At 59.8% G+C, this 57,671-nt stretch carries 55 protein-coding genes and 2 tRNA genes (2 of these 57 cut by a window edge); 7 read left to right on the top strand and 50 right to left on the bottom strand.

What is annotated here, in order from left to right:
• Nucleotides 1-750: the 5' portion of a hypothetical protein gene (locus tag P9L99_03330; protein ID MDP8222366.1), read on the bottom strand. The gene continues 1,059 nt to the left of window position 1, outside the view; only the first 750 of its 1,809 coding nucleotides appear in the window; its start codon is at nucleotides 748-750; the stop codon falls past the left edge of the window.
• A 151-nt stretch (nucleotides 751-901) separates the two neighbouring features.
• On the opposite strand from P9L99_03330, the gene P9L99_03325 reads away from it, so the two are divergent.
• The 3 genes from P9L99_03325 to P9L99_03315 all read left to right on the top strand — a co-directional run bounded on the left by P9L99_03325 (nucleotide 902) and on the right by P9L99_03315 (nucleotide 6,551).
• Nucleotides 902-2,323 carry a pentapeptide repeat-containing protein gene (locus tag P9L99_03325; protein MDP8222365.1) on the top strand — a complete coding sequence of 474 codons (1,422 nt, stop codon included), beginning with the start codon at nucleotides 902-904 and terminating at the stop codon, nucleotides 2,321-2,323.
• 187 nt (nucleotides 2,324-2,510) lie between these two features.
• Nucleotides 2,511-3,767 (top strand): outer membrane protein transport protein, encoded by a 1,257-nt coding sequence (locus P9L99_03320; GenBank protein ID MDP8222364.1) that lies wholly within the window; start codon nucleotides 2,511-2,513, stop codon nucleotides 3,765-3,767.
• An 18-nt stretch (nucleotides 3,768-3,785) separates the two neighbouring features.
• Complete coding sequence (locus P9L99_03315) at nucleotides 3,786-6,551, top strand: Ig-like domain-containing protein (protein MDP8222363.1); 2,766 nt, start codon at nucleotides 3,786-3,788, stop codon at nucleotides 6,549-6,551.
• Nucleotides 6,552-6,620: 69 nt separating this feature from the next.
• On the opposite strand, the gene lpdA is transcribed toward P9L99_03315, so the two are convergent.
• The 4 genes from lpdA to P9L99_03295 all read right to left on the bottom strand — a co-directional run bounded on the left by lpdA (nucleotide 6,621) and on the right by P9L99_03295 (nucleotide 12,281).
• Entirely contained in the window at nucleotides 6,621-8,021 is a 1,401-nt protein-coding gene (lpdA, locus tag P9L99_03310) for a dihydrolipoyl dehydrogenase (GenBank protein MDP8222362.1), read from the bottom strand.
• Nucleotides 8,014-9,132, bottom strand: coding sequence for a hypothetical protein (locus P9L99_03305; protein MDP8222361.1), 1,119 nt, complete (start codon nucleotides 9,130-9,132; stop codon nucleotides 8,014-8,016). The genes lpdA and P9L99_03305 overlap by 8 nt, the downstream gene beginning before the upstream one ends.
• Entirely contained in the window at nucleotides 9,129-10,316 is a 1,188-nt protein-coding gene (locus P9L99_03300) for a hypothetical protein (GenBank protein ID MDP8222360.1), read from the bottom strand. Before P9L99_03300 ends, P9L99_03305 begins: the two co-directional genes overlap by 4 nt.
• Nucleotides 10,317-10,421: 105 nt before the next feature.
• The gene (locus P9L99_03295; protein MDP8222359.1) at nucleotides 10,422-12,281 is read right to left on the bottom strand and encodes an acyl-CoA dehydrogenase; all 1,860 of its coding nucleotides are present in this window, start codon (nucleotides 12,279-12,281) and stop codon (nucleotides 10,422-10,424) included.
• 260 nt (nucleotides 12,282-12,541) lie between these two features.
• Here P9L99_03295 and rpsT point away from each other — a divergent pair, with 260 nt between their 5' ends.
• A complete protein-coding gene (rpsT, locus tag P9L99_03290; GenBank protein MDP8222358.1) occupies nucleotides 12,542-12,808 on the top strand; it encodes a 30S ribosomal protein S20 in 267 nt (88 codons plus the stop codon).
• Here the strand turns inward: rpsT and holA are convergent.
• The 8 genes from holA to iorA form a co-directional block, all read right to left on the bottom strand.
• Nucleotides 12,805-13,794, bottom strand: a complete 990-nt coding sequence (gene holA / locus P9L99_03285; GenBank protein MDP8222357.1) for a DNA polymerase III subunit delta — start codon at nucleotides 13,792-13,794, stop codon at nucleotides 12,805-12,807. The genes rpsT and holA overlap by 4 nt on opposite strands.
• 2 nt (nucleotides 13,795-13,796) lie before the next feature.
• Nucleotides 13,797-14,342, bottom strand: a complete 546-nt coding sequence (locus tag P9L99_03280) for an LptE family protein (protein ID MDP8222356.1) — start codon at nucleotides 14,340-14,342, stop codon at nucleotides 13,797-13,799.
• Between the two features lie 14 nt (nucleotides 14,343-14,356).
• Entirely contained in the window at nucleotides 14,357-14,857 is a 501-nt protein-coding gene (locus P9L99_03275) for a hypothetical protein (GenBank protein MDP8222355.1), read from the bottom strand.
• A 79-nt stretch (nucleotides 14,858-14,936) separates the two neighbouring features.
• Nucleotides 14,937-15,641 (bottom strand): hypothetical protein, encoded by a 705-nt coding sequence (locus P9L99_03270; GenBank protein ID MDP8222354.1) that lies wholly within the window; start codon nucleotides 15,639-15,641, stop codon nucleotides 14,937-14,939.
• A 72-nt stretch (nucleotides 15,642-15,713) separates the two neighbouring features.
• Nucleotides 15,714-16,400 carry a PHP domain-containing protein gene (locus P9L99_03265; protein MDP8222353.1) on the bottom strand — a complete coding sequence of 229 codons (687 nt, stop codon included), beginning with the start codon at nucleotides 16,398-16,400 and terminating at the stop codon, nucleotides 15,714-15,716.
• A gap of 2 nt (nucleotides 16,401-16,402) precedes the next feature.
• Nucleotides 16,403-16,960: a hypothetical protein gene (locus P9L99_03260; GenBank protein MDP8222352.1), complete on the bottom strand. Its 558-nt coding sequence runs from the start codon at nucleotides 16,958-16,960 to the stop codon at nucleotides 16,403-16,405.
• Between the two features lie 72 nt (nucleotides 16,961-17,032).
• Nucleotides 17,033-17,635, bottom strand: a complete 603-nt coding sequence (locus P9L99_03255; GenBank protein MDP8222351.1) for an indolepyruvate oxidoreductase subunit beta — start codon at nucleotides 17,633-17,635, stop codon at nucleotides 17,033-17,035.
• On the bottom strand, nucleotides 17,632-21,048 hold the full coding sequence (iorA, locus tag P9L99_03250) for an indolepyruvate ferredoxin oxidoreductase subunit alpha (protein MDP8222350.1): 3,417 nt from the start codon (nucleotides 21,046-21,048) through the stop codon (nucleotides 17,632-17,634). The genes P9L99_03255 and iorA overlap by 4 nt, the downstream gene beginning before the upstream one ends.
• 192 nt (nucleotides 21,049-21,240) lie before the next feature.
• On the opposite strand from iorA, the gene P9L99_03245 reads away from it, so the two are divergent.
• On the top strand, nucleotides 21,241-23,055 hold the full coding sequence (locus tag P9L99_03245) for a hypothetical protein (GenBank protein MDP8222349.1): 1,815 nt from the start codon (nucleotides 21,241-21,243) through the stop codon (nucleotides 23,053-23,055).
• Nucleotides 23,056-23,085: 30 nt separating this feature from the next.
• Here the strand turns inward: P9L99_03245 and P9L99_03240 are convergent, their stop codons facing one another.
• The 19 genes from P9L99_03240 to surE form a co-directional block, all read right to left on the bottom strand.
• Nucleotides 23,086-24,903, bottom strand: coding sequence for a phospho-sugar mutase (locus tag P9L99_03240; GenBank protein MDP8222348.1), 1,818 nt, complete (start codon nucleotides 24,901-24,903; stop codon nucleotides 23,086-23,088).
• Nucleotides 24,896-25,591, bottom strand: coding sequence for an HAD family hydrolase (locus P9L99_03235; protein ID MDP8222347.1), 696 nt, complete (start codon nucleotides 25,589-25,591; stop codon nucleotides 24,896-24,898). The genes P9L99_03240 and P9L99_03235 overlap by 8 nt, the downstream gene beginning before the upstream one ends.
• A gap of 10 nt (nucleotides 25,592-25,601) precedes the next feature.
• The gene (locus P9L99_03230) at nucleotides 25,602-27,080 is read right to left on the bottom strand and encodes a TrkH family potassium uptake protein (GenBank protein ID MDP8222346.1); all 1,479 of its coding nucleotides are present in this window, start codon (nucleotides 27,078-27,080) and stop codon (nucleotides 25,602-25,604) included.
• Between the two features lie 18 nt (nucleotides 27,081-27,098).
• Nucleotides 27,099-28,463 (bottom strand): Trk system potassium transporter TrkA, encoded by a 1,365-nt coding sequence (gene trkA, locus P9L99_03225; protein MDP8222345.1) that lies wholly within the window; start codon nucleotides 28,461-28,463, stop codon nucleotides 27,099-27,101.
• Between the two features lie 9 nt (nucleotides 28,464-28,472).
• Complete coding sequence (locus P9L99_03220) at nucleotides 28,473-28,997, bottom strand: M17 family peptidase N-terminal domain-containing protein (protein MDP8222344.1); 525 nt, start codon at nucleotides 28,995-28,997, stop codon at nucleotides 28,473-28,475.
• A 9-nt stretch (nucleotides 28,998-29,006) separates the two neighbouring features.
• On the bottom strand, nucleotides 29,007-29,423 hold the full coding sequence (nusB, locus tag P9L99_03215) for a transcription antitermination factor NusB (GenBank protein ID MDP8222343.1): 417 nt from the start codon (nucleotides 29,421-29,423) through the stop codon (nucleotides 29,007-29,009).
• 7 nt (nucleotides 29,424-29,430) lie between these two features.
• Nucleotides 29,431-29,889 (bottom strand): 6,7-dimethyl-8-ribityllumazine synthase, encoded by a 459-nt coding sequence (gene ribE / locus P9L99_03210; protein MDP8222342.1) that lies wholly within the window; start codon nucleotides 29,887-29,889, stop codon nucleotides 29,431-29,433.
• On the bottom strand, nucleotides 29,876-31,123 hold the full coding sequence (locus P9L99_03205) for a bifunctional 3,4-dihydroxy-2-butanone-4-phosphate synthase/GTP cyclohydrolase II (protein MDP8222341.1): 1,248 nt from the start codon (nucleotides 31,121-31,123) through the stop codon (nucleotides 29,876-29,878). Before P9L99_03205 ends, ribE begins: the two co-directional genes overlap by 14 nt.
• Before the next feature lie 9 nt (nucleotides 31,124-31,132).
• Nucleotides 31,133-31,789 carry a riboflavin synthase gene (locus P9L99_03200; protein MDP8222340.1) on the bottom strand — a complete coding sequence of 219 codons (657 nt, stop codon included), beginning with the start codon at nucleotides 31,787-31,789 and terminating at the stop codon, nucleotides 31,133-31,135.
• The gene (gene ribD / locus P9L99_03195) at nucleotides 31,774-32,934 is read right to left on the bottom strand and encodes a bifunctional diaminohydroxyphosphoribosylaminopyrimidine deaminase/5-amino-6-(5-phosphoribosylamino)uracil reductase RibD (protein MDP8222339.1); all 1,161 of its coding nucleotides are present in this window, start codon (nucleotides 32,932-32,934) and stop codon (nucleotides 31,774-31,776) included. The genes P9L99_03200 and ribD overlap by 16 nt, the downstream gene beginning before the upstream one ends.
• Nucleotides 32,921-33,379 carry a transcriptional regulator NrdR gene (gene nrdR / locus P9L99_03190; GenBank protein MDP8222338.1) on the bottom strand — a complete coding sequence of 153 codons (459 nt, stop codon included), beginning with the start codon at nucleotides 33,377-33,379 and terminating at the stop codon, nucleotides 32,921-32,923. The genes ribD and nrdR overlap by 14 nt, the downstream gene beginning before the upstream one ends.
• 52 nt (nucleotides 33,380-33,431) lie before the next feature.
• The gene (gene rpiB / locus P9L99_03185; GenBank protein MDP8222337.1) at nucleotides 33,432-33,869 is read right to left on the bottom strand and encodes a ribose 5-phosphate isomerase B; all 438 of its coding nucleotides are present in this window, start codon (nucleotides 33,867-33,869) and stop codon (nucleotides 33,432-33,434) included.
• Between the two features lie 72 nt (nucleotides 33,870-33,941).
• Entirely contained in the window at nucleotides 33,942-34,634 is a 693-nt protein-coding gene (locus P9L99_03180; GenBank protein MDP8222336.1) for a radical SAM protein, read from the bottom strand.
• On the bottom strand, nucleotides 34,582-35,103 hold the full coding sequence (locus tag P9L99_03175) for an adenine phosphoribosyltransferase (protein MDP8222335.1): 522 nt from the start codon (nucleotides 35,101-35,103) through the stop codon (nucleotides 34,582-34,584). Before P9L99_03175 ends, P9L99_03180 begins: the two co-directional genes overlap by 53 nt.
• Nucleotides 35,104-35,138: 35 nt before the next feature.
• Nucleotides 35,139-35,882, bottom strand: a complete 744-nt coding sequence (locus P9L99_03170) for a M23 family metallopeptidase (protein MDP8222334.1) — start codon at nucleotides 35,880-35,882, stop codon at nucleotides 35,139-35,141.
• A complete protein-coding gene (locus P9L99_03165; protein ID MDP8222333.1) occupies nucleotides 35,875-36,348 on the bottom strand; it encodes a TIGR00725 family protein in 474 nt (157 codons plus the stop codon). The genes P9L99_03170 and P9L99_03165 overlap by 8 nt, the downstream gene beginning before the upstream one ends.
• Nucleotides 36,338-37,126: a hypothetical protein gene (locus P9L99_03160; GenBank protein MDP8222332.1), complete on the bottom strand. Its 789-nt coding sequence runs from the start codon at nucleotides 37,124-37,126 to the stop codon at nucleotides 36,338-36,340. The genes P9L99_03165 and P9L99_03160 overlap by 11 nt, the downstream gene beginning before the upstream one ends.
• Entirely contained in the window at nucleotides 37,123-37,794 is a 672-nt protein-coding gene (locus P9L99_03155; GenBank protein ID MDP8222331.1) for a protein-L-isoaspartate(D-aspartate) O-methyltransferase, read from the bottom strand. Before P9L99_03155 ends, P9L99_03160 begins: the two co-directional genes overlap by 4 nt.
• Nucleotides 37,788-38,531, bottom strand: a complete 744-nt coding sequence (surE, locus tag P9L99_03150) for a 5'/3'-nucleotidase SurE (protein ID MDP8222330.1) — start codon at nucleotides 38,529-38,531, stop codon at nucleotides 37,788-37,790. The genes P9L99_03155 and surE overlap by 7 nt, the downstream gene beginning before the upstream one ends.
• A gap of 415 nt (nucleotides 38,532-38,946) precedes the next feature.
• On the opposite strand from surE, the gene P9L99_03145 reads away from it, so the two are divergent.
• Together P9L99_03145 and P9L99_03140 are read left to right on the top strand one after the other, a co-directional pair.
• A complete protein-coding gene (locus tag P9L99_03145; protein ID MDP8222329.1) occupies nucleotides 38,947-40,419 on the top strand; it encodes an outer membrane protein transport protein in 1,473 nt (490 codons plus the stop codon).
• Nucleotides 40,420-40,445: 26 nt separating this feature from the next.
• Nucleotides 40,446-40,871, top strand: coding sequence for a hypothetical protein (locus tag P9L99_03140; protein ID MDP8222328.1), 426 nt, complete (start codon nucleotides 40,446-40,448; stop codon nucleotides 40,869-40,871).
• Nucleotides 40,872-40,980: 109 nt separating this feature from the next.
• On the opposite strand, the gene P9L99_03135 is transcribed toward P9L99_03140, so the two are convergent.
• From P9L99_03135 to guaB, 18 genes are all read right to left on the bottom strand, one after another.
• Nucleotides 40,981-41,054, bottom strand: a tRNA-Pro gene (locus tag P9L99_03135).
• Nucleotides 41,055-41,081: 27 nt separating this feature from the next.
• Nucleotides 41,082-41,468, bottom strand: a complete 387-nt coding sequence (locus P9L99_03130; protein ID MDP8222327.1) for a MerR family transcriptional regulator — start codon at nucleotides 41,466-41,468, stop codon at nucleotides 41,082-41,084.
• 42 nt (nucleotides 41,469-41,510) lie between these two features.
• Nucleotides 41,511-41,789, bottom strand: coding sequence for an integration host factor subunit alpha (locus P9L99_03125; protein ID MDP8222326.1), 279 nt, complete (start codon nucleotides 41,787-41,789; stop codon nucleotides 41,511-41,513).
• 101 nt (nucleotides 41,790-41,890) lie between these two features.
• Nucleotides 41,891-44,278 (bottom strand): phenylalanine--tRNA ligase subunit beta, encoded by a 2,388-nt coding sequence (gene pheT, locus P9L99_03120; GenBank protein MDP8222325.1) that lies wholly within the window; start codon nucleotides 44,276-44,278, stop codon nucleotides 41,891-41,893.
• Nucleotides 44,275-45,315 (bottom strand): phenylalanine--tRNA ligase subunit alpha, encoded by a 1,041-nt coding sequence (pheS, locus tag P9L99_03115; protein MDP8222324.1) that lies wholly within the window; start codon nucleotides 45,313-45,315, stop codon nucleotides 44,275-44,277. Before pheS ends, pheT begins: the two co-directional genes overlap by 4 nt.
• A 121-nt stretch (nucleotides 45,316-45,436) precedes the next feature.
• A complete protein-coding gene (gene rplT, locus P9L99_03110) occupies nucleotides 45,437-45,790 on the bottom strand; it encodes a 50S ribosomal protein L20 (GenBank protein MDP8222323.1) in 354 nt (117 codons plus the stop codon).
• A gap of 48 nt (nucleotides 45,791-45,838) precedes the next feature.
• Complete coding sequence (gene rpmI / locus P9L99_03105; GenBank protein ID MDP8222322.1) at nucleotides 45,839-46,033, bottom strand: 50S ribosomal protein L35; 195 nt, start codon at nucleotides 46,031-46,033, stop codon at nucleotides 45,839-45,841.
• Nucleotides 46,034-46,123: 90 nt separating this feature from the next.
• Nucleotides 46,124-46,714: a translation initiation factor IF-3 gene (gene infC, locus P9L99_03100; GenBank protein ID MDP8222321.1), complete on the bottom strand. Its 591-nt coding sequence runs from the start codon at nucleotides 46,712-46,714 to the stop codon at nucleotides 46,124-46,126.
• A gap of 237 nt (nucleotides 46,715-46,951) precedes the next feature.
• Nucleotides 46,952-47,024, bottom strand: a tRNA-Val gene (locus tag P9L99_03095).
• An 86-nt stretch (nucleotides 47,025-47,110) separates the two neighbouring features.
• A complete protein-coding gene (locus P9L99_03090; protein ID MDP8222320.1) occupies nucleotides 47,111-48,010 on the bottom strand; it encodes a phosphodiester glycosidase family protein in 900 nt (299 codons plus the stop codon).
• Nucleotides 47,997-49,106, bottom strand: a complete 1,110-nt coding sequence (locus tag P9L99_03085; protein MDP8222319.1) for an AI-2E family transporter — start codon at nucleotides 49,104-49,106, stop codon at nucleotides 47,997-47,999. Before P9L99_03085 ends, P9L99_03090 begins: the two co-directional genes overlap by 14 nt.
• A 6-nt stretch (nucleotides 49,107-49,112) precedes the next feature.
• Nucleotides 49,113-49,451 carry a hypothetical protein gene (locus P9L99_03080; protein MDP8222318.1) on the bottom strand — a complete coding sequence of 113 codons (339 nt, stop codon included), beginning with the start codon at nucleotides 49,449-49,451 and terminating at the stop codon, nucleotides 49,113-49,115.
• Nucleotides 49,448-50,563, bottom strand: a complete 1,116-nt coding sequence (locus tag P9L99_03075) for a hypothetical protein (GenBank protein MDP8222317.1) — start codon at nucleotides 50,561-50,563, stop codon at nucleotides 49,448-49,450. Before P9L99_03075 ends, P9L99_03080 begins: the two co-directional genes overlap by 4 nt.
• Nucleotides 50,560-51,912 carry a GTPase HflX gene (gene hflX / locus P9L99_03070; GenBank protein MDP8222316.1) on the bottom strand — a complete coding sequence of 451 codons (1,353 nt, stop codon included), beginning with the start codon at nucleotides 51,910-51,912 and terminating at the stop codon, nucleotides 50,560-50,562. Before hflX ends, P9L99_03075 begins: the two co-directional genes overlap by 4 nt.
• Complete coding sequence (gene hfq, locus P9L99_03065; protein MDP8222315.1) at nucleotides 51,860-52,096, bottom strand: RNA chaperone Hfq; 237 nt, start codon at nucleotides 52,094-52,096, stop codon at nucleotides 51,860-51,862. Before hfq ends, hflX begins: the two co-directional genes overlap by 53 nt.
• A gap of 38 nt (nucleotides 52,097-52,134) precedes the next feature.
• Nucleotides 52,135-55,614, bottom strand: coding sequence for a DNA polymerase III subunit alpha (dnaE, locus tag P9L99_03060; GenBank protein ID MDP8222314.1), 3,480 nt, complete (start codon nucleotides 55,612-55,614; stop codon nucleotides 52,135-52,137).
• 1 nt (nucleotide 55,615) lies between these two features.
• Complete coding sequence (gene guaA / locus P9L99_03055) at nucleotides 55,616-57,172, bottom strand: glutamine-hydrolyzing GMP synthase (GenBank protein MDP8222313.1); 1,557 nt, start codon at nucleotides 57,170-57,172, stop codon at nucleotides 55,616-55,618.
• A gap of 39 nt (nucleotides 57,173-57,211) precedes the next feature.
• Nucleotides 57,212-57,671, bottom strand: the 3' end of a protein-coding gene (gene guaB, locus P9L99_03050) for an IMP dehydrogenase (GenBank protein MDP8222312.1). It continues 1,001 nt past the right edge of the window; the window shows 460 of its 1,461 coding nt (coding positions 1,002-1,461); the start codon falls outside the window, past its right edge — the gene reads right to left on this strand; the stop codon is at nucleotides 57,212-57,214.

Genomic DNA, 57,671 nt, shown 5'->3' with positions numbered 1-57,671 from the left:
GCGGCGCAACCCGGCGAGTGTTTCATCGAGCGCCGCCGGCGTCGCCGGGTACTTGCCGTCCCTTATGCCGCGTCGCAAATCGATGACTTTCCCCGCGGTGTTTTCCATGAAGGAAATCGTGGTGAAACGGGCGTACTTGATCGTTTCGCTGTTCTTGACTTGGTCGCGCACGACGCGGCCGATCATGCGGTGCTTCACGAAGCGCTTGAACTGCCGGTATTGAAATTCGCCCTCCTCATCCATGATTTTCCAGTCGCGTATCTCTTGCGGCATCAGCGCCAAGGGCGGCTGCGTGGCGAAAATCAGACCTTGGGTGCTGAAGTCGGTCGCCCAGCGCTTGTTCACACTACGTTCCCGCTCATCGGTGGACTCGTCGATAATATCCACGCGTAGGCGCAGATCCGCCGGCTTCTCATTGGCGCACAGGCGACGAAGTTGGGCCGACGCCGCCTCGATCGCCGCAGCGATGGAGTCGCCGAAAGCAAACGCGGTCAGCGCCGCCTGGTTGGGTCGAATGGCGCTGAGAAAAACGCCACGCGTTTCGTCGATGTACACGGTCCGATATCGCTCCGCATCGGGAGCCGGTACCGTGTCGCCGGTTAAGTGCGCCCGCGCCAATTCCAGCGCGTGCTTCTTCTCCAAATTGTTGAACGCGATTTTGCGGATGTTGTAAAAATCGCTCGGCGGCGCACCGCATCCCGCTGCGGCCAGCGCGGCGACGAGCAAAACGAAAAACAGCCTTCGGATCATTTTCTCTCCTTTTGCATCGGCAGGGCGGCAATGTAGCAACCTCTCGCGGTCTTCGTCAATAAAGCGTTGCCGCGGTCGAAGTATTTCACGGGCCGGGTTTGTTCGCCGCTGATCCCCCGAGTATAATCGCCTCGTTCTCCAGGAGCAGTGTATGACCAAAGATAAGGTGCTTGCCGAGCTGCAAAACACCAAAAATCTCGCCGGCTGGACAATCGCCGGCGTGAATTTGAGGGGCGTCGATTTTTCCGGCGCCGACCTGGAGCGGGCCGAACTTACCGACTGCCGCCTCGAAGGCGCATCGTTCGCCCGCGCCAACCTGCACGAAGCACGCTTCGTGCGCTGCCGCGTCGGCCGCGTCGATTGGTCGCACGCCGACTTGCGCCGGACCCACTTTGTGAGTTGCGGCGGCATCGCGCCGTCCGACATCGCCACAGTGGAACGGGAGGGAGCCATCGTGGAACAACCGACCAGTCGTCTTTCGGCCCTATTGGGCGTGGGTGCCGTGATTGTCGTGGCCGCGGCGCTCTTTCTTATTTCCGGCGGCTACGAGCTGTTCAGCCCGACGGGTTCGAGCGAGCCGGAAACCACGCCGGTCGTGACGCCCAAACCTCTGCCTTCGGCCGAACTTTTGACCGCCGCCGATACGGCCTTCGCCGCCGCCGATTTCCCGCGGGCGAAGGACTTGTACGGCAAAGCCTTCGCGCAGGGCGCCGGATCCGAAGACTCGAAACTGAACTACGCCGACGCGTGCCGTCGCTCCGCCCCGTTCGAGGAGGCGATCACGACCGCCAAGGGTATCGTCGCGGAAACCAAGGCCGACGATGCGCGGCTCCGCGCCCAAACCATCATCGCCAGCGCAATGGTCCGCAAAGGCGCCAACGAGGAAGGGCTCGCGCTCTACGACAAGTTGCTGGCCCAACACACCGACCGCCCCAACGACCAACGCGCGCTTCTGATGCAGAAGGGCACCGACCTTTGGAAAACCGAGAACCCGACCGAGGCTCTTGCCACTTTCCAAAAGCTGCTGTCGATCAGCGAGTCGAACCAGAAGGCGGGTGTCTGGATGAACATCGCACTCGTGCACCGCGACGCCGGTAAGACTGCCTCCGAAACCGCCGCGTACCGCAAGGCCGCCGCCGACCGCAACGCGCCCTCCGCTGTGCGCATGAACGCCCGTGTCGCGCTGGCCATGCTGGAGATCCGCCAGGGCCGGCTCGAGCAGGGACGTCGTAAGTTGTTGGAGGCCGCCGGTCCCGATAGTGACGCAGGTCAGGTTCTCACCGCCGCGCGCCGCGCCGCCGCGGAGTGGCGCAAGCAAAAGAAATTCGAACCTATTGAATCGTTGTATCGGCAATTGCTGGAAGTTTTCGGTTCGCGACCCGGTCCGCTCAATGACGCGCGCATCGATTTGGCGAATTTGTTGGCCGATCTTGGCCGCAGCAGTGAGGCGTTGGCGTTGTATAAGAAGGTCGCCGCCGAATCGACCAATCCCACGCAAAAGGCCTGGGCCGCCGATACCGTTGAAGAAATGGAAAGTTCCGCCGCCGCGCCGCCGGCCGCCGGCGATCAGTAATGGGGCGGATTCGCGTAATTGCGACAAGAGGTCCTTTCGTTGACAGCTTCGAGAGCGTCGTGTTAAGAATGGTGCGTTTCATTCACGTAGCGGCTTGAGCCATCAAATCCATGATTGAAGATCTAGTTGTCGGCTTGGCTTTGTTCTACCCGCACGAAGTGCGCCTTCGGCTCGCGAGGAGGATTCCGTGAAGCGAATCGTCTTTTGGTGTTGTTTATTGGTTGCGGTTTTCGCACTCTCACCCGGCGCCTGGGCCGGAGTCGGCGGAGCACCCTTCGCCTACGGCTTCGGCGCGCGCGGCATTTCGATGGGGATGGCCTACACCGCGCTGGAGAACGACGTCTCGACGGCCTATTTCAATCCGGCCGCGATGGCGCGTATTCCCACGTCGGAAATGGCGTTCACCTATCTCTACGCGCAGCCCGAGTTCCAGGGCGGCCCTAAAGGTGACACCTTCGCGTTCGACCAATCCAATCGGGTGTTGCAGTTCAACTGGGTGACGAAGCTCAATGAACTGCTCAAGTCCCGGCGTGACATTGCCGTGGGTCTGAACGTCTCGCTTGACGATAACGGAGCGGCGTTCATTCGCTTCTACGACGTGCAGAACTCCGACGGCTACTATTATTTCTACGGCCCCCACGGCTTTACGCTCAACTTCACGGTGGGCTTCGGCGTCACCGATTGGCTTTTCCTCGGCGGCGGCGTCGTGACGACTCTTCACGGCATCTCCACTTTCGAGATGAAAACCGACCTCGCCGGCAAAACCTCCGAAGAAGGCACAACCTTGGATAGCGACGTGGTCTTCGCGCCGATCACCTCGGTGTTGTTTCACCTCGACATGGTGGATATCGCCCTGACCTGGCACGGCCGCACCTGGGGACAATTCCAACCCATCGAGGTCAAGGCCGCGGCGGAAGTCGGTAAAAACGAACTCGCCGAACTGCCGATGAAACTCTACTTCAAGGACAACTACATTCCGCATCGCGTCGGCCTGGGCACGTATTGGCGTCCGACGGATTGGATGAATATCTCCGCCGATGTGGTTTGGCACAATTGGGCCGACTTCACCGACCTGATTGATATGGACGATCTGCCGCGCGACAACGTGGACCTGGAAATGAAGGATATCTTCGTGCCCCACCTCGGGCTGGAGTTCGAGGCTTACAACCACTTCTTCACGCGCGCCGGCTATTCCTTCCAACCCTCGCCGGTTGTCGACGGCGGCAGCGACTTCAATATGATGCTCGATAACGACAAACACATCGCCACCGCCGGACTGGGTTACAATTGGCAGAACCCTCCCCTGTTGACGTATCCGGTCAGTTTCGACGCGGCCTACTTTTTCGAATATTTGATGGATCGCGAGTTCGAAACCGAGGGCCAGAAATACGAAAGTTCCGGCTTCCTAAATGGGATGGCCGCCACGTTGACGGTGCGCTACTAGGGTCGAAAGGAAGCAGTCATGATGCGACGTTTCAAACTGCCGGCCCTTCTGGCCTTCCTCCTGTTGGTCACGGCATGCGAGGGTGACTTCGTCGCCCCGGCGTACGCGCCGGAAACCGAAGTCGGCTTCGGGATTACCTATACCTATCCGCCGAGCGATACCGCCGAGTTCCCGATTACGGGATCGATCATCGTTCACTTCAATCGGAATCTGAATCAAGCAACCGGGGCCGAATTCGTGGACCTGCGGCGAACCGATTCCGGCGGCGCCGCCGGGCGGTTGCCGGTGGATGTCTTTGTCGATGACGGCAATATGATCATCACGCCCATCCAGCCCTTTGACCCGCATGCGCATTATCACATGCGCATTTTCGGGGATGTCCGGTCCATGGACGACACTCCGGCGGAGCTGCCCGAAAACGGTTTCGAGTTCTTCTTCAGCACCCTCGGCGACCGCCCGCTGGCCGGACGCCCCCTCGCGGTGGAAACGGTGCTACCCGATCCGTCCAGCACGTCGGTGTTCGATTTCCACACCTTCCGCGTTTATTTCTCCGAGCCGGTCGACCGGCGCACGATCCTCAACAAGGAAACTTTCCTATTCGCCGATAGCGAAGGTAACGCGGTGGACGGCGCCATTTTCGTCCGAGCCACGCAAATGGTGTTCGACCCCGACGAAGACCTGACGCCCGGCCGCTACAGGATGACCCTGACCACCGGCATCCAGGACGTGGGCGGTGAGTCGCTTCCGACGCGCCGCGTGTTCGACTTCGATGTGCGCAGCAGCGGCGAGCGCAAGACCCTCAATGTCGAAAATTGCCCGACCCTCGGCGCGCGCAGCAGTTGTGTGGCGGAGATATCTCCCGACGCGTTGCCGCGACATGCCTTCACCGGCGACGACGCCAATTCCATGCTGGTCGACAGCCTGTTGCTCGGTCCGACGCGTACCTACATAAGCGGCCAGCTTCGCACGTCGCTGGGTGACCCGGGCCTCACGCCCGAGGCGATTCCCATCCTTATTCGCAAGGGGCAGCGCCTGTACGCAACGTCCATCGAATCGCAGCTTGGCGGCGCGATTCCGACCGGCCTCGACACCGGCGAGATCGTGATTCACGTGCTGACCGACGCCGTCGGCCTGCTGCACCGCGCGGACGCCGACACACCGATCGGGAAAAGCCCCGCGGCGGTTTCCTTGACTCTCGACGCCGCGATTTCTCCGGCGGACACGGCCGCGGGGATGATCATGTCGCAAATCATCCTCGGTACGAGACTGTACGGCACGGCGAGCGTCGATCCCGGCGCCAATCACCTGGTTCTCGAAGTGGCGGGATTCGCCGAATTCTTTATTCTCGGCGAACGCATTCGGACGACAATGAGCCTGGTGATGAAGGACGTCGAAACGCTGCTGCCCGATAGCCCCGACAACCGCCCGCCGGAATTGCGGATGACCTACCCACGCCAGGGCGAGCGCCGCGTGCGTCTGGGTACAGCGATTCAAATGGTGTTCGACGAACCGGTGAGCGTGCCGAGTTCGACGGCCGAGGTCACGCTTCGCATCAAAGACGGGCCGGAAGTGGCGAACGACCTGCTCAACAACGGACCCAAACTCCTTTTAGTGCCGCGCGAGCCGCTGGAGCCCTACACGACCTACGAGATCGTCGTGGGTGTCGGGTTGGCCGATATTTTGGGCAACGAAACAGCGGTCGAGACCGTACGCAAATTCACGACCGGCGCGATCGAATGGAGCAGCGAACCGCCGATTGTCGGCACGAGCAATCCCGGCCGCGGCACCACGCCCGCCCTCTTTCCGGGGCACTTTCCGATCGAAGTTTGGTTCAGCCAAGTCATGGACGCCGACACGATCGTACTAGGCGACACGTTTCGCGTCATCGACTTGTACACCGGCCGCGACGTTCCGGGAACGATCGTACACTTCTTCCAGCGCGTAGCGTTTTATCCCAACGAACCGCTCGCGCCGGGCACGCCGTATCGCCTCGTGTTGACTTCGGACATCACGAATTACGCGGGCGTTCGACTCGACGTGGGTCGCGACCATATCGAACCCGGCGACGGCAATGAGCAGTGGACCGTCGATTTTACGGCCGCGGCGGCGAACAACTGGGTGCCGCTGCGCCTCATGCTCTCCCCGGTCGCCGATGTCGACGGATCCGGGTTCATCGACAATGGCGAGACGATTCCGAACCCGCCGGCGAACTTTTTCAAGGTCCGCAATTTCTTGGTACCCGAGCCCACGTACGCGGCCGGCTACTTGATGGCCTACGTCAAGGGGCTGGATTACAACGCCGTGGGTAAGCCCTTCCTGGACATTGAGTTGAGCCAGGGCATTTCGCTGATCTCGACGAACACCCAGATCGATCTCGGCGGCCTCTTGCCCTCGCTTGGTGACGACGAAATCGCGCAGCTTGCCAAGGACAGTCTATTCGATCCGCTCGGCCGCGTTTTCATCGACATACCGCAACCGAGCTTTGCCCCGGCGATGGAATCACCGGAACGGCGCACCGAAATGAACGCCGTCATGAATGCGGACATCAGCGTCGATAACGACTACTTCAACGCGGCCCTCGACCGCGTCACAACGCTCAACGCGGTGGGCGAATTATCGTTCTCCCCCGACGGCTTAATGGTCGTCGAACTCGACGGCCGCACGACGATCACGATGAACTTGAAGATCCCGCTGATCGGCATCAATATCCCGATCCCGCTGCCGACCGACCTCGAGATGCGCGGCGTGAGCCGCAACCCGCTCTCGTGGTGGAACACGTTCTAGCCCGCCGCTTGCTCGGATACACGAAGGGCGCCTTGATCGGCGCCCTTTTTCTTTCGGGGAAACGGTTCGCTATTTCTTCGGTACGTGCACCGGCCAACCCAAGCCCAGTTCCGCCGCTTCATGCAATCCTTCGGCCAAGGTCGGGTGGGCGTGAATCGTGTGGGCGACATCTTCCAGCGTCAACTCCCGCTCGACCACCAGGCCCGCCTCGGCGATCAAATTCGACGCTTCGCGGCCGCAAATCTCCGCGCCCAAAACGACCTTGTCGGCGGTGCGGTAAATCCACTTGAAGTAGCCGTCCGAGGTGCCCATGGTGAGCGCGCGCCCCAACGCCTGGTAAGGAAACGACGCCGCCTCGGCCTCGATACCCCGCGCCTGAGCCGCCGCCTCGCTCAGCCCAACCGTGGCGATTTCGGGATACGTAAACACGACTCCCGGCACCGCCCGCGCCGTGAAACGCGCCTCCTTGCCCGCGATGGCCGCCGCGGCCACAACCGCCTCCGCCGACGCCTTGTGCGCCAGCATCGGGCCCGGCACGAGATCGCCAATGGCATAAATCGCCGGGTGCGCCGTACGCCGTTGCGCGTCGACCGGCAGAAACCCTTTTTCGTCCCGTTCCAGGCCGACGACGTCCAGGCCGACGCCGCCGTCGTAGGGTCGGCGGCCCACGGTGACCAACACTTTTTCCGCCGTCAGTTCTTGGGTCGCGCCGTCTTTGTCGACCACGGTTAGTTTCGCCACGCCGTCGACGATTTCGAGCTTGTCGGCCTTCGTGCCGGTCATCGCTTTGATTTTCAATCGGCGCAGATTGCGTTCGACGACCTGCACCGCGTCGCGCGGCTGCCCGGCGAGCAAGTCGTCGAGCAGTTCCACGATCGTCACTTCGCTGCCGGCCATCGCCATGACGGTGCCGAGTTCCATGCCGATGTAGCCGCCGCCCACGACGATCAACCGCCGCGGCACTTCGGTCAGCGCGAGCAGTTCGCGACTCGAGATGACCGTCTCGCCGTCGAAGCGTAAGCTCGGCACTTCGATCGGCACGCTGCCGGTGGCCAGGATCGTGTGCCTCGTCGTTAAGCGTTGCGACGTCTCGCCGCCGACTTCAATGGTGTTGGCGTCGATGAAGCGTGCGACGCCGGGCACGAGATCGACGTTTGCCGCCTGCAAAAGCGTTTTGACCCCGGTGGTCAGCCGCTTGACGATGCGATCCTTCCACGCCACGGTCTTGGCCCAGTCCAGCGATGCCTCGCCGACGCCGACGCCGAAGCTCTTCATGCCGGCCAGCGAGTGATAGCTTTCCGCGGCGTGAATCAAGGCCTTGCTTGGAATGCAGCCCTCGTTGAGGCACACGCCGCCGACCGCATTTTTTTCCACGAGGGCGGTGCGCAGACCGAATTGACCCGCGCGAATCGCCGCGACATAGCCGCCCGGTCCGCCGCCGATCACCACCACGTCGTAACCGTCACTCATCGTCTTCGCTCCCTTTCGGCTCGTCGCCGTTTTCCGGTTCCGCCGGCTCTTCGTCGCTGCCGGCGACAACGACCGGCTGCGCCAACAAATGCTCAATGCGCTCCAGCAAGCGCCGCGCCGCCGCGTCCTCGGCCTGGCGGAGCTTGACCTGCCGCGTAACCGCCCGCAGCCCCTCGCGATCGTCATGCTCTTCTAGGAAATCGACCAGGCGCGACGCGATCCGCGTATCGTAACGATTCGTCAGCCAACCGGCGAGTAGATACAACTCGCGACACAAGCGCGCGCCGGCCGTCGTCGGATCCACCCCCGGCGTCGCCGTACACTCCACGAGACCGACCTCGTTGTTCGGCCGCTTCGCGCCGGCCGGCGCAATGGCCTCGATCCACGCGCGCACCAACGCTTGGTTATCCTTTGAGGGGAAATTGAACGCAAACTGCAGGTCGTAGATGCGGGCGTTCTTGAACACGGTCACGACCACGCGACTGCCGGTATGTCCGCCCAGCGGATACTCGCGCCCGACGGCCGTCGCCTCGCCCGTTTCCCAACGCCACAACCGCCGCAACTCGGCCCCGCCGCCCTCCGCGATGACCAGACGCCTCGCCTCACTTCGCCCGACGATTTTCACGAGCCGCCACGGCCACAACCGATCCCAGGCGCGCGGCCGTTCTACCCGGCGGAGCATGTCAATCAAATCGCTTGGCGACATGTCCTCGTCGACGAAGCGTCGCGCGGCGCCTTCGGCCATCAGCGACCACCGGTTTCGGCCGGCTTCGGTAAAGAAGACGACCCGGCCTTCGATGGGCTCGCCGGTGTGCCGGTAATGTAACGAAAGCTCCGCCGGCAGGATGCCGTGCAGTTCGTAGGCGCCAGCCTGATAGGGAACCGCCACGATCGCATTGGGCAGGGCGATAACCGAATGGCGAAGAACTTTCGGGTTCGGCAGGTTCGCTAACTCTTCCACCGGCGGTGCGGACGACAATTGGGGGAAGTCGAACCCCGCCGTCCACACGTTCGCCGTCACGACCGCCGCGAGGTATAGGCACACCACAACCAACGCCGCATTCCGGCCGCGACGCGGTTCCGGTTCGGGTTGGACGTTGCCGAGTCTCATTTCCAGGTATCGGGTTTGCCGTCTGCGTCGACATCCACGCCGGTACGCGCCAGGCGTCCCTCTTTCGTATATGACTTGAAAGTATCGTGCACGCCGTCACCGTTGGTATCAAGCTGCACCCAGCGAGTTTTGCCGGTGAGATGGAAAAAGGTTTTCTTGTCGATGCGGCCGCTGCCGTCGGTATCTTCTTCCATGATGATGCGAATACCCTGGCTGTTAAGCGTCTCAATTTTTTCGATGATGCCGTCGCCCTCGCCGTCGTACATGCGCTGGAATATTTCCCGGTTGCCACGAAACACGAAGTAGCGGTCGATAATTCCCGTCTCCTGCGTGTCGGTGCCTTCGACGACCAAATTGCCGCGCGCGTTGTAACGCTGATACTTGTCCCAGGAGCCGTCGGAGTTGCGGTCGATCCACCGCTCGACAAGATTGCCCTCGGCGTTGTAACGCTCCAGCCGCCGCGGCACGTCGAAAGTCGACCCTTCGTAATGGTAGACCATCGATAGAACGCCCTTGGCGGTGAAGGTATGAATTTGTTCGGCTTGACCATCGCCGTCAGCGTCCACATGCGCGAATTTCGGATTGCCTTCCGCGTCGAAAAACTCGACTTTTTCAATGATGCCGTCGTGGTTTTGATCGTGTCGGCGCTCCACGACGATCTCGTTTTCGCCGTAGACGTCCCAGTAATCCGGCGAACCGTCGCCGTCGGTATCCACGGCGCGCGCCTCCCCCGGTCGCGGCCCGGGTTCCGAAGGAGCCCCCGGCGGCTTGGCGCTGGGCCACATCGCGTAGATGATCGCCGCCAACGCAATCACCACGGCCACGCCGATCGGAATGCTGTAGGTCATCAAGGTCGAGCGCGGCGGCTCGACATCGGAGGCGGACTCACGCCGTTGTCCGGCCGCCACGCGCCGCCCCGCAAAACCACATTCGGGGCACTCGGTGGCCTTCAGCGCGATGTCGGCGCCGCAGTTGATACAGGATTTTGTGAAGCGATGTCCGCAACTGTCGCAGGAGTCGTAATTGTAGTTCCGGGAGCCACAGTTCGAGCAGACGATGCCCTTCAAAATGGGCACGTTGCGCGAGGGCCCGGGGGCCAGGAGAGCGCCGCAGTAACTACACTTCGAGCTATCGAAAGGAATATCGTAGTTACAGAGCGGACACGTGATCAAATGGTCTTTCATATTTCGCTTTGAGAACCCCCGCGTTTCCAAGTCCGTGCGATTATAACAAAAAAAGGCCCCGGGACCAGTGCGGTTCCCGAGGCCTTGATGAGTCTTTGCGTCGCCCTAGAACTCGATTTCCAGCGCGCTCAGGTCATTGGTCTTGAAATAGTCGGCGATTACGAAGGCTTCGGGCAGGATATTGTTCACGAACCACTTCGCGGACATCATTTTGCCCCAGAGGAACTTCGCTTCGTCGTTGTCCTTGATCAACGCCTTTTTCGCGGCATCGTCTTCCACGCCCTTTTCGGCAAACAGCGCGTTCAGTTTTTCCTGCGCGATAAATGCCATCTCCAGCAACAGGTGCGACATCAGGATGTGGCCGAACATGTCGAGGAAGGGGCGCGCCTGCAGAACCGGCACGATCTTCTCGTTGAAGGTTTCCTTCTTCATGTATCCAGCCATGCCCATGACGGTACCGGCCAGCGCTTCTTGCGCTTTTTGCAGTTTCTTGACCAGATCGCCCAGACCTTCGTCTTTGCCGTTCTTCTGGCAGAAGCTGGACAGGTCTTGCATGAAGTACATGAACAACATGCCGCGATTGATCGTCAGCTTGCGACCCAACAGGTCCAGCGCCTGGATGCCGTTGGTGCCTTCGTACAGCGAAAGGATCTTCGCGTCGCGGGCGTACTGTTCCACCGGATATTCCGAGCAGTAACCGTAGCCGCCGTAGACCTGAATCGCCTGCTCCGTCACGTGGTAGGTCCAGTCCGTGATGTAAGCCTTGGCGATCGGCACGAACAATTCGACGAGGCCGTGGTAGCGCTCTTTCGCGGCCCCCTCGGTGACGTGCGATAGGTCTTCGTAAAACGCCGTCTTGGCCAACATCGCGCGGAAGCCTTCTGAGAAAGCCTTGCAGTGCATCAGCATGCGGCGCACGTCCGGGTGCTCGACGATCGGCACGCCCGGGGCGTCGTGCTTGGCCATATCCTTGATGTGACGGAACTGCACGCGCTCTTTGGCGTACGCTACGGCATTCATGTACGCCGTGCCGGCCAGCGAACCAGCCTGCAGGCCGACGTACAAGCGCGCCTCGTTCATCATCATGAACATGTACTTGATGCCTTCGTTCTCTTTGCCCACGAGCCAGCCGATGCACTTGCCGCCTTCGCCGAAGTTCAACGTACAAGTGGCCGACCCCTTGATGCCCATCTTGTGTTCGATGCTGCCGCAGACCACGTCATTTCCGTCACCCAAGGTACCGTCGTCGTTGACCCAAACTTTCGGCACGAGGAACAGGCTGATGCCCTTGATACCGGCCGGCGCGCCTTCGACGCGAGCCAACACGGGGTGGATAATGTTTTCGGTCAGGTCGTGATCTCCCGAGGAGATGAAAAGCTTGGTGCCGGTAATGTTGAAGCTGCCGTCGTCGTTGCGCGTCGCAATTGTTTTCAGCGCGCCGACATCGGATCCCGCCCCCGGCTCGGTCAAGCACATGGTGCCGCCCCATTCGCCGCTGAACATCTTGGGCAGGTACTTGTTTTTCAGTTCGTCGTTGGCGAAGGCATCAAACATGCGGGCGGCGCCAATGGCCAATTCCGGAAACATGGTGAACGCCGAGCCGGCGCCGCACATGAACTCCATAATTTGCATGTTGATGACGGCCGGCCAACCCAAGCCGCCCCATTCGGGGTTGCCGGATAGCACGAGGAAGCCGTTGTCGATGAAGGCTTTGTACGCGGGGTGGAAAGCTTCCGGCACCGTCACTTTACCGTCTTCGAAGGTGATTCCTTCCTTGTCGCCGATTTCGTTGATCGGCGCGATGACGTCTTTCGCCACCTGCAACGCGGTCTGCACCATCGCCCAAGCGGTATCCCAGTCAAAGCCGACTTCCTGGTACTTTTCGTACTCCGCCAATTGGCCAACGTTCAAATAGTCTTCCAGAACGAAGCGGACGTCCCGCTCGTCAACAAGATAATGGTCCATGCGATTTCTCCTTCAGGTAGACGATAAAACTACAATCGCCAGAGCGATTCGGTTGCCGCGAAGCGGTTTCTGAATGAGTACTCATTCAGAAACAATTTTATGTACCATTTCTTGAAGCAGCGCGTCAAGGCAAAACGATCCAAGAAAAGGGAAAAAGACCTTGACATTCGCCGACCTTGCGGCTAATTATTCGAACCCTGTGTTTTACGAAACTACGCCGTTCGTGTTTTGAACGAGATTGATAAATCAGGAGGCAGAACGTGGCCAATCATAAGAGCGCGGAAAAGCGAATCCGCCAGAACATCAAGCGCCGGGCGCGCAACCGGTCCATCCGGACCCGCGTGGGTACGCAAACCAAGTCGTTGCGTGGCGCCATCATCGCCGGCAACGCCGAAACGACCGAGCAGCAGCTCCGCCTGACGATGCGGGAGTTGAATAAAGCGGCCAGCAAAGGCGTGTTGAAGAAAAAAACCGCCAGCCGCCGGATCGCGCGCTTGGCCAAAGCCGTCCACGCCGCACAAATCTAGCTGCGCCGACACAAATCCAGAATCATTCGTTCCAGGATGGCCCGGTCATGACTGCGGCCGTCCTTCAGCATTAAATCGACCTTCGATAACGTCACCAGCGCTTTACGGAGCGCGGCGTCGCTGAACGCCCTCGCCTGCCCCTTGACCTTTTTCGCGGCCCACGGCGTCGTGCCCAGCGCTCGCGCCAACTGCTGGTCGTCGACTCGGTCCCGCGCCAACAGACGCGCTACCACCAGTTGCCGCAACGCGCGGCCGAACATCGCCAACACACCCAGCGGCGCCTGCCCTTGGTCGATGATCTCCTTGACCACACGCAGGGCCTCAGCCGTTTTGCGCGCGGTCACCGCGTCGAACAGTTCATAGAAGGACTGCTCCTTGACCGAAGACATCACCGCCGACAGGTCGTCTGCGGTAACCGCCTTGCCGCCGGCGTGGATCGCGGCTTTCTCGATTTCGCGCGCCGCCGCCGCCAAATCCGCCCCGACGGCCCGTACGAGGTACTCCACCGCGTCGCGATCTATGTCCACTTCCTGATCCCGCGCGATGGCCGCGACCCAAGGGCGCATTTTGCTTTCGTAGAGTCGATCGAATTCCAGCACAAGCCCGTACTTCTTGGCCAGTTTGGTGAACTTCGCCCGTCCGTCGAGTTTTTCGGCCAACAGCACCAGCACCGTGAAATCGGCCGGTGACTGCAAATATTCGGTTAGCGCGTCGCGTTCCTTGGCCTTCACCTTGTGCCACGCATTGAGCACGATCAGGCGGCGCTTGGACATCATCGGCAGGCTATTGGCCAGCCGCGGCACAGTCGACAAGCTGTCCTGGCCGACATAAAACACATCGGTGTTCATATCTGCCATGGCGCCCAAGGGTACGTGGCGCACGATCATCGACCGCGCGAGCTCAAGCTGGTAGGACTGCGAACCGGCGATTAGATAGACCGGTTTGAGTCCGTCAGCGAGGCTTTTATCCAGGTGCGAAAGCGGCATATCTACTCGAATCCGTCAAAGATGCGGTCGTGCACCTCGGTGGAAATCTCCCGCGCCAGCCAGGCGATGGCGTTTTGCTTGTTCGCCTCGCTGTCGAAGATGTTTTCGATGTTTCGGTACTCCCGCACTTTTACCAGATTTCGGTCTTCCCACAATACCCTTCCTTCACGATCCACCAAACGTACCCAGACGTTCATCTGGGCGCGATATTCCACGGCGAAGTCGCTTTCGTTAAAGGCGATGGGACTAGTCTTGAATTTGACGACCTTGCCCAGAAGCACGGCGTCGGAGTCGTCCACGGCGCTGATCCGTACCCAACCGCTTTCGGCGAAGCGGCGGCGCAACTGGTCGGTCAGCAGGGCTTCGAGTCCCGGTTCCATTGTTTGATTTTCCAGCACCGGGACGGCCACGCGACGGATAGTGGGCGGCAGGTTGTTACCCGGACGCGCCAGATGATACCCGCAACCCGCGGCGGCTATCACCAGCAGGAGGGCGGCAAGCAAAAAGCGGGAACCGGCCTGCGACCGATCCCCGCCCTGTTTCGGCATAAAAGAGTTGAGTCTCACTTCTCCAGCGGCTTCCAGTCGATTGAGTTATCCGACATTTTCCAAATGACAACCGCGTCTTTCGGCTGGCCTTCTTTTTCGTAGGAGATCACGAACCAGATTTCGCCTTTCTCCCGCGTAAAGGGCGCGACCGGTTTGGTCAAATAAATGCGATCAAAGAAGTACTTACCATCGGTCAAATCCGTGTAGGAAATACTGTGACCAAGTTTCCGCTCGGAAGACCGTTTGTAGACAACCTTGCCGTCTTCGACGACGTAGATGTCTTCCAGTGTGTAGGTGCCTTTCCACGCGGCCATGTGATACCGAATGAACTTTAGGCCTTCGTTACACCACTCAACACGCATTTGGTCGATGTTCACACCCGCGGTCGGTTTGTGATAAGAACCGTCGATGGAAACCTTTTTCGAACCATGTTCGCGGGTTTCACCCCAGGCGGTTGCGGCCATCACGACCGTAAGTACGGTGACCAAAGCAAATACCAGCGTTCTCCGCATCATTTCGTCCCCCGATTGGATCGCTGCGTTGTTGAAAATGTCGAAACTTTCTATGCGAATTGGGCCATTCTGTCAACCGATTTCAAAAATACACCCAGATGCCCGCCGCACCGCCCGCGTGGCTGAAGGCCAATTCGTCCTTGCGTTGCGCCCCTGGTAACTCCGTGCGAATCGTCGTCGTGGCGCTCCAGCGGTAAAATCCCGACGCATAAGCCCCCACCCATTCGGTGATACGCACGTCGAAACCCACGTCGCCCCCCGCCGTCGGCAACCACTGGTGCGTGGTAACGCGCAATTCATCATAGTAGATCGGCACGTTACTGCGAATGTTCTCCGGATCCTGCTGAATCGCCATATACATGCCGCCGGCGGTGGCGCCCAAATACGGATTGAATCGTTTTTCCGGGCGAATTTCGGCGTGAAAACCAGCCTCCATCGGCGTGATCGAAGTAGTTGACACTCGGCGATAGGAAACGTAATCCACGTCGGCCTCTTGTTTCCCATAGGCGCCGAGGTAGCCGACCGATGCCGAGGCGGAAATCCACGAAAGCAAATGGTAGCGGAACGAGAGCATTCCTCCGTACAGATCGCCGACGATGTCGCGGGTGTCGCGGTCCAGAAGCAACAGGTAGTTGGGCCCCAAAGACATCGAGGCTTGCCGAGCCGACTTTTCAGGCTCGGTTGTATCGGCCGCGGGGTCGGTGTCTAAGGGCACCTGCCCCGGCTCGGCAGCCCATGCGACGGTCGCCAACAGGCAACAAATTGTCGCAATGTAGAACATTTTCATAGCGGTCGGTCCCCAATATGCCGCTGATCAACTTCCTTTTTCGCGCTTTAGCCGCCGATAATCAAGCCTGGATCACCCCAACGGAATCGAGACGCCGAAAAACTCGTGGTCGTACCCCGGGATGGCCCGGCACCCCTTGAGCGCCGCGACCAAAGACGCGGCATCGGCGATCTCTTCTAGAAAGCTGGTAAAACACCGCCCCAACACCTGCGGTTCGTGGGCGTCGCTGCCGCCGGTCATAACCAACCCCATGTCGCTGGCGATTCGCATTAAATTTTGGAAGTAGCCGGGCCGCAGAAGATTTTGTTGGTGCAGCGAAATCATCGTTCCGTTGAACAACTCGATGCCATCCACGTGGGGCAACACGCTTTCAACTTCCGGCAGGCCGATCACTTCATAGCTTTTGGCCCGCTGGTTGACAAAAGGGTGCGCCCAAATCACCGCCGTTTCCTCGTCGTGCCGCAATTCGGCGACGCCGCCGATCGTGGCCGGTAAGTCGTCCAAATATCCTTCATCGGTGGAGAAAACGAGAAAATCACCTTGCGGCGCGCGAACCTCGACGCCGGTAAACACCGGGCAATCCACTAATTCGCGTAGTTCCCGACAGGCGCGGATTGTGCCGAAATCGGTTACCGTCGCCATCGGTAATTGATGGTCGCGAATAAAAGCCGCCAATTTCTCAACGGTCACTTCCGACGTTTTGGAGTATTCGGTATGGATGTGCAGGTCGATGCGCCTCAGGGCGGGAGTCTGCGCCATATTCAGCTGCCGGTAGCGGACAAACCGCCGAAGTCCTTAATCAGCCAGCGCTCGCCTTTTTTAACCAACTCGACGGCCACGTGCGCTTTTTTCTTATCGTTTTCGCCGAAATACATCGGATCGACTTTCAAGTCGTCGCCCTTGATAAGCTCCACGCCGACTTTTGCCGTTTCGCCTTCGATGCGGGCGTTCTCATCGATTTCGACTTTCTGCAATTGGATGAGGTCCAGGTAGGCGGCCACGTTTTGAAAGTGATCGACCGCGACGAACATCTGCCGCAGACGGCTCATCGCCTCGCCGTACAGTCGCGCTTTTTCCGGTTCTTCGTTCGGGGTGCGATTGGCCAATTGATACTCGCGATCCAGGATGATGTCGATCGCAATGAAAAAGGCTTGCACTGTTTTTCCCGGATCGCTCAAATCCGTCGGGACTTCCGGTTTGACCGCTGCCTTCTGTCCCGGCGCGGGCGCCGGCGCGGCCGTGTCGTCGGTTTTCTTGTTGCAACCGAGTGCGAACGCCAAAAATATCGTCAAAAGAATTGCGAGCACTTTGTATCTCAAAATTGCATCCCCCCACGAATCATGATGTGCGGATTATCCTTATGCGGAGCCAAGCACTTCCGAGACCGGGCGTCAACCGCCGGCCGCCGCCGCCTTCCCCAGGTTGAAGGCTTGTTGGTTTGTGGCCCGGAATTTCGCCGGCACGCCCTCGGTGACGATACGCTCAATGACTTCAACCGACATCGGCAAAGCGCCGGTTGCGGCAACCGCGCCAAGCATAACGGCGTTCGCGGCCATGGCGTTGCCGGCCTGTTCAGCCAGTGTTGTGGCGTCGAAAGAAATCAATCGCCGGCACACCGCCGCCACCTGCTCAAGGATATCATCGCGGTCCGGATATTCGCCGTGCCCGAGCGTTACGGTAAAGGGCACGATGGCCCGGGTGTTGACCACCGCGACGGTTTTACCCCCGCAATAAGGCAGCGCCCGCAGCGCCTCCAGCGGTTCGAACGCCATCAGAACATCGGCGTCTCCCCGTCCCACGAGCGGACTCTTCGCGCCGCCGATCAGCACCGCGCTTTCCACGATGCCGCCGCGTTGGCTCATACCGTGAACTTCCGATACGGTCACCGGCAGGTCCGCCGCCATCGCCGCCTCGCCCAGCAGCCGGCTGGCGGTCAAGCTACCCTGCCCGCCGACGCCGCAAAGGTACACGCGCGTGGTTTTATCCGGATTCATGATACCACCTCGTCGACCGGCACGATCGCCCCGTTGGGGCAAACCTGCACGCACGTGCCGCATCCATCGCACAGAATCGGATTGATCTGAATGCGGCCGTCCTCCTGGTAAAAGGCCGGGCAACCGAAATTGTCGAGACAGTTTCGGCACACCGCGCAATACCCGCACGCCAGGCACCGCCGCGCTTCGGCCTGCGCCTCGGCCTCGGTGAACACACCGTCGACCTCTTCGAAATCGCCGACCGCTTCTTGCGGCTCCCGCTTTGGAACATGCCGCCGCGCCTCGGTGGGCACGTCAAGCGGTGCGTAGCGCGACTCGCCAAGAAGCTGTTCACGGTCGCGCCAGTGCTCGATCACCACCTTGTCCGGGTCTTCCGCCAACGTCTTGTCGATCCCATACGCGGCGTACTTGCCCCACTGCAGGGCGTCGGCGACACTGCTCGCGCCCGACACGGCGTCGCCCCCGGCGAACCAAAACGGATTGCCGGTGCCGGCGTCTTCCCGCGCGGCTTGGATACCGCCCCAGCGGTCCACCTTCACGTCCGGCAACTCGTCGGCCCCGACAGCCGCCATCTGCCCGATGGCCGTCACGACATGATCGCACTCGACGACAAAGGTTTCGCCGGTCGGCACCGGCCGCGGCCGCCCGCCTTCATCGGGCTCGCTAAGTTCCATCTGGGCACACGACACGCGCCAGCGGTCGTCGATTTTCTCGACCTGCTGCGGCGCGCCTAACTCGATAAGCTTGACGCCCTCGGCCAGCGCCGCGTCGATTTCCTCGTCGTTCGCCGGCATCTGCGCCCGCGTGCGGCGATACAGCAGCGTGACCGCCGCGGCTCCCAGACGTCGCGCCGTTCGTGCCGCGTCAATGGCCGTGTTGCCCCCGCCGATCACCACAACGTGGCCGGGCAGCGTAACCGGAGTGCCGGTGTTGACCTGCCTCAGCAACGCCAGGGCATCGGTCACGCCAGGCAGGTCTTCTCCGGGAATGCCCAGCCGCGCCCCATTCCACTGTCCCGGCGCGAGGTAGGCGGCGTCGAAGCCGTCGGCCCGCAAGGATGCTTCGGTAAAGTCCCGGCCAAAGCGCTCGCCAAAGTGGAAGGTCACACCGATGCCGGCGATCATTTCCAGATCCTTGGCGAGGGCGTCGTTGGGCAAGCGGTAACCCGGGATGCCGTACCGGCACATACCACCCGCCTCGGACTCGGCTTCGAAAACATCCACCTCGTACCCGCGAAAGCGCAGATCAAACGCGCACGCCAACCCCGAGGGGCCCGCGCCGACGACCGCCACTTTCCGCCCGTTGTCGCGGATGGTGTCGCGTACCCACTTGATGTACGCCGCGCGATCGGCGTCGGTTTCATTGTCCATAACGAAGCGCTTGAGGCGATTGATGGCCACCGGGTCGTCGATGTCGTTTCGAATGCACACATCCTCGCAGGGATGGTGGCACACGCGGCACACGGTGTGGGGCATGACGAGCCGCTGGCGAATCAACGTCCGCGCTTCGCGGTAGCGGCCCGCCGCGATGTGATTGACGTACCCCTGCACGCACAGCCCCAGCGGACAAGCCGACTCGCAGGGCGGATGCTCCATTTTGGCCGGCGCCTGTTCCGGATACAGGTCGGGATCCGCCGGCCCCGCCAACACCCGGGCGCGCCCGCGGGCAAGTGCGTAGTCGGCGTGCGGGTGCAATTCGCATTGCATGCCCTGGCTGTCCCGCCCGCAGTAGCGGCACTTGTCGGGATCGACACGGTACTTCGTTTCGCGGCGCGGTTCTCCCAACGCCTTGCGGGCAAAAAGCGGACACGGACTGCGGGAGATCAGCACCTTGAGGCCGGTCTTGCTCAGCAACTCCCTGATCGTAAGCAAACTCGCCTTCGTGTTTAGCGGGTCGATCGTGGCCACGTGTTCGACGCCCGCGGCGCGCACAATCTTCTCGATGTCCGCCTGCGGCAGTTCGCCGCCCGGGGTGCCGGGGTGTGGTTGGTGGCCGGTCATGCCGGTGGTGCTGTTATCGAGTACGACGAGTGTCAAGTCGCGCCGGTTGTGAACCGAGTTAAGCAAGCCGGTCATGCCGGAATGAAAAAACGTGGAATCGCCGATGAAAGCGATCACCGGCTTGTCCGTGACCGCGGAGAAACCGCCCGCGCTCGAGGCCGACGATCCCATGCAGATGAAGAAGTCGCCGACATCCAACGGCGGCAGGAAGCCAAGGGTGTAGCAGCCGATATCCGACAGATACATCGGCTCGTTCTCGACGGCCAGCTTGACGGCGTAGTACGTCGCCCGGTGGGGGCACGAGGGGCAGAGGATCGGCGGGCGCCCCGGCAATGCTGTCGCGGCGTCGCGGTATTCGCGCGCCTCGTCCAACTGGAACAACTGCGAGAGGGCGTCGGCCACCGCATCCGGGCCGAGTTCGCCGAGTTTGGAAAAGTGGCCGCTTTCCTTGCCGAACACGCGGATCAGCTTACCGACCCGGTTGGAGGCCATGCGCAATTCGTCTTCGAGAAGGGTGTCGCCCTCTTCCACGACCAACGCCTGATCGACGCGCTCGACGAATTCGGCGAGCTTGCGTCGCGGCACGGGATAGGTCGTGGCCAGGTGCAGGACGTGGACGTGATCAGTCAGTCCGAGACGCGTCACCACGTCTTCCACGTAACAAGCGGAAACGCCGCTGGTGAGAATGCCGAAACGCCCGTCGCCCCAGGTGCGATTGAGCGGCGAATCGTTGAAGACCTGCTCGATTTTCTCCAAGTTCGCTTCCACGACGGGGTGACGCAGGCGCGCGACGGCCGGCACGGGCGTAAAACGCCGCTTGTCGGGCACGAAGCTCCCCTTCGTTTTTCTCTCGCCCAGCACGCCGACTGAAACCACGCCGCGGGTGTGGGAGACGCGTGTGGTGGTGCGCAGCAAAAACGGCGTCTCGAATTTTTCGGAGAGATCAAAGGCCGCCTGGATCAAGCGGAAGGCGTCTTCGGGCGTGGCCGGCTCGAGCATCGGGATTTTCCCGAGGCGGGCATAATGCCGGTTGTCCTGCTCGTTCTGGCTGCTATGGCAACCGGGATCGTCAGCGGTGATCAGGACGAAGCCGCCGCGCACGCCGATATAGGCCAAGGTCATCAGCGGATCGGCGGCGACATTGACGCCGACGTGTTTCACGGCCACGAGGGTGCGTACGCCCGTGGCCGCGGTGGCAGCGGCTACCTCCAGCGCAACCTTCTCGTTGACTGAATACTCGAAACCGACGCCCGCCTCTTGGTGCAAGAGGTTAAAAGTGTCGCCGATTTCCGAGCTGGGTGTGCCGGGATAGGTCGAAACGAAGCCGACGCCGGCCTCCAACGCTCCGCGGACGATCGCTTCGTTTCCAAGAAGCAAAGCGCGCTTATTTGCGGCGGCCAACAGTGGATGCATGGCGCATTCTCCTTCGGCTGCGCAGTGTAGGCTTAGGTCGAAAAACGGTCAACCGAAGTCAGGCGCGGCGATAGATTGCCGGTTTCGGTCCTTTTGGCGTCGCATTGACAGTATTTTGCGGCCTTCCTAATATGGCAACGCCTTCAAAAAGGGGTTTGTGTTCGAAACTGCATCTACACAGGAGAATACGCGATGACCGTACGGGGTAAAACCATTCTCGTACTGGGCGGTTGGGGTTTAGTCGGCCGCGCCGTATGTCATGAACTGCTGCAAGACAATCCCCGCAAGTTGATTATTTGCAGCCTCACGAAGGAAGAAGCCGACGAGGCGGTGCAAGATCTCAAACGGGAAAGCGCACAGATGAGAGAACTGCGCGGCATGCGCATCACGACAACCTTTGTTGCCGAGTGGGGCGACATCTTCGCGCGTATGGAATTCAAAGACCGCAACGCGCGTACGATTGCCGACAATGACGACCTCGATAAACTTATCGACGACACGTTCAACGACTTGAAGAAGATAGACCTCAACCAAGTCTACCTGTATCAACTCATCACGCGGTACAAACCGGATGTTGTCGTCGACGCGATCAACACCGCGACCATCGTCGCGTACAAGGACGTCTACGCCTCGACGCTCGATTTGCGCATGAAATTGGTCGCGCTCGAGAGTGCACACACTAAGGGCGGAAACCTGGACAAGGCGATCACCGACATCGGCCACAGCATCCGCGAGCATCTGACAAGCATCTACCTACCCCGACTGATTCGCCACGTACAGGTGCTCTACCGCGCTATGAAAAAGGTCGATTGCAGTTTCTATGTGAAGATCGGCACCACCGGTACCGGCGGCATGGGAATGAACATTCCCTACACCCACTCGGAGGAAAAGCCGAGCCAAAAGCTGCTTTCCAAGAGTTCCGTCGGCGGGGCGCACAGCCTGCTGCTGTTCCTCATGTCCAACACGCCCGACACCGCTTTCACGATGGAGATCAAACCCGCCGCGGCGATCGCCTGGAAATCGATCGGTTACGAAACGGTTCGGCGGGGCAAGCAGCCCATTCAACTGTTCGACAACCTGCCCGCCAAGCCCTTCACGCTCGGCCGCAAGCTGGCACTGGAAATCTCGACCGCCGAGGCCGAGGGCCGCATCGTCGACACGGGCAAGCCGCTCAAGGCCGTACAGATCAACACCGGCGAGAACGGCGTTTTCTCGCCCGGCGAGTTCACGGCGATCACCACGACGGGACAAATGGAATACGTCACGCCGGAAGAAATTGCCCGCAACGTGCGCGCCGAATTGCTGGGTGGCAACACCGGGTACGACATCGTCACGGCACTCAAAAATTCGATCATGGCAAGCACGTATCGCGCCGGTTTCATGCGCGATCACGCCGCGTCGCAACTGCGCCGCCTCGAACAAAAGCACGGTGAGGCCGTCGCGTTTGAGATTCTCGGTCCGCCCCGTTTGTCGAAGCTGCTTTATGAAGCGTACCTGCTGAAGCTGGTGTACGGCACGCCGAAGAAGGTCGCGGCTCAGAAGCCTGAGGCGATGGCCAAAAAGCTGGCGGCGTTGGTCAAGCGCGAGGCGGAGTTGCGTTCCCGCATCCTCTCGATCGGGATTCCGATTTTGCTGCCCAACGGCGAGGACATGCTGCGTGGGCCGAAGATCGTCAGCCCGCCCTTCCGCGGCGAGAACGAGGTGCCGGTCAACAAGAAGCGGATCAACCAGTACGCGTTTGACGGTTGGCTCGATTTGCGACCGGAAAACATGCAGACGTGGATCGACCGCTTCGCGAGGTTGCAGCACCAACTCGATACACTCTCGTGGGACGGCAGCGCGGCGGACACGTCGAGCCGTTTCAATCGCAAGTGTTACGTGGGCGCTGACGGGCGGATCGACATCGGTGAAGTCGTCGGGTGGATTTTCAACAACGAGGAGGAAGGCAGTCGGTTGAACTTCGTGCCTTTCGCCCCGCAGGTGAAGAAAGTTCGCAACCGAGTCTGAATTCCGTCACCGAAAGCCAGGCGGTGGCTCCTAGAGCGTCTTGAGGATTTGCTGCTCTAAGTCGCGCACGGCGGTTTCCAATTCCCGCCCTTTTTCCTGCACGGCCTCCTGCTGTTCGCTGGGGCCATAATGCGCGATGTAATGCTTGATTTTCGGTTCCGTGCCCGAGGGCCGGATCGACACTGTGGTTCGTCCGCCGCCCTCGATGAGTTGGTACACCACGACGTTGCTTTGCGCCAATCCCAACGGCTTTTTCTCGCCGGTAGACATGTCGAGTTCCGTGTCTTGTAGGCGGTCGGTGATCCTCACGACGGGCAGCCCGGCGATTTCCCGAGGCGGCTCCCGGCGCAAGCGATCCATCAACTGGGCCATTTGCGTTTGCCCCGCGGCCCCATGCAAAAAGACCGAAAAACCTTTGTTGAAAAAATACCCGTGCTCGTCGTACAGCTCATGGAGACGATCCAGCAGCGACTTGCCTTCGCTTTTGTAGAAGGCGGTCATCTGCGCGGCAATCACCGCGGCCGAGGCGCTGTCCTTATCGCGCACCTCGTGGTGCATCATGTAGCCGATCGATTCCTCGCACGCGAAGATCATATTCTCCGGCGCGACGCCACGCCCCTCGCGTGAGAGGATTTCAAACGCGACGTTCTTGAATCCGACCAACAGGTTGTCCACGACCTCCACGCCGAAGGATTCGGCAACCGCGCGAATCATTTTGGTCGTCACCTGCGTGGTGCAAATGTATGCCTGCTGCGACACGCTTCCGGCGGTCTGGAGCCGCGAGACCACGAAGTCGAGCATCAGCGGCTGGAATTCGTTGCCGGTGAGGTAGATGTATTCGCCGCCGCCCGCCGGTACGAAAACGCCGAGGCGGTCGCCGTCCGGGTCGCTGGCGAGTACGACGTCGGCGTCGATTTGCTTGGCGAGGGCCACCGCGACGGCCATGGCGTCGGGGTCTTCCGGATTGGGGTAGTTGCGCGGGACGGTGGGGAAATTGCCGTCCATCGGAATCTGGTTTTCGGGGACGTGTACGTCGTGGAAACCGAAACGTTCCAGCAACGGCGTGACGATCGTCGAACCCGTGCCGTGCAAAGGCGAGTAGACGATTTTTGCGGCTCGTTCGTCACAGAAATTCAGGTCGCGTTCCATCATGGCAAAGTAAGCTTCGTCCACCTCGCTGCCGAGCATCGCGACAAGGCCTTTCTCTTTTGCCGTGTCGAAGTCGAGCCGCGCGATGTCGGTCACCGCTTTGACTTCTTCCAGGATGGCCACGTCATGCGGCGCCACGATCTGCCCGCCGTCTTGCCAGTACGCCTTGAAGCCGTTGTCGGTGGGCGGATTGTGGCTGGCGGTGATGACGACGCCGGCGGTTGTCGGCAGATGCCGAACGGCGAAGGAGAGCAAGGGTGTCGAGCGCGGGCTGTCGAAGAGCAAGACGCGGATACCGTTGCCGGCCAGCACTTCGGCGGTGAGATGGGCGAATTCTTCCGACGAATTGCGCACGTCGTAGGCTATGGCCACGCCGCGCTCGGCCAGCGCGCCGCCGTTGTCTTGCCTGATGATGTAGGAGGCGAGCCCTTGGGCCGATTCGCCGACCGTGCGGGCGTTCATACGATTGCTGCCGGTGCCCACGGTACCGCGGCGTCCGCCGGTGCCGAAGGGGATGATTTGGTAAAAGGCGTCGATCAACGCCGTGGGACGAATCAGCGCGATAACGTCGCGTTGAAAATCGGCAAAGCGCGGGTCGGTCAGCCACATCTTGGCGTTCTGGTAGGTCTCGTCGGTGATTTCGCCGCTATCGCGGTAGAAATTGAGCAACGCGAGATACCGTTCGAGGTGATCAGCCATGTTCCACTCCCAGTTCCTGCAGTACCCGGTCGGTGTCCGAGAAGTCATCAAATACGATATCGGCGCCTAGCTCGGTCAACTCCGTCGAGGAGAAATTCATCGTCCCCACTCCGACGGCGGTGCAGCCGTTGGCGCGCGCCGTTTCGATATCGCGGTCCGTGTCGCCGATAATATAAACATGCGGGCCCGGCTCGACTACCGTGCCCAGATGAGCGCCGGCACGATCCAGCGCTATGGGCACGAGTGCGGGACGATCCTCGCTGTCGTTGCCGAACGCCCCGTAGGGGAAATATTTCCATAAGTCGAAACGTGACAGTTTCGCCTTAGCGCCACCGAGTACGTTGCCCGTGAGCAGGCCGATCGAGATATCCGCGCGCCCGGTCATGGCTTGAATCAACTCGGCGACGCCGGGAAAAAGCGTTGGGTTGGGCGAGCGCGGCATTTCCTCGGCGATATAAGTTTCATACATTTCGATCAGCGCTTTGATCTCGCCGTTGTGGTCGCCGTCTACGCCGTGCTTCACCAGCGCCTCGCGGAAAATCGCCGGGTCCACTTTTCCTTGGAAGTGAAAGTCGCGAAAGGCGTCGGCGATGCCGTAACGCTCGTGAAAGACACGGGTCATGGCGCACATGCCCGCGCCGCCGGAAAGCATAATCGTACCGTCGATGTCGAACAGGTAGATATTCACTTGATGTCCTTTAGCGGCGCCAGTATCTCGGCACCAGCAGGACCAGCACGGTGTAGATCTCGAGCCGGCCGATAATCATGCAAAGGATAAGCACCCATTTGCCCAAGAGCGGAATGGCTGCGTAATTTTGATGCGCCCCGACGCCGGCCAGGCCGGGTCCGACGTTTCCGATCGTCGCCGCCACGCTGCTGATGGCCGTTAGAAAATCGAGCCCCAGCGCGCCCATGATCAACGAACACAGGAGGAAAAGCGAAAGATACAGAATGATGAAGTTGCTGATCGAGCGCATCACCGGGTCCGGCACCGTCATGCGTCCGAGGCGCAACGGAATCACCGCCCGTGGGTGAATCAGCCGGTAGAGTTCGTGATAGGCGTACTTGAGCAGCAGTTGCACGCGCATGATTTTCACCGAGCCGCCGGTCGAGCCGCTCATGCCGCCCACGAACATCAACCCCAACATGAGGATACGCAGGAAATCCGGCCAGGTATCGAAATCGGCGGTCGTAAAACCGGTGGTGGTGATGATCGCCGGCACTTGAAAGAACGCGCGACGGAACGATTCGAACATCGTCGGATAGGTTCTGGTCACATACAGCGCGACGGTCAACAGGGCCATCATCCCGGCCATCAACAGGATGTAGAAACGAAACTCCGGATCGCGCCACGGCGCCTTCCAGCGTCCGCGGAGAACCTGAAAATGCAGCGCGAAATTGATGCCGGCCAAAATCATGAACACGCCGATGACGAAATCGAAATAGGCGCTGTTATATCCTTCGACGCTCATATTGTTGGTGGAAAAGCCGCCGGTGGCCAAGGTCGCAAAGGCGTGGCAGATCGCATCGAAGAGGCTCATACCGCCGATTTTGAGCAGCACGACTTCCAACACGGTAATCAAAAGGTAGACGCCCCAGAGAAGCTTGGCCGTTTCAGCCACGCGCGGCGTGAGCTTGTCCGCCGTCGGCCCCGGCACCTCGGCCTTGAAAAGCTGCATGCCGCCAACACCCAACAGGGGCAGGATCGCCACGCCCAGCAAAATGATACCCATGCCGCCGAGCCATTGGGTAAGCGCCCGCCAAAACAGGATGCCGTGGGTTTGGCCTTCGATGTCGGTCAGCACCGTCGCGCCGGTCGTGGTTAAGCCGCTGGCGGCCTCGAAAAAGCAGTCGGTATACATGTGAACGAAACTGGGCGATGCGCCGCCGGCATCAAACACATGCTGAAAATAGTACGGCAAACCGCCGAAGGCCGCGGCCAGCAACCACGCCATCGTCACGATGAAGAAGCCGTCCCGGTTGGAGATTTCCGCATACTGCTTACGAAACAGCAGATAAGTCAGCGCCCCGAACCCGACGGTCGCGGCCGCGGAAATTCCGAACGCGGGCCAATCGCCTTCGCCGTAGATCAACGCCACGATCAGTGGCGCCAGCATCGATAGACCGAGAAATACGATCATCGCGCCGAGTACTTTGAAGACGAATCTGAAATGCACGTCGCGCTCCCGCTTGCGTTAGAAAAAGGAGAGGTTGACCGAGAACAGGTTTTCCAGGGCCTTGATATTGCCCGTATCAGTTAACGCCAAGACGAGATCGCCGACTTGGATCACGCTCTCGCCGCCGGGGATAATCACGTCGTTGTCGCGAATGATCGCGATGATCAGCACGCCCTTCGGGAACTTGATTTCCTTCAGAGCCTTGCCGACGACCAGCGAAGTTTCCAGCGCTTCGAATTCCAGCACCTCGGTACGTTGGTTGCCCAATACCACTTCGCTGCGGACCTTGCCCTTGCGCATGTACGCCATGATGCGGTTAACCGCCGCGAGGCGCTTGGAAACGATGATATCCACACCAATCGAAGAAATGATCTGGTTGTACGTGGCGCGTTCCAGAACGGTGGCGACTTTCTTCACGCCGAACCGCTTGGCCAGTAGCGCGGAGAGAATATTATCCTCGTCGTCCTCACTGGCCGACACGAAGGCGTCCAGGCTGGCCGCATCCTCTTCCTCGAGCAGTTCCTGATCGACGAAGGGGCTGTGCAATATGACCGCCTGCGGGAAACGCTCAGCCAATTGAACGCATTTTTCGTAATCCTTCTCGACGATGCGTAAGCTCATTCCGTCGGCAAGGATCATTTCGGCCAGCAAGCGGGCGACATTAGTGGCGCCGAAAAGCATGATGCGGCGCACCGGTTTGGTCGTCAGGCCGAGGCCGGCCATGACATGGTCGATATTCTCGGGGGTGCTTATCACCCACACGGTATCCCCCGCCTCCATGGTGTCCGCACCGCCGGGGATCACGATTTTTTCGCCGCGCTGAATGGCGGCAATGAGTACTTTTTTCTCCGGACGAAACTCGGAAAGGTATTGTAGTTGCTGGCCGATGACCGGACTGTCGGGCGGGATCGGCACGCCGATAAGCTTCACCCTTCCCCCGCCCAAATCGATCACTTCCTTCGCGCAGGGAATGTTCAGCACCTTCTGGATCGCCTCAGCCGCCTCCCGTTCCGGATTGATGTGCAGGTCCACGCCCAAATGCGGGCTGGCGAGAATATCGGTTCCCTCCACGTATTCCGGGTTGCGGATTCGCGCGATTTTGAGCGGGGTCGTTGTCTGCGAAGCGGCGATCAGGCAGGCCACCATATTGACTTCATCGGACGTCGTGACGGCGATGAGCAGGTCGGCGTTTTCGATGCCCGCCATGCGCAGTACGCGCGGGCTGCTGCCGTGCCCGGTGATGGCTTGGACATCGAGGTTGTCCTTGGCGAAGGCGACGCGATTCGGGTCGTGGTCCACCAACACCACGTCTTTGTTTTCCGCGGCGAGCCGGGACGCGATGTGCATCCCCACTTCACCGGCGCCGACGATGATGATTTTCATGACCTACCTCTACCCCAGGCTTCGTTCCAACCTCGCCAAAATGGGGTTGATTATCTTCAAATGGCGACGCTCGGCAAACACCGTGACTTCCACGCGCGCCAGGCGTTCTTTGTCTCCGCCGAAGCGCTCGGCGATCGCGTTGCCGAGGATTTCCGCAGCCTCGGCCGCGTCGAGTTCGGACAATGCCACGCCCGGCAATTCGAGCGCGAAATCGGTCACGTTGAGTTTGGCCAAGGCTTCGCAGATCTTTTTACAGATCGTGCGGTAGGCTTGGATGGTGTAATTCTCGCGGCGTCCGAGGCCCGCTACCATGATTTTGTCGCACGGCATGCGGCGCAGTGCGGGCATGAGCAGAGGTTCGCCGAAGGTGCCGTCCACGAAATGCTGCATGATGAGTCTGGAGATGCGGCCGCTTAGATGCCAGTCCGACAACCCGGTGGCGCCCTTCAACGGTCGTTCGTCCTTGAAAAAGGATAGAACGAGGGTGTCGGTTGGAACCTGGTCGGATCGTTGGCTGGTGCCCCGAAGTTTCATATCCTTTGCTTACATTTCCTCTTTTTTGTGATCCCGGGCGATTTTGTCGATGATGCCGTTGACGAAGGCGCCGGAGTCTTCCGACCCGAAGCGCTTGCCTATTTCCACCGCCTCGTTAATGGTCACGTTCTTCGGGATCTCGGGACAGAACAGGACTTCGAAGGTGGCCAGACGCAGCACGTTGCGGTCAACGCCGTTCATGCGTTCCAAGCTCCAATTCTCCGAATACTGCGCCAGCAATTTGTCGATTTCCTCTCTGTGATTTAAGACGCCGACTACGAGTCGGTCGCAAAATTCTCGGACCTCCGGCGCGACTTGAATATCGCGCCAAAAAAGTTCGAGGATTTTCTCCAACTCCGTGCCAACCAAGTCATGCGCGTACAGTATCTGGAGCGTGAATTCACGCGCCTTGTGTCGGTTTCCCATAACGCCCTTATACTTGCCTGTAGAGGTCGATCATCTCGAGCGCGGCCATGGCCGCTTCAGCGCCCTTGTTGCCGGCTTTGCTACCGGCGCGTTCGATGGCCTGCTCGATGGTGTCGGTTGTTAACACTCCAAAGCTGACGGGTACTTTGCCTTCGAGCGCGACATGAGCCACGCCCTTGCTGACCTCGGCGGCAATGTAGTCAAAGTGCGGCGTTCCTCCGCGAATGACGCAACCCAGGGCGATGACGGCGTCGTAGTCACCGCCGGCCACGCGACTGACGATCGCCGGCAGCTCGAAGGCGCCGGGCGCCCAGACAACGGTAATCTTGTCGCGGTCGCCGTCGTGACGGACGATGATGTCGATGGCGCCGTCCAACAATTTGCTGGTGATAAAGCTGTTCCACCGGGAAACGACCAGGGCAAACGTACAGCCTTTGGCACTAAGTTTTCCTTCAATGACCTTCATTCGAATCTTCCTCACAGCAGTTATCGACCTCATGGAGCTCGTGTCCGAGCTTCTCCTTTTTGGTCCTCATATACGTGATATTTTCCTTAGTATACCCTACTTCGATCGGAACGCGATCCGCGATATTCAAACCGTAGCCGGACAATCCGATGACTTTGCGGGGATTGTTGGTCAAGAGGCGAATATTCTTGATGCCGAGTGAGACGAGGATCTGCGCCCCGACGCCGTAGTCACGTAAATCGGCTTTGAATCCGAGGTCTTCGTTGGCCTGAACGGTGTCGCGCCCCTGCTCCTGCAGCGCGTAGGCTTTGATTTTGTTGCCCAGTCCGATCCCGCGGCCTTCCTGATTCATATACAGGATGACGCCGCGTCCTTCGTCGTTGACCATTTCCATCGCGCGGTGCAATTGGCTGCCGCAGTCGCAGCGCAGCGAGCCGAAGACGTCGCCGGTGAGGCAACTGGAATGCACGCGGGCGAGAATCGGCTCCTCGGTTTGGACATCGCCCTTGACTAAGGCGACGTGCTCCAATTCGCCGGCTTCCACATCGGAGACGAACACCATCGCCCTGAATTCACCGCCGTATAGAGTCGGTATGTGCGCTTCGGCGATACAGCGCACGTGCACCTCCGTTTTCATGCGCCATTCGATGATGTCGACGATCGAGCAGATCAGCATGTTGTGTTCGGCGGCGAACTCCTTCAGGTCCGGCAGGCGGGCCATGGTGCCGTCGTCTTTCATCACCTCGCAAATAACCGCCATGGGCTTGAGGCCGGCCAGGCGGCATAAGTCGACGCTGCCCTCGGTTTGACCCGTCCGTCGCAGGACGCCGCCGCGCACGGCCCGCAACGGAAAAATGTGGCCGGGTCGCGCCAAGTCGGCGGAAGTGGCGTTCTCGTTGACCGCAACCTGCACGGTGGTGGCGCGGTCATGAGCCGAGATACCGGTGGTAACGCCCTGCCGGGCTTCGATGCTGACAGTGAACGCGGTGCCGAACCGGCTGGTGTTGTCGGCCACCATCGGCTGTAGATCGAGTACGTCGGCGCGCTCCTCGGTCATGGCCAGGCAAACGAGGCCGCGGCCGAATTTGCTCATGAAGTTGATAGCGTCGGGCGTGATGTGCTCGGCCGCTACGCACAAGTCGCCTTCGTTTTCACGATCCTCGTCATCGACCAGAATGATCATCCGGCCGTTGCGCATTTCTTCGATTACTTCCGGTATTGTCGCCAGTGCCATATTGTCCGCCTATTTCAGGAACCCATGTTCCGCAAGAAAACCCTTGGTGACGCGGCTCTTTTCGGAGTCCTCGCCGAAGCGCGCGCTCCAGAACCGCTCGATATACTTACCGATGATATCGGCTTCCACATTGACCTTGTCGCCGCGCCGCCGCTCGTGCAGCGTCGTGGCGTTCCAGGTGTGCGGAATGATGCCCAATTCCATTCCCGTATCGTCAACGGCGTTGATCGTCAGGCTGATGCCGTCCACGGCAATCGATCCTTTCGACACGCAGTAGCGGAGGATATCCGCCGGAGCCGCAATCGCCACGACGACGAATCCGCCCTTCTCTGCGATCGACCGGATATCTCCCACGCCGTCCACGTGACCCGCTACCACGTGACCGCCCAAGCGGTCGCCGACGCGCAGCGCCCGCTCCAGATTCAGCCGGTCACCCGCACGCCGCGCCCCGGCCGTGGTCCTGGCCGCGGTTTCGGGGCTGACTTCGACTTCGAATGCCGGCCCGTCCACGGCGACGACCGTTTGGCAATAGCCGTCCAGCGCGATCGATTCGCCAAGCTGGATGTCGTCGAAAGCAGGCTGGGCACGCACGCGAAACACAAGGTTTTCGCCGCGCCGCGCCACGGAAGTAAGCGTTCCGATGCTTGTGATCAGTCCAGTAAACATCCGCCTACTTCCTCAAAAAGGCCTTCGATCAGCCAGTCCGATCCGAGTTGCCGCACCCGCATATCGCGCAGCACGACGGCTTCGTTCATCGTTTCGGCCAACACGCCCGCCATCCACGACGCCCCGCCCTCGCCGCCGACAAGTTTCGGGGCGAGAACGAGCTCCAATTTATCGGCCAACCCGGCGCGCACAAACGAAGCGTGCACCCGGCCGCCGCCTTCGACAAGCAGGCCGGCCACTTCGCGCCGGTGCAACCAGACGAGCAATGCGGCCAGGTCGACCCGGCCGGTCTCGTCCGCGGGGAATCTTTTCACCAAAACGCTCTCTTTGGCAAGGCGCTTTCGCTTTTCGCTGTCCGAGCGGTCGGTGGTGGCAATCACGGTTTGCGCCGGCAGCGTCCCACTGACGATTACGGAGTCTTCCGGCGTTCGCAGGGTGGAATCCACAACCACGCGCAGGGGTTGCCGCACATCTTGCTCCACACCGGGCCGGCACGTGAGCCGGGGGTCGTCAGCGATGACGGTGTCGACTCCGACCAGAACGGCGTCGTTGACGTGCCGCAGATGGTGGGCGTAACGCAACGCCGCAGGGCCGCTCACCCACTTGCTGTGGCCGGTCACTGTGGCGATTTTGCCGTCCAGGGTGGTCGCAGCCTTCAGCGTAACGAAGGGCCGCTGGGAGCAGATATACCGGCAGTAGACCTGATTAAGGCGGATGGCTTCGTCGGCCAAGACGCCGACTTCGACCTCGAGACCCGCTTCTTTCAGAATCGTCAGGCCGTGGCCGTTGACTTGCGGATTGGGGTCTTGGTGAGCAACGACAACCTTGGCCACGCCCGCTTCCATGATGGCATCGGTGCAAGGCGGCGTGCGGCCGTAGTGGCAGCACGGTTCGAGGTTGACGTACATCGTCGCGCCGGCGGGATCGTTGCCGCGGCGCCGGGCGTCGGCCAGGGCTTCGCGTTCGGCGTGGCGTTTGCCGACGGCGGTATGGAACCCTTCGCCGATGATATGGCCGTCTTTGACTAAAACAGCCCCGACCATGGGGTTGGGGCTGGTCCATCCTCGGCCGCGAGCCGCCAGCCGCAAGACGCGGCGCATCCGATCGGCGTCCCTTGAGGGTCGCGCGACGTTATTTTCTGTCATCCAGGATCTCTTTTAGTTCCAACATGAAGTCGTCTACGTCTTTAAACGACTTATAAACTGACGCAAAACGTACATAAGCGACCGGGTGCAAGTCGCGGAGACGTTGCACGACGAACTCGCCGATGAGGCTGCTGGGCACTTCGTCGGAGCCGATTTCCTGCACGTAGCGTTCGACTTCGCCGACGAGGTTCTCCATCTGCTCGACGGAGATGGGAAGCTTTTCGCAAGCGCGGCGGATGCCCGCATACACTTTTTCGCGTTCGAAGCTTTCGCGGCTATCGTCCTTTTTGATCACCAGGGGCATCGTCATCACAACGCGTTCGTGGGTCGTGAATCGGTACCCGCAACTGAGGCACAAGCGCCGCCGGCGGATCAGGTTTTGCTCCGGCCGGAACCTGGAGTCCATCACTTTGCTCTGGTCGTGCCCGCATTTTCTGCAACGCATCGCCTAGCTCCTTGCCTGCTTGGTTATTGCCTCGACGCGCTGAACCGGGGGTTCAGCTCTCGATTTCCTCGATTTTTTTGACCCGCCGTGCGTGGCGACCGCCTTCGAAATCATGCCGTAAGAAGGTATCGACAATCTCCAGAGCCAGCGCGTCGCCCAGGACGCGCCCGCCGAGGCACAACACGTTGGCGTCGTTGTGCTGGCGCGCCATGCGGGCCATGAAGCAATTCGTACACAGAGCCGCGCGGATGCCCTTGACCTTGTTTGCCGCAATCCCGATACCTATGCCGGTTCCGCAAACAACGATGCCCAAATCGGCTTCGTCCCGGGCGACCATTTCCGCCACAAGGCGGCCGAAGTCGGGGTAATCCGTGCTTTCGTCGGTGTGCGTGCCGACATCGGTTACGTCGTGGCCCAGGTCGGCCAGGTGATCGCGTACGATGTTTTTCAACGCCAAGCCGCCATGGTCGCTGCCGACGATAAGTCGCATGACGCACTCCCTTGTTCTTGCGTGATTATTTGGCGGGCGGATCGTAACACGACACCCCGTGCAGCGCAATATCTAGCGTCCCTTCACGTCCTCACCCCACAATATCTTGTGGAGTTGCAGTTGCAGGCGGAATCCGGCACCTGCTTCCAGCATCCACTCGGCGACTTCGGCGGGATCGACGCGACCCGCGACCGGCGACAACAACAGGGCACACCGTTCGCCAAGGCGGTGGCGCGTCACGAAATCTAGTGCAAAATCGAAGTCTTGCCGATCGGCTACGGGGAACTTGAGTTCGTCCTGAGACCGTACGTGGTCGAGGTTTCGCATGAGAAAAGGTTCTCCCGCCTCGGCCGAAGGCGGTTTGACATCCACAATGCGGATCGCGACGGGATCGAGGTCGCCGAGGAATTGCGTGCCGTTGGTCTCGACCAGGATGGTCAGGCCGCGCTCATCCAGTGCGGAAATCAGGAGATTCACGCCGCGTTGCAGGAGGGGTTCGCCGCCGGTAACGACGGCCAATTCGGCCCCGGAGGCCGCAGCCTCATCAGCCAGTTCGCTGATGCGCCGCGGTTCGCCCTCCGCCCACGCATAGGAAGTATCGCACCAGGCGCATCGCAGGTTGCAGCCGCCGAGACGGATGAACCACGCGGGCCGGCCCTGGCGCGTACTTTCGCCGCTGAGGCTCAGGAAAGTTTCGCAGACCCGCAGCGTGTTAGAAATGGAGGATGCTGAAGATCGGCCGGTCGCCGGTTTTTTCGCGTCCATGTAAGAAATCCAGTTCGATGACGAAAGCCAACTCGACGACTTGACCGCCGAGCCGTTCGACGAGTTCCGTAGCGGCCTCAATCGTACCGCCCGTGGCAAGCAGGTCATCGATAATCAGCACGCGTTCTCCCGGCTTCACGGCGTCCTTGTGCAGTTCGAGCGTGGCGGTGCCGTACTCCAACTCGTAGCTGGCGCTGATGGTGTCGGCGGGTAACTTGCCGGGCTTGCGCATGAGTTGCACGCCGCAATGGAGTTCGAAACCCAGTGCGCCGCCGAAGACGAAACCGCGTGATTCGATACCGACGATTTTGTCGATCTTCTGGTCCTTGTAGCGGTCGATGAAGATGTCCATCACGGCGCGAAAGCCGGCGGCGTCGGAGGTCAGGGTTGTGATGTCTTTAAAGATGATCCCCGGTTTGGGAAAATCGGGCACATCACGGATCAACGCGGCAATTTCTTTTAGTTCCATCCCACTCTCCTATTCCTTCGCTGCGACCACGAGTGTCAGCGCCGCGGCAGATACATCAGGGGGTCGACCGCCTTGGCGCCGATGCGTATTTGGAAGTGCAGCGCCGATTCGGTGGCGCGACCGCTTTGGCCGACCTCGGCGATTTTCTGCCCCTGGGTAATCTGCTGCCCCTTTTTGACGAAGTTCCGCTGGTTATAACTGTAAATCGTGAAGAAATTGTTGTCGTGACGCAGCACGACCATGTTGCCGTAGCCTTTGAATTCCGACGACGACAGAATCACCTTGCCGTCCGCCGCCGCCACCACCGGCGTGCCGCGCGCCGCGCCGATTTCGATGCCGTGCGTCGGCGCTCCGTCGATCACCGTTCCGAAATGAGTTTTCACCGCGCCACCCTGCACAGGCCAGACAAAGCGGGGTTGGCTGTTGGTTACCACGGCGCTGGAGCGGCCGGGTTTTTTCGCTGAGGGATTCGGCGTCGGTTGCGGGCGGATCGTTATTCGAGGTTGCGGCGTGGGCGCTACGCGCGCCTTGGGTTCCGTCTTTTTCGTGTAGTTCGCCACGCGTTGATCGGGGAAGCGCGGGATTTTGATGCCCTGCCCGATCTGCAAACTGTACGGATCGACGCCGGGGTTCGCGCGCTGGATCTCCTGCACGGACACGCCGTAATCCTTGCTCAGTTTGTACAAAGTATCGCCGGGCTGCACCTTGTGGTAGTAGGCGCACCCGGTCAGCGTGAAGCACACCAGTAACAAGACCGCCAGAACAATCAATCTACGCACGCAAACCTCCCAATCGGGAAAGAGCACGGGCAACGGCCGTTGCCGGATCATCGACCTTCTCGACGCCGGGGATGTCCCACGTTCCCAGGCCGATCACCGGCTTGCCCAATTTGAGCCCGACGGCGATTTCCGACAGCGTGCCGTACGAACCCGCCACGGCGATCAGGGCGTCGGCGCTGTGGGCAAGAATCACGTTTCGCGCGTGTCCCATGTCGGTAACGACCTCCACATCGAGATACGAGTTCCCGCTGCCGCGCCGGTCGGTGGGCAGAATACCGACCACGAGACCGCCCGCTTCTTGCGCGCCCCGCGCGGCCTCTTCCATCACGCCGCCCATGCCGCCGCACAAGAGCACGGCGCCGGCTTCGGTGATAGCGCGACCGACTTCATAAGCCAGCCGCCGGGTCGCGGCATCGGCGTCGGCGACACCGATCACGGCGATTTGAACTTTGTCTTTATCCGCCATGGTTTCCGAACACGAATTTAATCAGCACGAATCCTAATACCAGCAGTACCATAAACGCGATGGTGAGCAAATTGAAGTACTTTTCGATAAAGGTTTTGATGCGCTCGCCAAAGAAGTAAATCAGCGTCGCCACGAGAAAGAACCGGGCGCTGCGGGAGATGGCCGAAACCAGCGCGAAGGTTCCCAACCCCATCGCTTTCATGTTGGTCAGTTGGTCGCTCATGGCTTGCACGCGGAGTTCGACGGCCGCCAATTGGGCGGGCGTCTCAGCGGCGGCCCGCAACACGTCGCTCACGTTGGCCACGATGGCGGCGCTTTGAATTTTTCCCACGGCGATCGCGTCAAAGGCGCCGGTGACAATCGTGAAGACTTTATAGGGAATCGGCGTGAAGCCGGCGGTGCCCAGAAACAGCACGCCGTATTGGCTGTACTTGTCGGCCAGCGACAGAACGATTTCCCACCCGTGATAGAAGTTGATGATCTTTACGCCGACGGTGGCCAAGAAGAAGTAGCCGATGTAATACCCGGCGACGCCGCCGATGATCGAACCGACCGAACACCATGCGGCGTAACGGAAACTGCGGTGCACGAGGCCCAGGCACATGACGATCAGCAGCGCGTCCGGCGGGATGGGGAAGAAGCTTGACTCGGCCAACGCGAGAAAGAACAGGGCGGGCACGGCATAGGGGGTTTCGGCCCAATGCAGAACCCAGTCGTACAAGCGCTTCATGAGGCCGCGCTTGGCGGGCGTCGACGGGGTCGCGGTGGTTTCGTTCATTTGTTGTTCCATCCGTAGTGACCGACCAGCGGGACGAAGCGGCACGGCCCGTAGTCCTCCTTCACGGTGCGATTACGTTCGCGAGTGAAACGCAGCAGCGTCTGGGCGTTCGGCGTCGAGCCCACCGGCACGACGAGGCGCCCGCCGTAGGGAAGTTGTTCGAGGTAGTGATCCACGTCCACCGGCGCACCGGCGGTCACGATGATCGCGTCGAACGGCACTTCTTCGCGCCAGCCGTGGGAGCCGTCGGCGATACGCACTAGAATGTTGTCCAGACGCATCTCGGCGAAAAGACGTTCGGCTTGACGGCCCAGTTCGCGGACTCGCTCGATGGTGAACACGCGGTCGGCCAGATGCGCGAGAATCGCCGCCTGGTAGCCGGAACCGGTGCCGACCTCCAAAACTTTTTCCTTCCCCTTCAGTTCCAAGGCTTCGGTCATCAAGGCGACAATCAGGGGCTGGCTGATTGTTTGCCCTTGACCGATGGGCACGGCGCGATCGGCGTACGCTTCGGCCCACACGTGTTGCGGCATGAAGCGCTCGCGAGGCAGACGGGCCATGACGTCAAGCACGCGAGGGTCCTTGATACCTCGCGCCTTGAGTTGTTTTTCCACCATCATGTCTCGGGCGGTTTCCAATTGCTCCGGCGTGGGCGTATGTCTCACCATGATTGATCCATCATCTTTTCGAGATACGAATGATCGGTCAGATCCGCGGAAATCGGCGTCAAGGACGCGAATCCTTGGCGGACGGCAACCATGTCGCTGCCGTCAATCTGCTCAAATCCGAGTTCCTGACCGCCGATCCAATAATACTCGCGGCCGCGCGGGTCCATACGTTCGTCGATTTCGTCGCCGTACAGTCGCCGCCCCTGCCGCGTCAACTTGATGCCTTTGATTTGTTCGGGCGACGCACTGGGCACGTTCAAATTCAGCAGCACGGTAGGCGGCAACCCGTTGGCCAAAACCCGGCGCGCGACACGCGTGGCCATCGCTACGGCTCCGGAATAATCGATCTGGGTTCTCGCGTCGACGCTCACCGCGAACGCCGGCACGCCAAGCAGCGTCGCTTCCAACGCGGCCATCACGGTCCCGCTGTAAGTAATGTCCTGCCCGAGATTCCCGCCGGCATTGATGCCGGCGACGACCAGGAGCGGGCGTTCGTCGCGCAAAAAACCGTTCAGCGCCACGTGTACGCAATCGGCGGGGGTGCCGTCGCACGCGAACCAGCCGGGCCTGACCTGCTGAATGCGCAACGGGTGATCCAGTGTGAGGCTATGGGCGCTGGCGCTGCGGTTACCGTCGGGAGCCGAAACGACGACGTCCCCGAGTTCCGCCAAAGCTTCGGCCAAGGCGTGGATTCCGGGTGCATCGATTCCGTCGTCGTTCGTGACAAGTATGCGCAACTGGTTTCTCCGTCTGCGTCCCGAAAATCGCCTCATAACAGGCTTCGTTAGGCGATTCGCCGGTATTTTCGGTGCGGCGCATGGTACTAAATCCGACCTGCAGCGACAAGGGAAAAACTGAATATGGAGTAATTCGACGAGGCGTGACCCACATGTTGTGGCGATTCGCCTTCGGCACCGTCCTTAAGCGATTGTTGAAACCTGGTATCTATTGTTATCTATATCTATCTATCTTAATTTTTCGATTGACATCTATATAGATATATTGATACTAATTCCCTACCTAGTCTACCGGCTTGGTGGGCATTAGAAGCCGCCGCCGATCGAATCGATGCGAAACAACGTTCGGGAACTAGCCCGAGCGCACGATAACCAGGGGTCGCGGCCTGTCCGCACGTCCCCAGGGGGATACGCGATGAAGTCACTTGTTCGCTTTAGCATCGCGCTTGCTTTGACGCTGGTTTTGGTGCCGGCGGCGTTCGCCACAAATGGAATGGAGGCCACTGCGAGCGGCGCGCGGGCCGCAGGCATGGGCGGCGTCGATATCGCGATTGCGACCGACGCCACGGCGATGAACACGAACCCGGCCGGTTTGACCCAATTACTCGGCCACCGCATCGATTTCGGGACAGCCCTCTTGATTCCCATCGTGCACTTCAAGAACGACCTGAATGACAAGGACGGCGTAGTCAACATCTTTCCGATGCCGATGATTGCGTACGGCTACCGTTTTCAGAACGTGCCGATTGCCTTGGGCCTGGGTGTATTCACGCAAGGCGGCATGGGCGCGGAGTTCAAACTCGATCACGCGATCGCGGGCCAGGATGCGGATTATTTTTCCACCCTTGGCTACATGAAACTGGCGCCGACGATCGCCTACCAGCCGCACGAGATGGTTTCGCTGGGCGGCGCGTTCAATCTCGGGTGGGCCCAAATGGGGATGAAAATGCCCTTTGCGGTGCATCCTTCGATCATGACCGGCCGGGCGATGCGTGGCGGTTCGGAGGTTTCGTTCGGTTCCTTATTCGAGAACATGCTCGGGTACGACGAACTGACCGCGATGGCTGAGTTGGAAAACGCCAACGCGTTTGGTTTCGGCGGGAAGCTCGGCATTCTGATCACGCCGCACGAGGTCGTGTCCCTCGGATTAGCCTACACGTTCCAGACCACGCTGACTTTCCACGGCGACGCGAAAATGGACATGCAAGGTCAGTTCGACGACGCATTGCCCAAGATGGTCGACGCGTTCCAACTCATGCCGTCGGTCGACACGCCGCAGCAAGCTGAGCAAGCCGTCATGGAGTTTTTCCAGGAAAACGGTGTGGATCCCGAGCGCGGTTACGCAGCCAACTACGACGCGGAAGTCGAATTCGCTTGGCCGCGGAAGCTGGCGTTCGGCGTCGCAGTGCGGCCGCTCGAACAACTGCTGATGGGTGTCGACGTAACCTGGATTAACTGGTCGGCGACGATGGAAAAATTCAAGATGACGCTGTCCAACGGCGACAACGATAACATCAACAAGATGATCGGCGGCGACAAGGTCGTCGCGGAGATTCCGTTGAAATGGGAAGACCAACTCGTCTTCGCATTTGGCACGCAATACGAGTTTCTGCCCGGGGCGTTCGCCCGCGTCGGTTACAACTACGGCAAGAATCCCGTGCCGGACGACACGGTTTTCGCCGTTTTCCCGGCAATCGTCGAGCACCACATCACGCTGGGCGGCGGGTATAACGTCAAGGATTTCTTCGAAGTCAATGCGGCGTATGAGTACGCCGTTTCCAACACGCAGACGGCGTCGAGCGATCACCAGATCGCCGCCGAGTACGACAATAGCGAGTCGACGCTCGGCGAGCACTTGGCGCACGTCATGTTTTCCTTCGCCTTTTAAATGAAAAAACAACAAGGAGATACGAAATGAAAATCGAGAGACTACTTATGATCGCGATGGTCATGGCTATGATCCTGGCATTCGGCCTGGTCGCAGCGTGCGGCGACGACGACGACGACGACGATGACGACAACGATGCCGGCGACGACGACAGCGGCGACGACGACACCACCGGCGGCGACCCCATCGAAGAGCTGATGAGCACGGCATACGATTCCTGTCTGGAATTCTGGAACGCGTGCGAAGTCGAGAACGCCGAGGAAATCTGCCAGGCTTGGGTTGACGCCTACGGCCCCGCCCTGGAAGCCTACGCCGACACGATCGACATCGACTGCATGATGCAAGTCATGGGCGGCTTCTTCGAGTGCGTTGGCGAAGATTGTGATCCGGCCGGTGCCTGGACCGATTGCAACGTGCAAGTGGAAGAGCAAATCATCGAGTGTTTCGAATAGAAAACACGACGCGACGTAAAAAAGGCCGGGCGTAATGCTCGGCCTTTTCTTTTTGTGAACGCCAAAAAAAGAACGCCCGGTCCGAAAACCGGGCGGTCATTTCGCTTAATCGGGGCGACTGGATTTGAACCAGCGACCCCCTGAACCCCATTCAGGTGCGCTACCAGACTGCGCTACGCCCCGCGAAGCAAGAGCAATGGTATAAACAAATCACAAATAGGATTCAACCGATTTTTTGATCTCGAGGATATCTCTTTTAATTTTTTTGAGAATCTCGACGTACTCTTCTCGGTTGAAACTCATGGTGAGCTGCTGGTGTCCTTTGTCGGCCCGTTTACGGCTGCGCTCCATCAACACCTTTTTGGCGCCGGCGATCGTAAACTTTTCCTCGTACAGCAAGCGCTTGATCTCGAGGATGAGTTCGACTTCCTTACGGCGATACAGGCGTTGGTTGGTGCGCGTCTTGGACGGCCGAACGATGTTGAATTCCGTTTCCCAATACCGGAGTACATAGGGCTTCACACCGGTGATTTCGCTGACTTCACCAATCTTAAAGTACAGCTTTTTTGGGATCTCGCGGGATTCATCAACCGCCATCGTCCCACCATCCTTATTAAAGCGCGAAACACCAGGCCGTTACTATACGTCCTTGAGCGCGTTCCGCAGCACCTGGCTCGGTTTAAACGTCAAAACCCGCCGGGCGGAAATTTCGATTTCCTCACCGGTTTGCGGGTTGCGGCCAATGCGCGAACGTTTTTCCCGAACCACAAAATTGCCGAATCCGGAAATTTTGATCTTCTCGCCCTCTGACAAAGTTTCTTTGATGATATCGAAGACCAACTCAACAATACGTGCAGATTCCTTCTTCGAGAAGCCCACGCGTTCGTAGATTGCATTCACCAAATCCGCTTTCGTCATGGACGCTCCCCCCTTGTTAGTTCGAGTGTTTTATCAGGTTTATTTCGCGTTTGCAAGATTTTTTTTGCCTGTTTATGAAGGCTTAGACAGCCTTGTTTCAACTATTCCCTTAGGGTTGCGCCTAAACCCTCTTTCAACGCTCGTAAGATTTTCTTCGTGAGCTTGTCGGCATCTTTGTCCGACAGGTTCTTCGCCAGATCCTGAAACCACATGGAGAAGGCAACGCTTTTCTTCCCCGGTGGGATCCCCTTGCCTTTGTACACGTCAAACACGTGCAGGCGCGTGATCCGGCGAGTATCAATCTCACGAATCGCGGCGAGCATGCGGTCAACGGACGCTTCTTCGTCGGCCAACACAGCAATATCCCGGAACATCGCCGGAAACTTGCTCAACTTCTGATACTTGATTTCTCTATCCGCCTGAGCGGCTATCATATCCAAATTAAGTTCGCCCGCAAAGACCTCCCCTTCGATTCCGAAGATTTCCAAGGATTCGGTCCGCAGCTTGCCGATACGGCCGGCGCTGTTCTCACCGATCAGCATCTCCGCGCAAACGCCCGGCAAGAAAGGACCGGCGTCGGCCGGCACCCGCCAGGTTACGTTACGCAGCCCGAAATGCGTCAGCAGGCGCTCTACAAGGCCCTTGAGGTCGTAGAAGTCGACATGCGGTGATTCACCCGTCCAGAAGGAATCCTGTCGGCTACCGGCCACCAAGAGGCCCAAGTGGTGCGGCTCGGTCGGCATGTCGTCGTCGGCTTGCGGCAGATACACCCGCCGGGCTTCGAAAATTCGGATGTCGCTGAGGCGGCGCGCCTGGTTGGTCGCGACCGCGCCCAGCAAGCTTGGCAGCAACGAGGTGCGTAGTACGGCGAAGTCCTCACTAAGTGGATTGGCAAGCCGAATGCCTTCCGGTGCGCCCACGGCGGCCAGAGCCTCGGGCGCAACGAAGGCCAGCGAGATGGTTTCACTGAGCCCCATCCCGGCCAGTTCACGTCGCAGATCGCGCAGAAAGTCGCGCAGCGCCCACGGACGATTCTCGGCGTCGACACCCATGTGAATCGTCAGCGGAATGTTTTCGTACCCGTGCAAGCGAGCGATCTCCTCGGCGAGATCGACTTCGCGCTCCAAGTCGGGTCGGAAACTCGGCACCTCCACAACAAGCCGGTCGGGCGAAGTGTCGACAACCCGTAACTCGATGGACTCCAAGTGCGTGATCATTTGCGCGGCGTCCAGATCAATTCCCAACAGGGCGTTGACCTTGGCGGGCCGCATGGCGACTTGTCGCCGTGGAATCGTTTTCGGATAGGCGTCGATAAAGCCGGGCACGAGGGTGCCGCCGGCCAGTTCCGCCATAAGTCGCGCCGCGCGGTGGGCGCCCAGCACGGTATTCTCCACGCCGGTGCCGCGTTCGAAGCGGTAGCTCGACTCGGAAGAAAGTTCGAGCTTGCGGCTGGTGCGGCGAATGCCGGTCGGTTCGAAGTACGCCGATTCGATGAATACGTCGACCGTATCATCGGACACGAGGCTGTTGAGACCGCCCATGATCCCGGCCAGCGCGACTGGTTTGACGCCGTCGCAAATCAGCAGGTCGTCGCCATCCAGCGGCCGCACCTGTTCGTCGAGCGTGGTAATCGTTTCGCCGTCTTTCGCGCAGCGCACCACGATGCGCCGATCGCTCAAGAAGGAGTAGTCAAAGGCATGCAACGGCTGGCCGTACTCCAGCAGCACGAAGTTGGTAATATCGACAATGTTGTTGATGGCCCGCACGCCGGCGGCTTCGAGACGGTGGACCATCCACGGCGGTGAAGGCGCAATCTTCACGCCTTTTACCAGCATGCCGCAGTATCGCGGGCACTTGTCCGGCGCCTCGATTTCGATGGTCATGTACTCATCGATCGCGCCGCCCTCCGGCTCGATTTCGAGATCCGTTTTTTTCAACGGCTTACCGACCAGCGCCGCGACTTCCCGCGCCACGCCGATGACGCTTAGCGCATCGGGTCGGTTAGGTGTCACGCCCAGTTCCATTGCCCAGTCATCGAGACCCTGCGCCGCAAGCGGCTCCAACCCGAGAGGCGTACCTTCGGGCAACAGCCAGATGCCGGTGTGGTCGTCGCTGATTCCCAGTTCGTCGCGGGCGCACAGCATGCCGAAGCTCTCCACGCCGCGAATTTTTCCTTTTTTGAGTTTGCCGCCCGGCAGTTTCGCACCGACCCGGGCCAACACGCCGATGCGCCCGGCTTCGGTGTTTGACGCGCCGCAGACGACCTGAAATCGCTCTTGACCGTCAAAGACCGTGCACACCGTCAGGCGATCCGCGTCCGGGTGCGGTTCGACTTTTTCAATCAGCGCGGTGACGACGTTGTCGTAGTCGCCGCCGATTTTCCGCACTTCTTCGACTTCGAAACCGGCCATGGTCAGGCGATGGGATAACTCTGCGATGGGTGTATCGAAATCGACGTAATCCTGCAGCCAACGATAAGTAACAATCATGGGAACTGCCTCAAGAACCGCAAATCCCCCTCGAACAGGAGGCGAATATTATCGATGTCGTAGCGCGCCATGGCGACGCGCTCGATGCCGATGCCGAAGGCCCAACCGGTCACTTCTTCCGGGTCGTAGCCGACCGCTTCGTACACCGCCGGGTCGACCATGCCGGCGCCGAGCAATTCGACCCAGCCCGTGCCCTTGCAGACCGAGCAGGTGCCGTTCTTTTGCTCGCCGCTGCCGCCGCAACCCCAACAGGACACGTCCACTTCTGCGGACGGCTCGGTAAAGGGGAAGAAGCTGGCGCGAAAACGCGTGCGCGTCTTGGGACCGAAAAATTCCTTGGCGAAGTGGTCGAGCATGCCCTTGAGGTCGGCAAAGGAGACGTGTTTGTCGACGAGCAGCCCTTCCACTTGGGAGAACATCGGCGAGTGTGTGGCGTCGATGCTGTCGGACCGAAACACCCAGCCGGGAGCGAGAATCCGCACCGGTGGCTGATGTCGTTGCATGACGCGGATTTGCACCGGGCTCGTGTGGGTGCGCAACAACAGGTCGTTGTTGATGAACAGCGTATCGTGTTCGTCACGCGCCGGGTGATCGGGCGGAAAGTTGAGCGCATCGAAATTGTACCAGGGTTTTTCGACTTCCGGGCCGTCTTCCCAAATGAAGCCCATGCGTTCGAAAATGTGTACGATTTCCTCGAGGGTTTGGGTCAGCGGGTGCAGGCTGCCGCGCAGCGGTCGCCGCCCGGGTAGGCTGATATCCACGCGCTCGGTTTTCGCCGCATCGGCGCGAGTTTGTTGCACGAGGCGCGTTTTGCCTTCATCCAGGGCCTTTTCAATCGCGGCTTTCGCGAGGTTGACGAGTTTTCCAACGAGGGGTCGTTCTTCCGCCGAGAGGTCTTTCATGCCTCGGAGGATTTGGGTCAGCGAGCCTTTTTTACCCAGCACCGATACGCGAATACCGTCGAGATCATCGGGATCGTTTGCCGCGGCGATGTCGGTCAACGCCTGGTCTTGAATCTGTTTGATTTGTTTTTGCATGGTCACCCGTCCATTGTCCGTCGAATTTCAAGGGCGGGTCCAACCGACCGCGCCCGCGACGACGGTGAGCCCTCAGGCCCACCGCGCCGGCGTATCCGGTTGCCGTGACCGGAACGCTTCCTTAGGCTTGCGCCTTGGCCAGTTCGACGACCTTGCCGAAGGCTTCGGGATCATGCACGGCCATATCGGAAAGGACCTTGCGGTCGATTTCGATTCCCGCTTGCTTCATGCAATGGATCAAGCGCGAATAGGACATACCGTGCTCATGGGCGGCGGCGTTGATCCGCACGATCCACAAGCGCCGGAAGTCCCGTTTCTTGGTCCGGCGATCGCGGTATTGATACGCCAAGGAACGAAAGACCGATTCCTTGGCCGTTTTGAACAACTTGCGGCGTCCTTGCTTGAAGCCTTTGGCCTGCGCAAGGACTTTTTTATGACGGCGGTGAGTTTTGTACCCACCTTTTACGCGTGGCATATTGCGCCTCCTTTCCTACGTACCCGTAACGAGCGAATCAATGGGTCGTTAGATGTTGAGCATCTTGCGCACGTTCTTGACATCCGCTTTGTCGATTTCGCTGTTTTGACGCAGCTTGCGTTTCCGCTTGGTCGACTTCTTAGTCAAGATATGACTGCGGTGGCTGTGCCCCCGCTTGATCCGCCCGGAACCAGTGACTTTGAATCGCTTCGCCGCTCCCCGGTTGGTTTTCATTTTCGGCATCGGCAAACTCCTTTCAACACGAATACACCGCCGCCACCGCTCCGCCTTCGCGCGCGGCGTTCGGGAATGCCATGTGGTGGCGTGTTTTTTCTACTTCTGTTTCGAAGCGAGGATCAGAAACATGTTCCGGCCTTCCATCTTGGGGGCACGCTCCACCTCGCCCACATCGGTGACGTCCTCGGCGATGCGTAACAGAATCGAGCGACCCAGTCCGGAGTGGACTACTTCGCGGCCACGGAACATGATCGTTGCTTTGACTTTCATTCCTTTTTCCAAAAACTGGCGAATTTTCTTCAGCTTGAACTGATAATCGTGTTCGCCGGTTTTTGGGCGCATTTTGATTTCTTTCAACTGTATGACAGTCGCGTGCTTTTTGGATTCTTGGGCTTTTTTCTCCTGCTGGTACTTGAACCGGCCGTAATCCATGATTTTGCATACGGGCGGTTTGCCGTTTGGCGCTACTTCCACCAGGTCCAAGCCCTTTTCCAGAGCAATCTCGATACCGTCACGCGGATCCATCACGCCCAATGTTTCGCCTTCGTCATCGATGACGAGAACCTGGCTGTGACGAATTCGTTCGTTGATACGGTGGGCCGGCTCGGTCCGAACCGGAATCCCTCTACGTGGTCGTCTGCGTATGATCGAACTCCCTTCTTGTGCCCCCCTCCCGGCCGACCTCAACCGTCGAACGAATCGCCGGCCAACTCCAAACCACGAGAGGGATTGACATTAAACAGCAAGGGCGCCGTGGCCACAGCCAACAGACGCCCGTCCCGTACAGGGAAAACAAACACAACTTTGCATTTTTCCCGGGATCGAGGTGCGGCGCGCTTGCGCCGACTTGGGCCCTTCGGCCCCGCCTGTTTGGCGAACCCTTGTCCACATTCCACCGGCATTTACGGCCGGTTTTCTTCTCGCTAGGCACGGTGGGACTCGAACCCACGGCCCCTACCGCGTCAGGGTAGTGCTCTAGCCTCTGAGCTACGTGCCTCTGCGGAAAGAGCCTTTTAGTTCGCACGCGGCTGCCTGTCAAGTGGAAAATATAATAACACCGCGAAAACAAAGGGGCAACGTTGTTCATTCAGTTTTCTTTTTCCGCGGGAATACGCCGAGGTAGACCGGAACGTGAATGCTGGAGCGAATCGTCAGGCTTTTGCGACGATGGCGCAGCATCATTTGCGTGCTGGTGCCGCCGTCGCAATTGATAACCCTCCACATTTCCAGCCCCTCGGGTTCGGGGCCGCCCAGGAGCCCGGCCAATTCGGGCAAGGTCAGCCCGCCGAGAATCGCATCGGTCGCCGCGAACACGACACGTCCCTTGGCATCGACGCCGAGCACGGAACGCCGAGTGACCACGTCGGCGTTGCGAAAACGCAGGCGCGGCTTACCGTCGGTTACGAGCCAGGGGCCGGCTTGGAAGGCCTCGTCCATCGCCGCGGGATTGACGTTGGACCGATGCTTCAAATAGGCTTTGCGCCCGCGCACAAAGAACACGCCGTGATGGACCCGCCCACCCTGTCGCAAGGGTGAGAGTACTTTCCCCCCGGAAACAAGCAGGCCCATAACCTTCATGTCGGCCTCGAAGTAGCTGGCGTTCATGAGCGCGACCGCACCGGTACGCTGAGCGACGGCGGACATATTTTCCAAGGGCAGTTTCTCACTGGGAACAAAGACGATGCGAATGTCGAGGAGAGCGGGATTCACGCGCACCATGGCCAAATGGAAACCGGTAAACAAACCGCCCTGCCGGCGAAGTCGCACGCGGCGGTAATCGAGTCCGGGCTCGAGTTCTTTCCATTTGCCGACTTCGGAGTTAACTAAGGGGCGATTGTCTTGGCGACGTTCTTCGACGTATTGGGTGACCAGGCCGACGAGCCATTGAGGTTTGGTGACGAAGAGAAACACACCTACGAGGATGATCCCGAGCAGAATCGGGGGTCCGAAACGGATCCGGCGGCGGCGCTCACCGCGGGCCACGGTTGAAGAATTCTCCCTGCTTGTAGCGCTGGATGTATCTCACCATCAAAACCTGCAGGACCGCCGCGACGGGAATGGCGATCAACATACCGAACACGCCAAGCAATTCGGCCCCGACGAGCAAGGCGAAAATGATCGTCACGGGGTGCAAGCCCAGCTTGTCGCCGATAATTTTCGGGGTGATCACGTTGCCTTCCAACGCCTGGGCGCCGGCGAATACGGCGATGACGAGCAGCGGGTGCTTGATATCCTGGTGCTGCAGGAAGGCCATGATCAACGCCGGGATGATTCCCAGCACAACGCCCAGATAGGGCACGATGGAAACGACCCCGGCCGTGACGCCGATCACCAAGCCCAGCGGCACGTCGGCAATCAGCCACAGTCCGAGTGAATAGAGCGCCGCGAGAATCAACGCGACGGTGAATTGCCCGCGCAGGAAGTTCGAGACGATCCCGTCCACTTCCTTCATGAAGGTGACGAAACCTTCCCGCCTTCGCGCGGGTACCAATGAAGCGATGCCGCTGTTGATACGGTCAATATCGCGCAGCAGAAAAAACCACGCCACCGGGATCACCACGAGCGTCAGTAAGCCGATCACAAAGGCCATGACGCTGGACAGCGCGTTTTTCGCGAAGTCGGTCAGTGGGGAGCGAATCGCTTCGGCGACTTGGTTGACGGTATCGCGATGATCGGTGAAGAACTGACGGATTTCCTGCTCGGTGCGGGGCAAATCAATGCCCAGCGTATTCTCAAGGCCGGGTAACCAACGCTCGGTAAGCAGGGTGCCGTAGTCGGGCATGTTTCGGCCCAACTCGCGAAATTCGTTTACCGCCACCGGCACCAGAACGAGATTGATCGCCACCACGACCATCGCAAGCACCACGGCGAGGATGACGACGCCGGCGGTTCGGGGTATGCGGCGCGCTTCCATGAAATCGACGACGGGGTCGCAGATATAGGCAAGCACCCAGGAAATCGCCAGTGCGGTGAGAATCGTGGAGAGGCGGAACACGAAATATCCCAGGACGAACAAGCCGGCGCTAAGTACCGCCAGCTTAACCCATTTGTTGGCCCACACGTCCTTGAGGAAACCCATGTCGCGTTAGCCCTCCGATTCGGGCGGCGGCACCGGTCGGGGCAGCATGCGAATTTCGATTTTCTGCGTGCCCTGCTCCGCGGTCAACACAATCGATTCGTTGAGAAATTCTTCGGCCTCTAGACGCAGGCGATGGGCGCCGGCCGTCAGCGGCAGGCCGCCTCTTTCCTCGGTAAACCGTTTCGCCCGCCCGACGTACATTCCGTCGAGGAAGACTTTCGCGTCTTCGGGTACCACCGACAGAAAGACCGGCTTCGTGGGAGCGTTGCCGTTAATTCTTGCCAGTGGCGTGGCGCAGCCGCCGAGGAAGGCGACCAAAATAAGAATCAGAAAAAAGCGCTTCATCGCGTCTCCACGTTGAATTGAATCAAATTACCGCTTTGCCCAGACGCCGACAGTTTGCACGTCGCGGCGCGCGCCGACAAGAGGTCCCCGGCAAGTTGCTTAATCGTCCCGCCGTACACGACGCGAAATCGAACGCGCCCGCCGGGTTCGAAGGAATCCAACTCGGCCTGTTGCACGTAGGCGCGATTGCGAATCAACGCCTGCAATTCCAACATTTGGGCGTAGTCTCTCACGCCGATAAACTCAATGGCGATTTCCGCCTTGCCGGCATCATCCAGCCTACCGTGTTTCGCCAGCGCGTCGGTTACCGCGGCGAACAGGTCGCGCGCGGCGATTTCGTCGAGCGAAGTGCAGGCTTTTTTGCTCGGGTAACGATATTTCAACGACGCGATCATGGCCTTGGCCGGCGCGTCAACGATCTTCACAAACGCTTGTTGATCGCAAGCGTCTTCGACTTGATCCTCAGGGGTATCATTGCGCAGCTCAATCATGACGAGCAAGCGCAGTCCTTGGGCCGTGGCCACCTGAGTCAGATCACCGTAGGCTTCGAGGTTGACGGCCTTTACGAACGACGGGGAGCCCAGAAAACTCTCGGCGGTCGCCGTGGACGCCACCGGCTGCCCGGCCAGCTCGAAGCGTTCGCGCAGTGGGTTGTCCAAGTCGGGAACGTAGGCGTAGCCGTCGCCGAATTGTCGAAAAACGAGAACCGTGAGCGGCGGCTTTTGCGCCCGGCTTGGTGGCGCGATCTGAATCGCCGCCACGGCTTCTTTCAAGCTGTCGATACGGATCCTCGCTTCGATCGCGAGTCGATATACGGCCGGTTCGGTTTGCTCGTCCAGGACGGAGTAACTCACGACGTAAAGGGCGGGCTTGCGCAGGATTTGCCGTTCGATCTGTTTCTTTTTCAGCTTGGCTTCTTCGGGCGGCACGAACTGGTCAATGGCTTTTTGCAACGCGTCGGCCAACGCATCTTTTTTGGCTTGGCGCCGCGCGGCCTCGGTATTTCGTTCGTCCAGCTCGATTTCCGCCCGGCCGACAAACAGCGCCAATTCCGCCGCAAAGACCGTCGCGGCCGCGGCAAGCATGAGCAAGATGACTATCGCGCGCTTCAACTTCCGTTCTCCTCTATGCGAAACTCCCGCCACCGCCCGGCTAGGCGTTCGCCGATCCGCAACGTCAACACGACGTGCTGTCCGTCGATGTCGTCGGCTATCACTTCGGCCCGCGTGCGCAGGATATGCAGCACGTCCGGCCTGGCCAAGGGAACACGGAACACGGCTCGCCGCCGGTGACGCCCCAACGTGAGTGCCAGTTGGTTGCGGAAATCGTCGAGATTCGAGCCGTCCCGGGCGCTGACGGCCACCGCGGGCTGATGCGCGGCGACGAGGCGATCCAACCAGGGTTTCTGAATCACGAGATCGGCTTTGTTGAACACATAGACCATCGCCTGATCGGTCGCGCCGATTTCGTGCAACACCTCGGCCACGGCGCCGACCTGCTGTTCCATGCGCGGATGCGACGCGTCCACCACGTGCACGATCAAGTCGGCCAGCGTGACTTCCTCCAAGGTGGCCTTGAAACTTTCGACGAGTTGGTGCGGCAGGCGCTGAATGAAGCCGACGGTATCGACCATCACCGCTTTGACATTACCGGGCAGCGCGATTTCCCTCGCCGTGGGGTCGAGGGTGGCAAAGAGGCGGTCTTCGATCAGCACGTCGGCGTCGGTGCAGGCGTTGAGCAGCGTCGACTTACCGGCGTTGGTGTAACCGACGAGCGCCACGGTCTGCACCTGGCTTTTTCGGCGTTCGGAGCGGTGCAATTCACGGGTCATCCGAACCTTCTCCAACTTTTTTTTCAAACCGGCGATCCGCTGGCGAATGCGGCGACGATCGATTTCCAGGTCGGTTTCGCCGGGGCCGCGCGTGCCGATGCCCGCGCCCTGCCGCGACAGGTGGGTCCACAAGCCGCGCAGCCGCGGCAGTAAATATTGGTATTGGGCCAACTCGACCTGCAGTTTGCCTTCTCGGGTTTGCGCCCGCTTGGCGAAGATGTCCAGGATAATGCCGGTGCGGTCGATGACCATCACCTCGAGGCGACTTTCCAAATTGCGTTGCTGGGTGGCCGTCAAGTCGACATCGAAGACGACGCAACGGACCGGCACGTCCAATTCGGCGAGTTGTTTGGCAATGCGATCGATAGCGCCCCGGCCGACGAAAGTGGCCGGTACGGGTCGTTTGACTTCGCATTTGACGCAGCCGACCTCGATCGCGCCGGCGGTATCGACCAGCCGTGCAAGTTCGGTGAGTGATTCGGCTACAATGTCACGATCTTCAGAGCGAACGCGGCAACCGACGAGTAAGGCGCGCGGACCGTCCGCGTCGTCATTACCGGTCAGTCGCCGGGCCTCTTCAACCGGCCATGAAGCCGACTTTGATCGTTTTGTCGATGTTGATGTTGGCAATGGCATGCTTGTAGATGAGATGTAACCGTTCGGCCTCGACGACCACACAGTAATTGTCGAAGCTCTTGATTAACCCGTCCAGTTTTTCGCCGGTAATCAATTCAACGGTAACCGGGACACGTTCTTTTCGCATGGAATTGATGAACTGATCCTGAACGTTGATGCGTATTTTTTTGTTTATCATGGGTAATTCCCCCTAAATGCATACGGGCCGGCGGCCCGTCATTGAAATGTGACCTTGCCGGGGCCGAAAATCACGCCGATTTCCTCGGCCAAGGAATCGGAGACTTGCAGTCCAACGGTTTTCGGCAACGCAAAAATCGCTTCACTACGGTCGGGTATTTCCAGATGAACAAAACCCCGACACGAACCCGGATGCCGCTTCATGCATTCCGATAAACGCTGCATGTGCGATTTAAGCAGTCCGACACTCCGTAAATAAATGTGCACTTCATTACTGCACACTTCCGCCGCATTCTCAAGAGGAATTATCCGATCAACCCGCAACGCGCTGCCGCCGTCGCGCACTTCCACACGGCCGAAAAACAGCATGGGTTTTTCCGGGTTGTCCAACGCTACGGCTGATTTTTCCAGCGCTTCGGAAAACATGGTGAACTGGAAGGGCGCGGTTTGGTCCTCGGCCACACCCCGGGCATAGGGCTTACCTTTCTTCGTCAAGCTTTTCTTGAAGCTGGTGATCAGCGCGGCAATGCGCACGTCTCGGCTGGTCGTTTCCTCTTTTAGTCGGGTCGCGTTGTGCGTGGTGAAAGTCGCGGCGATATTGCGGTATTCGTCCAACGGATGCCCGGAAATAAAGAAGCCGAGTACGTCCTTTTCAAAACCCAACTCTTGTTCGTGATTCCAGGGGGCGGTTTTCGGCAATTGGGGGGCCGTAACGTCGCCGCCGTCCAAGGTACCGAATAGACTTGTTTGGCCGGCCTCGCGGTCCGATTGCGCCCGCGCCGCCGAGTCCATGGCTGCATCCAGCGCGGCCATAAGCGCCGCGCGGTTACGCTCGATGGTGTCGAACGCGCCGCACTTGATGAGGCTCTCCACCACGCGCCGGTTGAGCTTGCGAACATCCACGCGGTCGCAGAAATCGTGCAGCGAACGGAAGGGGCCGCCATCCACTCGAGCGACCAAAACACTCTTGACGGCGCCCTCACCAACGTTTTTCACCGCCGCCAAGCCGAAGCGGATATGTGCTTCTCCGGTGACGGTGAAGTCCACGGCGCTTTCGTTAACATCCGGGGGCAGCACTTCGATATCCAGGTCGCGGCACTCGGCGATTTTGGCCATGATTTTGTCGGAATCGTCTTTTTCCATGGACATCAACGCCGCGATGAACGCCGCCGGATAATACGCCTTGAGGTACGCCGTCTGGTACGCCACCACGGCATAGGCCGCCGAATGACTTTTGTTGAAGCCGTACTCGGCGAACTTCTCCATTTGGTCCCAGATATCCTCGACGATGCGTTCGGTCAATTGCTGTTTCTTCGCGCCTCTGAGGAATTTCTTTTTGAAGACAGGCATTTCTTCGACTTGTTTTCTCGACATCGCGCGTCGCAGCAAGTCGGCCTCTCCCAGACTCATCGCGCCAATCAGGTTCGCGATCTGCTGAACCTGCTCCTGGTAAACGATCATGCCGTAGGTCGGCTTGAGAATCGGTTCCAGTTCCGGCAAGGGATAGCTGACCTTTTCCTCGCCTTTTTTGCGCGCGATGAACTGGTCGACCATGCCGGTGCCCAGCGGCCCGGGGCGATAGAGCGCCGCAATCGCCGTGAGGTCTTCGATGGAACTGGGCTGGATGCGCACGAGCAGTTCTTTCATGCCCGACGATTCAAATTGGAACACGCCGTTGGAGAGCCCGCGACCCAACAGTTCATAGGGTTTGGGGTCGTCCATGGGGATCGCGTCGAGGTCGATGTGCTTGCCGAAAACCTCTTCGATGATTTTCAGCGCTTTGTCCATGACCGTCAGCGTTTTGAGGCCCAGGAAGTCGAACTTGACGAGGCCCACTTCCTCGACGTCGATCTTGTCGAACTGGCAAATAATCTTGCCGTCCTTATCGCGCATGAGCGGCACGATATCGCTCAGCGGCTTATCGGAAATCACGACACCGGCGGCGTGGGTCGACGCGTGGCGCAGCAATCCCTCCAGCGCCTTGGCGTGCGGCCAAAGGTCTTTGATCCAATGCCCTTCGCGCAACAGGCGGGCCAGATCGGGTTCTTGCTCGGCAATCGCGAGCGTCATCTTCAGATCGGTGGGGATCATGCGCACGATGGCGTCGACTTCGCCGAAGGAATAGCCCATGGCGCGGCCGACGTCGCGCACGACCATGCGGGCTTTCATTTTACCGAAGCTGGCGATTTGCGCGACGCAATCCTCGCCGTATTTTTCCGAGACATAGCGGATCACGCGGTCGCGACCCTCGGCGCAGAAGTCGACGTCGATGTCGGGATTGTCCTGCCGTTGGGGATTGAGAAAGCGTTCGAAAAGCAAGCCGTAGGTTATCGGGTCGATGTTGGTGATGCCCAACGAGTAGGACACGAGCGATCCCGCGGCGCTGCCCCGGCCGGGTCCCACCGGAATTCGCTGCTCCCGCGCCCAGCGGATGAAGTCTTGCACGATGAGAAAATAGCCGGCGAATCCCTTGTCGCGGATCAGCTCCATTTCGGTTTCGAGCCGCTTGCCGTATGCGACTTCAACTTGTTTCCACGGACCGCCCTCGCCCGCCCTCTTTCGCTCCTGTTTTAACGCCTTGAGTCGTTTTTGGAGTCCGGCGCGGGCCGCCTTTTCGAAGACCGACTCCAAGGTTTCGCCCGGCGGCGTTTCGTAGGAGGGGAAAATCGGGTCGGACAGGACCATATCGAAGTTGCATCGTTCGGCCACTTCGAGGGTGTTTTTCAACGCCTCGGGGTAATGGCGGAACAGCTCGGTCATTTCGGCGCGCTCGCGGAAGTACACCTGGTCGGTGTTAAAGCGAAAGCGGTTTTCGTCTTGGATGGACGAGCCGGTTTGAATACAGAGCAGGATCTCGTGACTTTTGTGATGCTCCTGATTGAGGTAATGGGCGTCGCACGTGGCGACGACGGGCAAGCCGAATTCACCGGCGAGCTTCAGAAGTTGTTCGTTGACGGTTCCCTGTTCGGGTATCCCGTTTTCCTGAATTTCGAGGTAGAAGCGGTCGCCGTATACCTGGCGGTACCAATCGACGACCTCCCGCGCTTTTTCATAGCCGTAATCCTGCAAGGTGCGCGGCAACAGGCCCGCGAGGCAGGACGACAGCGCGATCAAGCCTTCGCTGTGCGCGGCCAACAGTTTCCGATCGGCGCGGGGCCGCCCGAACAGACCGGGAGTCTTGCCCTCCAATTGCGCCGCGTTGACGATGTGCAGCAGGTTTTGGTAGCCGGTCGCGTTTTCGCACAACAGAACCTGGTGGTAAGGCCGCGGCTGGTTGCGCGACAAGTCGGTGTGGTCGCCGTGCGCAACGTACACTTCGCAACCGATCAACGGCTTAACGCCCGCCGCTTTCCCGGCTTTGTAGAAGGAGACGACGCCGTGCATATTGCCGTGATCGGTGATCGCCGCCGCGGGCTGGCCGTCGTTTTTCGCTTTGGTGAAAAGCTCATCGATTTTGATCGCGCCGTCCAAGAGCGAATACGCCGTGTGGACATGCAGGTGAACGAATTCGGCACTCATATTATTCCCATTCAATCGTGCTGGGTGGCTTGGACGAAACGTCGTACACCACACGATTGATTCCCTTGACTTCGTTGATGATGCGGTTGGATACGCGCCCGAGGACTTCGTAGGGGATGTGGACCCAATCGGCGGTCATGCCGTCGGTGCTGTGCACGGCGCGCAGGGCGCAGGTGTTTTCGTAGGTGCGTTCGTCGCCCATAACGCCGACGCTTTTGACCGGTAGGAGCACGGCCAGCGCCTGCCAGATGGCATCGTACAGATTCGCCGCGCGGAGTTCCTCGATGAAAATCGCGTCCGCTTCCTGGAGCACCCGCACACGCTCGGCGGTGACTTCGCCCAGGATGCGCACGGCAAGGCCCGGCCCCGGGAAGGGGTGACGGCCGACCACATCGACGGGCAGGCCGAGTTCGCGGCCGACGTGTCGCACTTCGTCTTTGAACAATTCGCGCAGCGGTTCGATCAGTTCCAGGTTCATTTTTTCCGGCAGGCCGCCGACGTTGTGGTGGCTTTTTATCGTCGCCGAGGGGCCGCGCGTGCTAATCGATTCGATCACGTCGGGATACAACGTACCCTGCGCCAGATAGCGGACGTCGGGGATTTTCCGGGCTTCCTCCTCGAACAGGTAAATGAATTCGTTGCCGATAATTTTCCGCTTCTGTTCCGGCTCTTCCACACCGGCGAGGTTTTCCAGAAAGCGGGCCGACGCGTCGACGTACACCAGGTTCATGCCGAAGTGTTTGGCGAAAACGTGCCGCACTTGTTGCGCCTCGCCTTTGCGCAGCACGCCGTTGTTGACGAAGATACAGGTCAATTGGTCGCCAATCGCCTTGTGCAGCAGCGCGGCCACAACCGAGGAATCCACGCCACCGGAGAGGCCGAGGATGACCCGCTGATCGCCCACCCGCTCGCGCACGTCGCGCACGGTCGACTCAATGAAATTCGCCATCGTCCACAACGGCTTGCAGCGGCAGATGTCGTAGACGAAGTTGGCCAATATTTCCTTGCCGCGCAGCGTGTGATGCACTTCCGGATGGAATTGCACGCCGAAAAAGCGTCGTTCGCGATCGGCCACCGCGGCGTAGGGGGCGTTGGTCGAGGAGGCAATCGTTTCGAATCCGCCGGGAAACTGTTCTACACGGTCGCCGTGACTCATCCACACGATGGTTTCGGCGCCCACTTCGAAGCCGGCGAAGAGGTCTCGGTCGTCGCTTATGGTCATTTCCGTGCGCCCGTATTCTCGTTCGGTCGCCCCGCCGACCCGGCCGCCAAGGCGCTGCGCCATAAGCTGCATGCCGTAACAAATGCCGAGTACCGGCACGCCCAGGTGGAATACGATGTCGTCGCACGTCGGCGCATCGTCTTGGTAAGCGCTGGCTGGTCCACCGGACAACACGATGCCCCTGGGTTGGAAAGCTTCGATGTCCTCCGCCGCCATCGTGCACGGATGAATTTCACAATAGACCGAGAGTTCGCGGATGCGACGCGCGATGAGCATTGTCACTTGCGAACCGAAATCCAAAATCAGGATTTTTTCGCTGTGAATATCGGTTGCCATCGTTTTTTTCATCCAGACGAGAAAAGTGGTGCGTGTCGCCTAACCGATTTGGTAGTTCGGCGCCTCTTTCGTGATGATCACGTCGTGTACGTGGCCCTCACGCAGCCCGGCATTGGTCACGCGTACGAATTTCGCATTGGTTCGGAGTTCGTCGATGGTGGCGCATCCGGTATAGCCCATGCCGCTGCGCAAGCCGCCGATCAATTGGTAAATCACCTGGCCGATAGCACCGCGGTAGGGCACGCGCCCCTCAATGCCCTCGGGCACGAGCTTCTGCGCCGACTCCACGTCTTGTTGGAAGTAGCGCGCTTTGCTGCCCTTGGTCATCGCGCCGAGGCTGCCCATGCCGCGGTAGTATTTGTACGTCCGGCCCTGATAGAGGATCGTCTCTCCCGGCGCTTCCTCCGTGCCGGCAAAGAGTGAGCCGATCATCACGCAGTGCGCGCCCGCGGCGATGGCTTTGGATACGTCGCCCGAGTATTTAACGCCGCCGTCGGCA

The organism is Candidatus Lernaella stagnicola (genome assembly GCA_030765525.1).
Classification (GTDB): Bacteria; Lernaellota; Lernaellaia; order Lernaellales; family Lernaellaceae; genus Lernaella; species Lernaella stagnicola.
Note: the sequence above shows the minus strand (reverse complement) of the source record. Positions and strands in the feature narration are given on the sequence as shown.

Coding starts and splice junctions, on each gene's coding strand:
- P9L99_03325 (MDP8222365.1), top strand. CDS start 902: ATGACCAAAGATAAGGTGCTTGCCGAGCTGCAAAACACCAAAAATCTC.
- P9L99_03315 (MDP8222363.1), top strand. CDS start 3,786: ATGATGCGACGTTTCAAACTGCCGGCCCTTCTGGCCTTCCTCCTGTTG.
- lpdA (MDP8222362.1), bottom strand. CDS start 8,021: ATGAGTGACGGTTACGACGTGGTGGTGATCGGCGGCGGACCGGGCGGC.
- P9L99_03305 (MDP8222361.1), bottom strand. CDS start 9,132: ATGAGACTCGGCAACGTCCAACCCGAACCGGAACCGCGTCGCGGCCGG.
- P9L99_03300 (MDP8222360.1), bottom strand. CDS start 10,316: ATGAAAGACCATTTGATCACGTGTCCGCTCTGTAACTACGATATTCCT.
- P9L99_03295 (MDP8222359.1), bottom strand. CDS start 12,281: ATGGACCATTATCTTGTTGACGAGCGGGACGTCCGCTTCGTTCTGGAA.
- holA (MDP8222357.1), bottom strand. CDS start 13,794: ATGCCGCTTTCGCACCTGGATAAAAGCCTCGCTGACGGACTCAAACCG.
- P9L99_03280 (MDP8222356.1), bottom strand. CDS start 14,342: ATGCCGAAACAGGGCGGGGATCGGTCGCAGGCCGGTTCCCGCTTTTTG.
- P9L99_03275 (MDP8222355.1), bottom strand. CDS start 14,857: ATGATGCGGAGAACGCTGGTATTTGCTTTGGTCACCGTACTTACGGTC.
- P9L99_03270 (MDP8222354.1), bottom strand. CDS start 15,641: ATGAAAATGTTCTACATTGCGACAATTTGTTGCCTGTTGGCGACCGTC.
- P9L99_03265 (MDP8222353.1), bottom strand. CDS start 16,400: ATGGCGCAGACTCCCGCCCTGAGGCGCATCGACCTGCACATCCATACC.
- P9L99_03255 (MDP8222351.1), bottom strand. CDS start 17,635: ATGAATCCGGATAAAACCACGCGCGTGTACCTTTGCGGCGTCGGCGGG.
- iorA (MDP8222350.1), bottom strand. CDS start 21,048: ATGCATCCACTGTTGGCCGCCGCAAATAAGCGCGCTTTGCTTCTTGGA.
- P9L99_03245 (MDP8222349.1), top strand. CDS start 21,241: ATGACCGTACGGGGTAAAACCATTCTCGTACTGGGCGGTTGGGGTTTA.
- P9L99_03240 (MDP8222348.1), bottom strand. CDS start 24,903: ATGGCTGATCACCTCGAACGGTATCTCGCGTTGCTCAATTTCTACCGC.
- trkA (MDP8222345.1), bottom strand. CDS start 28,463: ATGAAAATCATCATCGTCGGCGCCGGTGAAGTGGGGATGCACATCGCG.
- P9L99_03220 (MDP8222344.1), bottom strand. CDS start 28,997: ATGAAACTTCGGGGCACCAGCCAACGATCCGACCAGGTTCCAACCGAC.
- nusB (MDP8222343.1), bottom strand. CDS start 29,423: ATGGGAAACCGACACAAGGCGCGTGAATTCACGCTCCAGATACTGTAC.
- ribE (MDP8222342.1), bottom strand. CDS start 29,889: ATGAAGGTCATTGAAGGAAAACTTAGTGCCAAAGGCTGTACGTTTGCC.
- P9L99_03205 (MDP8222341.1), bottom strand. CDS start 31,123: ATGGCACTGGCGACAATACCGGAAGTAATCGAAGAAATGCGCAACGGC.
- P9L99_03200 (MDP8222340.1), bottom strand. CDS start 31,789: ATGTTTACTGGACTGATCACAAGCATCGGAACGCTTACTTCCGTGGCG.
- ribD (MDP8222339.1), bottom strand. CDS start 32,934: ATGACAGAAAATAACGTCGCGCGACCCTCAAGGGACGCCGATCGGATG.
- nrdR (MDP8222338.1), bottom strand. CDS start 33,379: ATGCGTTGCAGAAAATGCGGGCACGACCAGAGCAAAGTGATGGACTCC.
- rpiB (MDP8222337.1), bottom strand. CDS start 33,869: ATGCGACTTATCGTCGGCAGCGACCATGGCGGCTTGGCGTTGAAAAAC.
- P9L99_03180 (MDP8222336.1), bottom strand. CDS start 34,634: ATGGACGCGAAAAAACCGGCGACCGGCCGATCTTCAGCATCCTCCATT.
- P9L99_03175 (MDP8222335.1), bottom strand. CDS start 35,103: ATGGAACTAAAAGAAATTGCCGCGTTGATCCGTGATGTGCCCGATTTT.
- P9L99_03165 (MDP8222333.1), bottom strand. CDS start 36,348: ATGGCGGATAAAGACAAAGTTCAAATCGCCGTGATCGGTGTCGCCGAC.
- P9L99_03160 (MDP8222332.1), bottom strand. CDS start 37,126: ATGAACGAAACCACCGCGACCCCGTCGACGCCCGCCAAGCGCGGCCTC.
- P9L99_03155 (MDP8222331.1), bottom strand. CDS start 37,794: ATGGTGAGACATACGCCCACGCCGGAGCAATTGGAAACCGCCCGAGAC.
- P9L99_03145 (MDP8222329.1), top strand. CDS start 38,947: ATGAAGTCACTTGTTCGCTTTAGCATCGCGCTTGCTTTGACGCTGGTT.
- P9L99_03140 (MDP8222328.1), top strand. CDS start 40,446: ATGAAAATCGAGAGACTACTTATGATCGCGATGGTCATGGCTATGATC.
- P9L99_03130 (MDP8222327.1), bottom strand. CDS start 41,468: ATGGCGGTTGATGAATCCCGCGAGATCCCAAAAAAGCTGTACTTTAAG.
- P9L99_03125 (MDP8222326.1), bottom strand. CDS start 41,789: ATGACGAAAGCGGATTTGGTGAATGCAATCTACGAACGCGTGGGCTTC.
- pheT (MDP8222325.1), bottom strand. CDS start 44,278: ATGATTGTTACTTATCGTTGGCTGCAGGATTACGTCGATTTCGATACA.
- pheS (MDP8222324.1), bottom strand. CDS start 45,315: ATGCAAAAACAAATCAAACAGATTCAAGACCAGGCGTTGACCGACATC.
- rplT (MDP8222323.1), bottom strand. CDS start 45,790: ATGCCACGCGTAAAAGGTGGGTACAAAACTCACCGCCGTCATAAAAAA.
- rpmI (MDP8222322.1), bottom strand. CDS start 46,033: ATGCCGAAAATGAAAACCAACCGGGGAGCGGCGAAGCGATTCAAAGTC.
- P9L99_03085 (MDP8222319.1), bottom strand. CDS start 49,106: ATGGGTTTCCTCAAGGACGTGTGGGCCAACAAATGGGTTAAGCTGGCG.
- P9L99_03080 (MDP8222318.1), bottom strand. CDS start 49,451: ATGAAGCGCTTTTTTCTGATTCTTATTTTGGTCGCCTTCCTCGGCGGC.
- hfq (MDP8222315.1), bottom strand. CDS start 52,096: ATGATAAACAAAAAAATACGCATCAACGTTCAGGATCAGTTCATCAAT.
- dnaE (MDP8222314.1), bottom strand. CDS start 55,614: ATGAGTGCCGAATTCGTTCACCTGCATGTCCACACGGCGTATTCGCTC.
- guaA (MDP8222313.1), bottom strand. CDS start 57,172: ATGGCAACCGATATTCACAGCGAAAAAATCCTGATTTTGGATTTCGGT.